This window comes from Paenibacillus sp. sgz302164 (genome assembly GCF_056120505.1).
The window spans coordinates 173,014-230,684 of the sequence record NZ_JBVYOL010000002.1 but is presented as its reverse complement, the minus strand read 5'-3'; the positions used below and the strand labels follow the sequence as shown (position 1 = coordinate 230,684).

The following is a 57,671-nucleotide window of genomic DNA, read 5'->3' as shown; positions in this document are numbered from 1 at the left end:
TGCGCGCCAAGGGCTGTTAAACATTTATTTTGCCGAAGCCGAATGGAGCGGTTTGCTGAACCCTGATCAGCAGGATACGAATCCGCATTCGATCGCGCTGTTTCACGGCTATGGCCGGGACGGCTCCGGCGACGGCGCGGCCGACCGCAATAACGATATGGATGTGCTCGCTTCGATGACGGCCATCATCAGCAAGGACGGGACCCGCGAAGACGATATGCAGATCAATTTGTGGAATTATTATCAAAATACTTTGAGCGTGCAGCGAATCAAGCAGTTTGCCCGGATTTACAGCACTTTTGGCACGCTTGATTTGAACGAGCACGCGTTCCCGCTTCCTTTGCAGGCCGATTATTCGTATCGCAGCACTTGGGGAGCAAGCCGGGGCTGGGGCGGCGACCGGATTCATGAAGGCACCGACCTGTTTGCCAGACACGGCGTCCAGGTACGCAGCACATGCTATGGCATTATCGAGGAAAAAGGCTGGAATCCTTACGGCGGCTGGCGGATCGGAATCCGCGATGTGGATAACATTTACCATTATTACGCGCATCTGTCCGCTTTCCAAAAAGGGCTCAAAGAGGGCGATATCGTCAAGCCCGGGCAGCCGATCGGATGGGTCGGCAGCTCCGGCTACGGCAAACCCGGCACATCGGGCAAGTTTCCGCCTCACCTGCATTTCGGCCTTTACCGCGATAACGGCTTGAACGAGTGGAGCTTCGACCCGTATCCGTACTTGCGCAAATGGGAGCGGGAAGAGAGCGCCCGCTTGCAAAGCAAGTAAAACGGCAGTCCGGGCTGATCGTCCTTAGTGGGACGAGGGCTCGGACTGCTCCTCTTTTTTGTCGGCGGACGCCGGTACATCGGCCTTCGGGACGGCTGCGCCCGACTGCGGCTGGACGGGGAGCGACAAATTCGGAGGAACGGCATCTTTGCTGCTGCCAACCGGGTTGCCTTTGTTGTCAAAATAGTAGGTCGGCACATCGCCGACGACCAGCGAGTAGGAAATCGGAATTTCCGTTTCGACGATTTCCGAATCCGAGTCGAACGGAATAATGACGGACACCTCGGCAATGATCCGCACATACACCTCGAACAGCACCATGTTGATGCCTGCGTTTTGCGAGCGCGTGTTCAAATCCACCTTCACGCTGCCGACAGGCAGCAGGCGGATCGGAACGTCCGGACCGAAAGACGCCAGGACGGCGCTGTTCATCGCCATCCCGAGCGGGATGTGCTCCGAAACGGAGCGAAGATTTTTCAGCTCGCTCTGCACGGTGTTGACCGTCTCTGAAGTAATCCGCATATGTTCGGCGTAATTCAGCATAAACCCGGTAATTTTCCCGTTTTTATCCGTTTTCCAATCCATCAGCTGCTCGGCGTTCACCTTCCTTGCAACGTTTTCCGCGATTGCGCTGTTGATCGATTCCGTCGCGATTTGCTTGATGCGCACCTTGGCCAAATTCATCAGCGGAGGACGCAAATTGCGCTCCACGAACGCGAACGATTGAACGGCAAACAAGACAAAGATGAGAAGCCCGATGAGCAGCACCTTTTTGCGGCTTACTTTGCCCGTCGGCCTGCTTCTCCACCGCCGTCTTCGCAGCATCCGATTCCCCCCTTAGCCTGCTTGTCATTACTACCACTTTATGCGGCGGCAGGCCAAAAAAGAAGGAAATCGCCGCTGCCGGGCAGCGCCTACAGCCGGAAGGCTTCCTCAATCTCCCTGATTTTTCCGGAATCGATCGGGATGATAGATCCCAGACATTCGGTGGCGATGACGGCTTTGGCGCTGTACTCCGCCACTTCGAGCCGGTCGAAGGCGTGCAGCAGGCTGTGCCCGGTGGCGATGACGCAATCGTTCTCCGCTATGACGACCGGAACCTCCTTCGTGAACATTGCGGCAGTCTCCCGGGGAGATAGGAACGTCGCGCCGAACGGCAGTTTGGGCAGCCCCCTGAGCAAAATATAGCTCTCGGGAATCGTTCTCGAATCCAGTTTCGCATCCGTGACGGCAAACGCCATAATATGGGGCGGATGGGCCATAATGATCGATTCGATATGCGGCTGCATTTCATATATATACTGGTGCAGCAGCACGGAACGGCTCGGGACTTTGCCGGCCTCCTTGCGCCCGTCTTCGATTTTGACGAGGTCTTCGGCTTCCAGGTATTTGCGGTCCCGGTTGTACGGCGTAATGACGAACGAACGCTCGTCGATCCGCTGGGAGAATGTTCCCTGGGTGCTGGTGAACAGTTTCTGATCGTAGGCGCGCTGGATGAACTTGCACATGTCGCGGCGGATTTCTTTTTCTTTTGTCGTGCAGCGGCCGGGAACGAAGTCCGGGATGGACGCGGCAGGTTTCGTCCCGAGCTGCTCCGGAGCCAAAGTTTGCAGCGTTCCGATCCGCCGCGCGTTAATTTCCAGTCTGGCGCAGTAATCAAGCGTCTCAAAAGCCATGAACGCCTCGAACAGCGTCCGTCCGCCGACGACAACGCCGTGATTTTCAAGCATTACGGTGTTTATCCCCTGCTCGAAAACAGCCGCAATGTTTTCCCCCAGCCGTTCGCTGCCGGGCAGGCCGTAGGCCGCCATCCCTACTTTGCCGCAAATCAGATGATCGCTCGGCAGCACGTAAAGATTCGGAATTTTTCGCACGATGCTGAATGCGACGAGCGCAGGCGGGTGAGCGTGAACGACCGCCCTGAGATCGTTTCTTTTGCGGTAAATAAGCTTGTGGAACGGGTACTCGCTCGAAGGCTTATGGTGTCCGACTACGGTTCCGTCGGGCTTTACGCATACAATGTCGCGGCGGCTCAGCTCACCCTTGTCAATGCCGGCAGGCGTAATCCACATATCGCCGTTATCGTCGAGAATGGAAATGTTTCCTCCCGAGGTCGTCGTCATCCCGTACCCGTAAATTCGTTCCATCATCATCAAAATTTGATCGGCCGGATGCAGCAGTTCGTCCTTCATGCTTCCTTCCTCCCCGGTTCGCTAATTGTCGTAAAATCGGCGGCGGCGCTGCCGCCTGTTGTTTCCTTTCGGTAAGCCAGTCCGTATATTCCCGCTACAAACAAAGCTCCGCCGATCAGGTTGCCCAAAAAAACGGGCGCAAAATTGCTCGCATAAGCGCTCCAGTTCGACTGCCCGGCGAAGATCGCGGCTGGGATCACAAACATGTTCGCCACCACATGCTGAAACCCGATCGCCACAAACGCCATCGTCGGAAACCAGATGCCGCCTATTTTACCCGCGCCGTCCTCGGCGCCGTAGGACAGCCAAACCGCAAGGGCGACGAGCCAATTGCAGCCGATCCCCGACAGCAGTGCGGCCACAAACGGCTCTTCCGTTTTGACATGCGCCAATTGGGCCAGCTTTTGGACAAAAACCCCCTGTTCGGTCAATCCCGCCAAATGCCCGAACGCGTAGGCGACGAACAGCGCTCCGGCAAAGTTCGCCACCGTAATGACGGCCACATTCCAGGCCGCGCTCCTCAAGCTTATCCGCTTGGCCAGGTAAGCGGCGGGTACCGCCATCATGTTGCCCGTCAGCAGCTCGCCGCCGCCAAGCAAGGTAAGAATCAGCCCGAGAGGAAACAGCGCGGCCCCCATTAATCCGCCGACCCCGCTCCACAAAGGCGGAAACGCGGCACTTACCCTGATGTAAAGCAAAAAGCCGAGCGAAATGTAGGCTCCTCCCAAAAAACCGAGCGAGAGCTGGCGTCCCAGGCTCATATGCGCCTTCTTTTCGCCGGCGGCTGCAGCATATTCCCAAATGGTCTCAGGCTTCGCAAACCCCATACCGCACGCACCTCCAACGAAGCTTTCTCGACCTCAGTATAGAAAAAAAGCGCGCCATAGTATGTGAAAATTATCACAATCATAGACAAGAAAAAAGGATACGGACTCCCGCCGCTGCCACGGGAATCCCGTACTTAAGGACGGTCGTTACCGAAACTATGAGCTGACAGAAAAATCGGCTTCCAGAACTATTCCTATTTCTCAAGCTGCCCAAAAACCCCCGCGTCAGAGGTGAGCGCCACAATCTGCCTGACTGCGCGAAAAAAAACTGCAAAAATACATGATTTTGCGTCCTTGATCGCTGGCTACGAAAAATTGCTGCAAAAGTGCAGGCTTATCGCCAAACACATGGACTCAGATTCACTTTCAGCGAAAATTTCTGCACTTTTGCAGGCTTTTCGCCAAAATAAACGAATTTATCAGGAAAAACCTGCACTTTCGCAGGTTTTCTCCCTATCAAGCTGCTTCCTGCCCAGCTTCGCAGTTCCACGACCTGCGCCAGGACAGGCTCGCACCCGGAAAAAGCGGCTGTCCCCCTAGGTTAGGGTCCCCTCTGGTTCCCCTAGTCCTAACAAAGTGTCTCCTGAGACAGCTTCATAAGCGCCGCTTCTCACTCCGGGACATGTACCCTTGCTTACCTTTTGGGCACAATCAGCGTAATCGCCGTCCCGTTCCCTGCGGCCGAGCTGATTGTCAGCTGTCCGCCGATGCTTTTGGCCCTTTCTTCCATGCTGAACAAGCCGACTCCTTTGGAGCCGCGGTTGCGGATAAAGCCTTTGCCCTCGTCCACAATGCGCGCTTCCACATAAGCGTCGTGGTCGCGGACCTCGACCTGCGCTTCGGACACGTCCGCATATTTGGCGATATTCGTGAGCGCTTCCTGGATCACGCGGTAAATCGCGGTTTCCTCCAGCGCGCCCAGCCGCTTGCGCAAGTTGCTCGTTAATTGGACGCGGATGCCATAATGCTCCGTGTAATTGTCGATGTAGGTTCTGAGCGCGGGAAGCACGCCAAGATCGTCCAAAACGGACGGGCGCAGCTCCCAGGCCAAATCGCGGACCTCCTCGATAATATTGGAGACGGTTTGGCGGATTTTGCCCAGCTCGGGGTTCGCGTCTTCACCGATCAGCCGGTCCATTTGGATCAGCAGAGAGAAGAGGCTTTGACCCACGCCGTCGTGCAGTTCGCGGGAAAATCTCCGTCGCTCCTCCTCCTGAATCTGCATCACCTGCGTCATCATCAGCTGGAGCTCTTCCTCCGCTTTCTTTTGCCGGGTCATTTCGCTGCGAATCGCCAAATACCGGTAGGGCTTGCCCTCCCGATCGAGAAACGGCACAATCGTCGTATTCACCCAATAATACGATCCATCCTTGGCCTTGTTTTTTATGTCTCCGCGCCATATTTGGCCCGAGGAAATCGTTTTCCACAGATCGGCCATAAATTCCTTGCCGTGATACCCGGAATTGATGATCCGGTGATCCCGCCCCAGCAGCTCGGAACGCGAAAATTTGGAAATCTCGCAAAACTTCTCGTTCACATACTGAATGCTTCCTTTATGGTCGGTTATGGCAACGATGGAGGACTCGTCAAGGGCGAATTTCACATCGGCCAACTGCTCTAGCGACTGTCTGACCTCCTCCTGAAAAGAAGGATCGGCGATTTGTTCGTCCAACCGGGCCAAAATATCCGGCACATTTTCCCCTATAGCCGTCTGCCGCTGCTCATTTCGCTCGTTATTCAAAGTTCAACAGCCCTTTCTTCAAAGCGAATTTCACCAGCTCCGGCCTCGTTTTCAGGCCCAGCTTTTCCATGACATTGCTCTTGTGGGTTTCCACCGTCTTCACGCTGATGATAAGCTGCTCGGCAATTTCCTTGTTGGAATAGCCTTTGGCAATCAAAGCCAGCACCTCTCTCTCGCGTTCCGAAAGGGACTCGTACGTGCCGCCGTTCTCGCCGTGCTTGAGTTTGTCGATATACTCGCTCATCAGCCTTTTCGTAGCGGTCGGGTACAAATAAGCGTTGCCTTCCGAAACCGAACGTATCGCGTTCAGCAGCTCTTCGTGCGGGGCGCTTTTGAGAATATAGCCCGATGCGCCGGCATGAATGGCCCGGAATAAATATTCGTCATCGTCATGCATGGTCAAAATCAGCACGGCGACTTGCGGCATCAATTTTTTCAGCTCGGCTGTCGCGGTCAGCCCGTCTTTGCCGTGCGGCATGTTCAAATCCATCAGGATAACGTCCGGCTGCAGGCGCTGCGCGGCCCGGATGCCTTCATCCCCGTCCGCCGCTTCGCCGATCACTTCCATTTGATGCTTGCCGTCCAGCAGCATCATAAGACCCGATCTCACAACAGCGTGATCGTCAACGACCAAAATTTTCGGCATGTCCGTCCTCCTCCCGAGTCTTCTCTACTATTGTAGCAGAAAATGGAGCTCCCATCAGGGAATTCACTGATTCGTTTCGCCCATCATGCTGTGCAGCATGCTGCTGACCTCATTCAGTTCTTCCTCCCGGTACCCTGGCGGCGTGCGCTTCCCGATATAGAGCAAGCCCGTCAGCACAGCGCTGTGCTTGACCGGAATCGCCGCAGCGGTATGCAAATGCTCGGCCAACATGACCGGGCAATGCTGCCTTAACCGGTCCGCATCCGAATGCGTATCGTCAAGGCTGATCATTCTTTCCAGCTTGACGGCCGTTCCGGCCAGGCCGTATCCTTTTTTGATCCGCATATGCTGTATGCGGTCGTTCCGGCTGCCCAGTGCATATTTCCAACGGATGGACTTCAGCTGTCCCGTTACGGGAGCCCACGCGATAAAATCGCTTGAAGTCAGGCTGCGCAAGCGCTCTAACACATGCAGGATGCTTGCCTCTGCTGTCATGACGGACCACCTCCCATTTTTTCATGCTCAACCGGGCACAATGTTTTACTCTTAATTGTAGCCGTTTGCAGAGAACTTGTATGTCAGGGAAAACCCCGAAATCGTTCTCAGGGATTTTCCCGGCGCTTGCGGCCGTTCCTCCGCCTCAGAGCAGTTTCAAAGCGTGATGCTGTGATGTTTCTCACAAACTTTTAGGGGGATTTTTCCGAAAAGATCAGCGTAACCCCCGATAATCAAAAACGGTCTGCTGCGCTATGATAAATGTAAGCGAAACATAATCGAGGAGGCGGCGAAATGATGACGAATTGCACGGAAAAGCAAGTGACGGGCGGATGCAAAAAAGCGGGAACGATGACATGTGGGGGAACGGGAGCAGGGGTCGGAACCGAAAGCCGGGCCGGTAAAGGGATAGCGCAATTTTTTTCGGAGGAAAACTTCGAGAGGCTGCAAAGCATCATGTATACGAGACACGCCAATAAAGGGGACTATTTGTTCTGGGAGGGTGAAACCGCGGATAAGCTTTATTTTGTGAAAAAAGGCGGCGTGCGCATTACGAAGCTGTCGGACACGGGCAAAAGCTTCATTCTGTATTTGCATCAAGCCGGCGATCTGTTCGGCCAGATGGACCCGTTCCGCGATTCGATGCACAGCTTCAGCGCAGAGGTTACGGAAAACAGCGAGATCGGCATGATCCAGCGCAAAGATCTGGAAGTTGTGCTGTGGCAGCACGGGGATTTGGCCGTCGAGTTCATGAAATGGATGGGGCTCATGCACCGGATGACCGAAACGAAGTTTCGCGATTTGCTGATGTACGGCAAGCCCGGCGCCCTTTGCTCGCTGCTCATCCGGCTCAGCAATTCCTACGGCGTGCCGCAAGGGGAACATACGCGGATCGACTACAGAATCAACAATACGGAGCTGGCTGATATGATCGGAGCGACCCGGGAAAGCGTTAACCGGATGCTCAGCGATATGCGAAAAGAAGAAGCCGTCGAGTTTCAGAACGGCCTCATCGTCATCAAAGATTTGGCCTACCTGCAGGATATATGCCACTGCGAGAACTGCCCGGCGGAAATTTGCCGGATGTAGCGCAGCCGCTCTCGCCGGCTTGCCCGGCGTAGGGGCGTCTTCCGGCGCGGTCGACCGGCCGCCGTCATGCAGCGGAACACCGCGCGCGGGGAGCTGCGCGCAGTGCGAAAAGATATGGGCGCGAAGCCATATCTGGCGTGCTGCCGCGGAAGACGGCTCAATCGCCGTCATGCAGCGCAACACCGCGCGCGGGGTGCTGCGCGCAGGGCGAAAAGATATGGGCGCGAAGCCATATCTGGCGTGCTGCCGCGGAAGACGGCGCAATCGCCGTCATGCAGCGCAATACCGCGCGCGGGGTGCTGCGCGCAGGGCGAAAAGATATGGGCGCGAAGCCATATCTGGCGTGCTGCCGCGGAAGACGGCGCGGCTTTTCGTTGAGCGGCTGGGCCGAGTGCAGAGCATACCACAATGCTGACCGCAACGCCGTTTGCAGCGAAAAAGCCTGCAAAAGTGCAGGCTTTTTCGCTGCAAGCGGCTTGTTTTGGGGAAATTCCTGCAATTGTGCAGGAATTTTTAATTTTGAGGGGCTTGAGCCCACCCATCGGCGAAAAAAAACTGTACTTTTGCAGGAATATTTCGCTGCAAGCGAATCAACGAGCAAAAGGCTGCACTTTTGCAGGCTTTTCGCTCATCGCCAACTGGATGCGTCCAGTTCCAGCTAGTAGTTCGTACAGGACGACAGATTAGTCTGCGTTATGGTCCGCAGGTTCCCAGCACTAACGAACTGGTCCAGCAGTTCCGGCAGGCGGTGTTCAATGCCGTTCTTCGAGGTAGCCCTGGAACAGCTCCTCTTCCGAAACCAGATGATCCGCCAAAACCGAGCAAGCCACGCTCAGAAGGGAAGCCGCCTCGGTCAGCTGTTTAATATCGGATGTGCAGCAGTTGTCCGCTGCGTGAATAAATGATTTGACAAACCGTTCCGCCAGTTTATGGTCTTCTTCCAAAACCCATTTGGTCGTCGCCAATGCCGGACCTGTTTCCCGGGATACGCAGCCCTCCCAAACTTCGTGCTCCTTAAGCTGGCGCAAAATAACCGCCATCTCCGCCCGGATTTCTTCCAGCAGCATCCTGCAGCGCTCGGTGCCGAGCTGGCTGACCATCAGATCCGCTTTATCCTGAACGGCATCCACTTCTTTTTTCAACGCTTCGTGCTCGGCGATGAACTGTTGAAGCTGCGGCATCGGAGCACTCATATCGATAACCATGGTAAAACCTCCTTCAATGCGTCGCGTCAAGTTACACCTCCATCATACCGTTTCCGCTGTCTGATGCTCTGTGAAGCAAGTCACACCGGATTTGACTATCTCGTGACTTTTATCATAGCTGCATTTCGGCTGCGGATTTAGTCTAGTTTTGGAAGACATCTATGCTGACGGAGGGAACTAATATGGATAACGCAGGCAAAGAAGCGTCGGACACTTTTATGCTGAACGCCAAATTTTTGCTGATCCTGCTCGTTGTAATCGCCAACTGCCTCGAACCGCTTATTGATCAAAATAGAGCAGTAAATACGCTGTATTTGTCGATTTACACTTTTCATATACCGATGTTCGTGTTTGCGATGGGCTATTTTGCAAAAGGCTTTCGGTTCGACGGCAGCGGCTTAAAAAGCCTGAGGACGATTTTTCACCAGTATCTTGTATTCCAAAGCATTTACTCGTTGATGGATGTGCTCGTGTTTCACGCTCCCGGCATCCGGTACTCGTTTTTTATTCCGTACTCGCTGCTGTGGTTTTTGTTCAGCCATCTTTGCTGGCGTCTGCTGCTGCGGGTTTTCGTTTCGTTCAAACACCCGCTGGCGGCGGCCTTTGCGATCGGGATATTGGCGGGTTATTTGCCTTTTTCGGGCGCTATTCTCAGCTTTTCGAGAACTTTGGTTTTCTTCCCGTTCTTTCTGGCCGGCTATTACTTCCGCTTTGACGGGGAGTGGCCGGCGAAAATCCGCGCCCTCCGAGGGCCGGGCATTGTTGCGGCTGGAGCGATCGCCATCGCCCTGTATGCCGTTCCGCTTGATCCCAAATGGCTCTACAGCAGCTTTACGTACAGCCAATTAAATGCGGCAGGCTGGGCCGCCGGCGCTTATCGCCTGGGCATTTACGCGCTCCAGATCGCAGCTTCCGTCTGCTTTCTAAGTTTTGTGCCGCGGATGCGGAGCATCCTCACTTCCTGGGGCCCGCACACGGGGTACGTGTTTCTTTTGCAGGGGCTCGCGATCAAAACAGCGATCGCCACCGGCATCTATGCCTACGTCAGCGGACCGCTGCACGTTGCGCTTGTGCTGCTCGCAGCGGGCGTCCTGACCTGGATGCTGTCCCAGGCATGGGTGAGACGGCTCAGCCGCCCGCTGATCGAGCCGGATTTGGACCGGCTGAACCGGGCCATTTTCCACCACTATTCCGTCAGGAAAAAGACATGAAAAAAAGACCGTTCCACAAGAACGGTCGAATTGCTCAATTCAGCAGCCGCTTTCTTCGCTTGCCGGCCTGTTTTTCAGCAGCTCTTTGATTTCCGCCAGCTCATTTCTGACTTCAGCTCTAAACTCGGCAAAATCCGCCTCAAGCCTATGCAAATGCCCTTGCATGTCGTCAATTTCCATCTCCGCCTTGTAGTTGATGGCAAAATCAATGACGGCTTCCCGCTTGTCCCTTGCGGCTTGCCTGTTTTGGCTCATCATAATGATCGGCGCCTGAAATCCTGCGAGAAAAGACAGGACCAAATTTAATAAAATAAACGGAAATTCGTCGAAATGAATCGCTTTAGTGAAGGAAAGGGAATTGACGATAATCCATAACACCAATACTGCAAAAAATACGTTGATAAATTTCCAGCTTCCGCCGAATTCAGCAATGTTGTCCGCCAGCTTATCGGACCATTTGGTTGACTTTATATACTCATCATTCAAACTTTTATGAATGTGCGTCTCAAAATCATCCACCAAACGGTTTAAACGCGCGCTGTAATCTTTTATATCCTTTGCCTGTTCTGTCTCCAACTTCGCTCCTCCTTTGCGGCAAGCCGTACATGGAATCAATTATAAAGCTTATTCCGCTCTTTTAGAAGAAGTACGTCTCCCTTTTGAAACAATTGGAAAACAAAACAGGCCATCCCCTGAAGCGGCTTGTTCAACCGCCTAGGGAATAGCCTTTAATATGGAATGCCGTGCTCTATGTCAGGTTGTCGTAATCAGTCCATAGGACCCGTCATTGCGTCTGTACACAAGCTCCGTTTTGTTGGAGTCGCGGTTGAAGAAGAGGTGGAAATTATGATCCAGCAGGTTCATCTGCAAAATAGCTTCCTCGATATCGACCGGCTTGACGGTAACGGTCTTCACCCGGGCAACTTCAAACGGCTCTTTCTCCGGCTCCTGCGCCCCCGATACGACAGCCAGGTCTTTCAATCCCCCCTGATGGCGAACGCGGTATCTCAGCTTCTCTCTGAGCTTGCGGATTTTCCGCTCCAGTTTGTCAGCAACCAGATCGAGGGAAGCGTACATATCTTCGCGCCGTTCTTCCGCTCTCAGCGTCAAGCCATGGCAGGCGACAGTCACCTCGACTACATGCTGCAGCTTATGCCCTTGTACGGACAGCGCTGCATGCAGCTCGCACGTTTCATCGAACCAGGAGCCCAGAGGGCCCAGCTTCCGCTCGGCGTATTCGTATAAAGCCGGAGTCACCTGCAAGTTTTTTCCGTGGACGATCAGTTTCATCGCTCTCATCCTCCTATGAGAAAAAGTAGTCTAAATCCGTGAAAACTTCTTCCGTCAAAGGCAGTACAAGCTGTTCTTCCATCGTCAAATGGTCGTTTAAAATAAGGCACGCCTGCAGCAAATGGGAGGCCGCCTCCACCGCTTGATCTTTTCTTGTGTTTTTGCGGGCGAGCAGTTGGCCTACCGACTCGTGAAACGACTGAAAAAACGAATCGGCAAGCTCATGGTCCCTTTCCAATACCCAAAAGGAAGGCATTATGGTAGGAACGGGATCGCGCCTCATGTACTCGATAAGAAAGGCAAAAAACTCCTTATCCTCCCATTCGGCGTGCCGCTTCAGTTCCGTCATAAATCCGGCCGTGCTTTGCTTCAATTTTGAAAGTATATCAAGACGTTGCTCCGCGTTATCCATCAGGCCGATCTCTTTGGCATGCGTTTCCAAAATTTTGATCTTGGCCCGCAAACGATGATGCTCATCTTTCCAGCGCTCCACGGCAAAGCTCAGTTTATTCGGATTCGTTGAGGCCATTCCCAGTTTGTAGCCGGTAGACTTAAGCGTCATATGCGATCCCTCCATGATCATGCAGTTGGTTCCTAATTTCATAGTAAACCGGCTCGCCCGTTTCCGCTGTGCGATTCCTCACATCAGAAAAAAAAACTGGATGCTGCGGGATCGTTATTTTTGTATTATAGTGGAAGTTATTACGGAATGTCAGGAGGAGGAATCATATGGCCAATTTGGATTCATTGCAAACGGAACGATATCTCATTTTGCACGCGGACGATTTTGGAATGTGTCATTCAACCAACCGGGCGGTGCTGCATTTGCTGGAACAGCGGGCGATTTCCTCTGCGACGCTCATGGTACCCTGCCCATGGGCATTGGAAGCGGCTCGCGCCGCTGCAAGCAGACCCGCTCTCGACGTAGGCATTCACTTGACATTGACAAGCGAATGGCCCTCGTACAAATGGGGACCCGTATCGCGCAGCGGTAACGTAGACACGCTCGTTGACGATTACGGGCATTTTCCGGCTGATCCCACTTACGTCATACATGCGGACCTGGAACAAATCAGGGAAGAGCTCGTCGCTCAAATCGAGACGGCCATTCGCTTAGGCGTGGATCCTACCCATCTGGACACTCATATGGGAACGCTGCATTACCATTTGGACCTGTATTTGGAGCTGGCCGAAAAGTATGACTTGCCGTTCCGTTTTATGGCTGGTCCTCCCCGTTTTGAGGTGCCGGCTGCCAATGTGGCAAGCGTCGCGCAAAAAGCGAAAGAGAAAGGAATTGTCCATCCGAACGAAGTGCTCATGCTGCCTTTTTACTACCCGGAAAAAGTGGGCTACGAAACCGTCAAGAAGACGGCCGTCGATCTGATCAAAAGCATCAGGCCCGGCGTGACGGAGCTGCTGTTCCACCCTTCCCTCGATACGGATGAGCTGAAAGCGATAACAGATACGTGGGCATACCGGCGTTTTGAATACGACGTGTTCCTCGACCCGGATGTACAGGAGACGATACGAAAAGAGGGAATCCGCATCATCGGCTGGCGCGAACTGCGCGATTTGCAGAGGAAGAGATAAGCAGACTGCGCCTCTTGGATATGGGGAGCGATCAAAGCGGCAATCCTTTGGACTTTCTCAACAGCCGGGAAACCTCTCGTCTCCCACGGTTTCTCCGACGGATAATTCCTGCACAAACGCAGGCTTCTCCCAAATGGACCGCTTTTTGAGAAAATGCAGCAGATTACGTTTGAGGTGACAGAGGAAGAGGGGCTGGCTGCGCGGGCACAAGCGTGGGTACAGCCTCAAAAAGCCTCAAAAAACCGCCCCATTTTTTGGATTATTGGAGGGGCCGCTCTTTCCCAACGCGGCACCTCCTTCCGCGCAGGCTGCGGTGCTACACAGAAGGTGCGCGAAGCGGCTTGGGCTTTGGCCGGCTTGGCCGAGAGAAAACCTGCAAAAGTGCAGGTTTTTTCTGCGTTAGTGGTTCATTTTGGCGAAAAACCTGCAAAAGTGCAGGGATTTTCGATGAAAATGACCCTGAGCCCCTGTTTGTGACGAAAAGCCTGCACAATTGCAGGAATTTTCTCGTGGCGGCGTAGCAACGAGCAAAAAGATGTATTTTTGCAGGTTTTCTTCGCGCAGTCAGGCAGATTGCGGCGATCGGCGAGAGGTGTAGGTTTTTGCGAGGGGGTAGGGGTTGCGGGGTTCTGTGGCTTCTGTGGCTTCTGTGGGGGTTACGGGATCTATAGGGGCTGCGGGGGGTTGCGGGCTTCCGAGCCGCTTCGCCAGCGGCGGCTGCCATGGTACATTTGCCGGCAACTGCACGCGATACCCGGGTGCGCGCGTTGTAGTGCTGCCGCATAACGGCGGTCACCCCCCTTCGCTCTTCAGGCTTGTGGGCTTCATCGACACAAGCCTTTTTGGCACGGCACAAAAAATTTCTCTTCACTTGTGAAAATAATCACATACTTATTCGGACGTGCAAGGTATAGTTAAAGTAGAAACCGGACAAGGAGTGATTCATATGAAAACGACACAACCCGATGCCTATGAAATGCTGCGCGACGAATTTTGCTGTGAGTGCGGAGCCGTATTGGCTGAAAAAGCGGGAGGCATTCAAAGAAACCGTCAGCCTGCCGCCGGAGCCGGAAATGATGCCGCGCCGGAGCAGACGGACGGCCATCTGGACTACCTGCACCGCATCGGGCTTCAGGAGGAATACTTGCTGTGACGCTGAAGCTTTATAAAAAATAAGCAGCCCACCGAAACGTTAACGAATCGGCGGCTGCTTATTTTTATTGTTGGGCTGTATGAGACTGCTGCATGCTGATTCCAAGCTCAATAATTGACCTTGCTCTGGCAATTTCCCGGTCGGTGGGCGGCTGAACATGCTCCAGCGGGTATGCCTTGCCCATCTGCTGCCACTTGTAGACGCCCATGCGGTGATAGGGCAGCAGCTCCAGCTTTTCCACGCCCCGCAGCGAGCCGATGAACGCCCCAAGCTCAAGCAGGTCCTGGTAATCGTCCGTCCAGCCGGGGACGAGCACGTGACGGATCCACATCGGTTTATTCATCTCGCTCAGATGATAGGCGAACCGCTTGATCCGGTCGTTAGGCTGCGCGGTCAGCGAAATATGTTTGTCAGGATGAATTTGCTTCAAATCGAGCAGCACCAGATCCGTTGCCGCAAGCAGTTCCTCTGCGTGTCCCGGCTCGCAAAAGCCGTTGCTGTCCAGAACGGTGTGCAGCCCCCACTGCCGCTTGATCTCGGCAAACAATCGGGCGAGGAAGGGAGCCTGCAAAGTAGGCTCCCCGCCCGTCACCGTAATGCCTCCGCCCGAACGCCGGTAATATTCCAAATACGGCTCAATTTCCTGCATGATTTCCTCTACGTCCATCTGTCTGCCTGCATGCATATCCCAGGAATCGGGATTGTGACAGTATTTGCACTGCAGCGCGCAGCCCTGCATGAACAGAACAAAGCGGATGCCTGGCCCGTCAACGGTGCCAAAGGTGTCGAAGGAATGGATGCGTCCTTTCATCGGCTCTGCGCTCCTCTCTTGGTCTAAAATTTACATCGTGCCGTGGAACGTGCGGTGAATGACGTCGAGCTGCTGCTCGCGGGTCAGCTTAATGAAGTTGACCGCATACCCGGATACGCGAATGGTCAGCTGCGGATACTGCTCCGGATGCTCCATGGCGTCCAGCAGCTGCGCCCGGTCGAACACGTTGACGTTCAGATGATGCCCTCCGCTGGCCATGTAGCCATCCATCATGGCAACGAGATTGGCGATCCGCGCTTCGTCTTCGCGGCCGAGCGCCTTCGGCACGATCGAGAAGGTGTTCGAGATGCCGTCCAGGCAGTGCTCGTAAGGAATTTTCGCCACGGAAGCGAGCGAGGCCAGCGCGCCTTTGCGGTCGCGTCCGTGCATCGGATTGGCGCCCGGCGCGAACGGTTCGCCGGCTTTGCGGCCGTCCGGCGTGCTGCCGGTTTTTTTGCCGTAGACGACGTTCGACGTAATCGTCAGCACGGACATCGTCGGCAGAGCGTCGCGGTACGCCTTATGTTTGCGCAGCTTGTTCATGAACGTTTCGGCAAGCTGCACGGCGATCTCGTCGACCCGCGGGTCGTTATTGCCGTACTGCGGATATTCGCCTTCGATCTCGAAATCGACGGCAATGCCGCGCTCGTTGCGGATCGGCCGCACCCGCGCATATTTGATCGCGCTGAGCGAGTCCGCGACGACGGACAATCCCGCGATGCCGCAAGCCATCGTGCGCAAAATTTCGCGGTCGTGCAGCGCCATTTCCAGCCGTTCGTAGCAATATTTATCGTGCATGTAGTGGATGACGTTGAGCGTGTTCATGTACAGCTTGGCCAGCCATTCCATCACCTGGTCGAATTTGGGCGCGACTTCCTCATAGCTCAGCACATCGGACAGGACAGGCGCCGCCTGCGGTCCGACCTGAATGCCCAGCTTCTCGTCCACGCCGCCGTTGATCGCATACAGCAGCGCTTTAGCCAGATTGGCGCGCGCTCCGAAAAACTGCATCTGCTTGCCGATACGCATCGCTGATACGCAGCAGGCGATCCCGTAGTCATCACCATAGTAAGGACGCATCAGATCGTCGTTCTCGTACTGGATCGAGCTGGTCTCCGCCGATACTTTGGCGCAGTAAGCTTTGAAACCTTCCGGCAGCTGCGTCGACCACAGTACGGTCAAGTTCGGCTCAGGCGCCGGTCCCAGATTGTACAGAGTATGCAGGAAGCGGAAGGAGTTTTTCGTCACTCGCGTCCTTCCGTCCAGCCCCATCCCGCCGATCGATTCCGTTACCCAAGTCGGGTCTCCGCTGAACAGCTCGTTGTAATCCGGGGTGCGGAGAAACTTCACGATGCGCAGTTTCATGACGAAATGGTCGATCAGTTCCTGCGCCTGCTCTTCCGTCAGCACGCCTTCCTGCAAATCGCGCTCGATATAAATATCGAGGAAGCTGGATACGCGGCCAAGGCTCATCGCCGCGCCGTTCTGCTCCTTGATGGCGGCCAGATAGGCGAAGTACAGCCACTGCACGGCTTCCGCCGCGCTGGCGGCAGGCCGTGAAATGTCGAAGCCGTAGGACTTCGCCATCTGCTTCAGCTCGCCGAGGCTGCGAATTTGCTCGGACAGCTCTTCGCGCAGCCGGATGACATCCTCGGTGATCGCATCGACCTCGAGCTGCACCAGATCGGCGCGCTTCGCTTCGATCAGGCGGTCAACGCCGTACAGCGCGACGCGCCGGTAGTCCCCGATGATCCGCCCGCGGCCGTACGCATCAGGCAGACCTGTGATGATGCCCGCCTTGCGGGCGGTTTTCATCTCGGTCGTGTAGGCGTCGAACACGCCCTGGTTGTGCGTTTTGCGGATGTCCGTGAAGAGGCGGACAAGCTCCTCGGGCAGCTTGAAGCCGTAAGCTTCGCAGGCGTCGACGACCATGCGGATTCCGCCGAACGGCTGCACGGAACGCTTGAACGGCGCATCGGTCTGAACGCCGACGATTTTTTCTTTATCCTTCGCGATGTAACCCGGCGCATGGGAAGTGATCGTGGATACGGTGTTCACATCCACATCCAGGACGCCGCCGTTTTCCCGCTCACGGCGCGTCAGCTCGCTGACGATGCGCCACAGCTCGGTTGTCGCTTCGGTCGGGCCCGCCAGGAAGGAACCCGATCCCAGATACGGAGCCACGTTCTTATCGATAAAATCCTTGACGTCGACTGCTTTTTCCCACTTGCCGCCTTTAAACCCTTTCCAGGAGCCGGCTTTGCCGGCCTGGATCGCGATGTCTTTTTCCTCAATCGCCATGTTTGTGACCTCCTATCAATTGGTATTAACGGTTATTCAAATTTGCCGTAGAACGCTTTGCGGTACACGTCGGCAAGCTCCGTCACCAGCGGCATCCGCGGGTTGGCCGTCGTGCATTGGTCCTCAAAAGCCCGGTCGGCCAAGTAGTCGACGCGCGATTCGAACTGTTGGGCGTCGAATCCGAGATCCTGGAATTTCTCCGGAATGCCGAGCGATTTGTTCAGCTTGCGGATCGCATCGATCAGGCTGTTCACGCCTTCTTCCGTCGTTTTGGCCGGAAGTCCGAGCATCCGCGCGATTTCGGCGTAGCGCTGATCGGCGACGAAATGATCGTATTTCGGGAACGATGCGAACTTCGTCGGCTTCTGCGCATTGTAGCGGATCACGTGCGGCATCAGGATCGCATTGGTGCGGCCGTGAGCCGTATGGTATTCGCCGCCCCACTTGTGCGCCAGGCTGTGGTTGATGCCGAGGAAGGCGTTGGCAAAAGCCATGCCGGCAATCGTCGAGGCGTTGTGCATTTTTTCGCGGGCGACCGGATCGCCGGTAGCGAACGATTTTTCAAGATTTTGGAACACGAGCTGGACCGCCTTCATCGCCAGGCCATCGGAATAATCGTTAGCCATCACCGATACGTAAGCTTCGATCGCATGCGTCAGCACGTCCATGCCCGTATCGGCCACCGCCGTTTTCGGCAGGCTGTACACGTAGTCCGGGTCGATGATCGCCACGTCCGGCGTCAGTTCATAATCGGCCAACGGATATTTCGTATTGCCTTTCGCCTTGTCGGTAATGACCGCGAACGAGGTTACTTCCGAACCGGTGCCCGACGTTGTCGGAATCGCCACGAACTTCGCCTTGTTGCCAAGCCGCGGATATTTGTACACGCGTTTGCGGATGTCCAGGAACTTTTGCTTCAGCGCATCGAAGCTCGTATCCGGGTATTCGTAGAACAGCCACATCGCCTTGGCCGCATCCATCGGCGAGCCGCCGCCGAGCGCAATGATGCAGTCCGGCTGGAAGGAAGCCATTACCTGTCTGCCGCGTTCCACGGTATCCACGGACGGATCCGGCTCTACGTCGGAGAACACTTCGATGTAGACAGGCAGTTGGCGTTTGCGCAAATAGTATTCGACACGCTCCACATAGCCGAGTTTGACCATCATCGGGTCCGTCACGATCATGACCCGGGAGATGTCGGGCATTTTTTCCAGGTACTGCGTCGCGCCCTTTTCAAAGTAAACTTTAGGCGGAATTTTGAACCACTGCATATTGACGGTGCGGTAGGCGACCCGTTTGACGTTGATCAGATTGACCGCGCTGACGTTGGAGGTCGTCGAGTTGTGGCCGTACGAACCGCATCCGAGCGTCAGTGACGGCAGGTTCGTGTTGTAAATGTCGCCGATCGCGCCGTGCGTCGACGGCGAGTTGACAATAACGCGCCCCGTCTGCAGCTTCGCGGAGAACGCGCCGATCACATCGGCATTCTGCGAATGAATGACGGAGGAATGGCCCATGCCGCCGAAGCGAACCACTTCCGCCGCCCGTTCGATGCCCTGCTCCGCCGTTTTCACTTTGTAGCAGGCCAGCACAGGGCTGAGCTTCTCGGCGGACAGCGGGTAAGCTTCGCCGACGCCGGCCAGCTCGGCGACGAGAATTTTCGTCGATGCCGGCACTTTGATGCCCGCCATCTCGGCGATTTTGACCGCCGATTGGCCGACGATGACGGCGTTGACCGCGCATTTTTCACTGTTGATCACAAGCTTGGATACGGCTTCGGTCTCTTCCTTGTTCAGGAAATAGCAGCCCTGGTCGATCATCAGCTTTTTCGCCTCGGCGTAGATCGCCTCTTCGAGAATGACCGCCTGCTCGGAAGCGCAAATCATGCCGTTGTCGAACGTTTTGGACAAAATCAGATCATTGATCGCCTGCGGCAGGTTCGCCGTCTTCTCAATGAAGCACGGCACGTTGCCGGGTCCGACCCCGAGCGCCGGCTTGCCTGTGCTGTAGGCGGCTTTGACCATCGAAGATCCGCCCGTCGCAAGCACGAGCGCCACATCGGGATGGTTCATGAGCAGCCCTGTCGCTTCCAGGGACGGGTACTGCACCCACTGGATGCAGTTGTCGGGAGCGCCTGCGGCGACCGCGGCTTCCAGCAAAGTTCTGGCCGCCGCTGCGCTCGATTGCTGAGCGGACGGATGGAAGGCGAAGATGATCGGATTGCGCGTTTTGATCGCGATTAAAGCTTTGAACATCGTGGTGGAAGTCGGATTCGTCACTGGCGTAACGCCGGCGATAATGCCCACAGGCTCCGCCACCATCCGGTAGCTTTCATAGACGTTTTCCTCGATGACGCCGACGGTTTTGTTGTTCTTGATGCTGTGGTAGATGTACTCGGTCGCGAACAGGTTTTTCGTGATTTTGTCCTCGTACACGCCGCGCCCGGTCTCATCGACGGCCATCTTGGCCAGTACCATGTGCCGGTCGATGCCGGCCAGCGCCATTTGCTGAACGATGGCGTCAACCTGCTCCTGGTTCAGCTCGAGGAAAGCTTGCTGCGCTTTCTTCGCTTTTGCCACCAGTTGGTTCACTTCGTCTTTTGCGGAAATTTGTACGTTTACTTGGCTCTCTTTAACTGCCATCTTCTTCCACTCCTTTATATGATCAATAATGGGTGAATAACCTAATGTTGTGTTTGTTTCTACACAAAGAGTACCGCTTTTGGAGGGCTGCAACTATGAGAAAAATCACAAATGAAGCTTCGCAGGCGGCTATATTCGTGAAGATATTGTGAATTATTTCACAATATCTTTGGAGAGAAAAGGCATTCCCCGGCTGACAAGCCGAAATGCCTTCTCTTTTCCTGCATCACCTGTCGTTACCAGGTAATAAATCCTTTGGAACCCGGTGCCGGATTCGTCACCATATCCATCAGCGGCAGCGTATAAGCGATGAGGATCAGCGCGGCTGACAAGCCGATCCACACGCCCCACCGCTCCAAATAAGCAGGGGTCGCTTCCGCCTGCTCCATCGGCTCGCCGATCGGATACTCCGTCTCCCCCCGGGGCGCGCGAAGCAGCGCGAATACGTTGTACACCATCATCAGCACCGCGATGAACAAAATCGTTCCGCCGATCGCCATCCATACGTAATAGGATGTCCAGCCTGCCGCGTCCGCATGATTTTCATAAGTGGTGTACGCGGTTCTTCTCGGAGCCCCGAACAGGCCCACTATATGCATCGCACCGGACATAAAGAACATGCCTATGCACCAGATAACCGTTTGAATCAAGCCAAGTTTGTTCATCCGCGGGGTCAGCACGCGCCCCGTCACTGCCGGAAGCAGCCAGTACGCAATGCCGAAAAACGTCAGCGCCACGCTCGTCGCAACCGTCAAATGAAAATGCCCCGTCACCCACAGCGTATTATGAACGACCGCATTCATCTGGTTGCTCGCATTAATCAAGCCGCCCGCCCCTGCCGGTATAAAGATCAGCATGCCCATGAACGGCGCGAAAAAACGCACATCCTTCCAAGGCATCACCTTGACCCACCCGAACAAGCCCGTAGCCCCTTTGGCCCGCCCGTTCAATTCGAATGTGGCGAACAGGGAGAACGCCGTCATCAGCGACGGAACCACGACCATAAAGGTCAGCACGACCTGCAAATATTTCCAGAAAGGGCTGATGCCCGGCTCCATCAATTGATGGTGAAAGCCTACCGGAATCGAGAACAGCAGCAGCAAAATGAACGACAACCGCGCCAAAGCGTCGCTGTAAATTTTGCCGCCGATAATTTTCGGAATGATCACGTACCAGCACATGTAGGCCGGCATCAGCCAGAAATAGACGAGCGGATGTCCGAAATACCAGAACAGCGTGCGGCTCAGCATGACGTTAATCGTCTCCACCCAGCCGAACGACCACGGTATGAGCTGGATCAACACTTCGGCGGCTACGCCCAGCGTGGCGATTTGCCACATGAGAAAAGTGACGACGGACATGAAGGCGAACAGTGGAGATATCTCGCCCCGATTCGTTCTTTTCCAGTACTTGTACTGATAAAACACGCCCCAGCCGCTGATCCAGCTCCCGACAACGACCAAAGCCAATGCGATGTAAAAATACGGAGAAGCTTTGAGCGGCGCGTAAAACGTGTAAAGCACGCTGGCTTTGCCCGCCAAAACCATCGCGACCCCAATGGCCGTGCCGGCCGTCATTAAGGCGAAGCCCGCCCACCCCATGCGGCGCACAATCGGCAGCAGCTTGCCTCCAAGCGTATAAGAAATGCCCGAATAGAGGAAGCCGATAATAAAATAAGTCGTAAAAATGAGCGCCATCAATACCCCATGGGCCGTCAGCAGCTCGTAATAGCCGATTCCGTACGGCAGCTTGACCGTCCCGCTGCGGACCATGCTCTGCAGCAGCCCGGCGATGCCGCCGATCAGCAAAGCGATGAACGCCACGATGATGTGCGCGACGACGAGCTTCCCGTCTTTCAGATCGAATTTCGTGCCGTTTCCGTGCAAATGCGCTACTTTCATGACCATTGCCACCCCCTTTTGCTTGCGTCCCGAATTCATTTGACGATAATCGTCGTTTTCATAAATTCATGCGCCCCGCCGCAGTATTCGTTGCACAGGATGAGGTACTCGCCCGGCTTTGTGAACGTATGGCTCACATGGCTGACCTCGCCGGGCACGATCATCATGTTCACGTTTGTGCCGGGAATTTCAAATCCGTGCACGACATCCTGGGTTGCCACGATAAAATTGATTTTCGCACCGACGGGCACCTCCATTTTGTCCGGAGCATACCCGAACGTGAACGCCGTCATCACAGCTTCGTACTCGTTGTCCCCGATTTTGCGGAGTCCGGGATTGTCAAAAGGAGCCGTTTCCTTCAGCTTGGCCGGATCGATCTGGTGATGGTGCTCGCTCGGGGGCTTGACGCCCATGGCAAAAGCGGACACGCCCAGCACGCCGAGAAACACGAACAGCATAGAGATGCCAATGGTCAACCAAATTTTTTCAAGCTTGTGAATATGCATGGCGATCCACCCTTCACATTTCTAGTTTCTGGAAATAAACAATAAATAAACGGCAACCCAGCTTGCAATCAAAAACGCGCCCAGCAGCAGTACGGCGGCAAACGTTCCATTCAAAACCGGTTCGGCCTTTTCCTTATTGTTATCCATGTCATCTTCCCCTCCATTTGTGGTCCAGCCTCTCATTACCTACATTTTAGTGTCCTTGATCCCCGCCCTCTGTGATATCGGTCACAACAACATCGAGCAAATATGAACAATCCGTTACCTTTACGTTTGGGGGACGGCCATGCGCTGCAAAGCTTCGTAATCGGCAGACGTCTTGATGCTGGCGACGAAATTCAATCCCACATCGCGCTCCTGCAAATAGCGGTCATCCAGCTCCCCCCAAAAAATGTGGTTGAGCAGCGCCGACATTCTCGTCTCCCCCCGCTGCAGCAGGCCGACGATCGCCTCCTTGCACTTGCGGTCATAAATGCCGTGAAGCGGATACAACCCTCCGGCAACCAAAGGCACGACGGCGTCAAAGCCGTCCTTTTTCCGCTCCCACAGCAGCTCCGCCGCCTTGCAGGAAAGAAACGGCATGTCGCAGCCGACAACCCACACGGACGAATGTTTGGCCAGAGACAAAGCCGCATGCATGCCGACGAGCGGACCCTGAGCCTTGTAGTAGTCCGTTATGATCCGAACCGAGCGGTCGAGCATGGGCAGGAAAGGCCGGACATCGTTCGTTACGACAATCAGCTCATCGCACAGTGGCTTCATCATTCTCATTTGTCGAATAATCAGCGGCTCGCCTGCAAAAGGAAGCAGCGCTTTCAGCTCCCCTTTCATCCGGCGGCCCGCTCCGCCTGCCAAAATGACTCCGGTCAGCATCTCCCTCACTCCCTTGCTATGTTAAAATGGGTTACGATATCTCAACTTTAGAACAGCGAAACCGTATTGTAAGTGAAAAAGATCACAGTTGCCACAGCAAACAGGGCTGCCCCATCGGCAGCTTTTGCTGCCAGTGGTTCAGCCCTGGTGAAGTCGGTCGGGTCGGTCTTCGGTCTTCGGTCAACATGTTGTTTCGCCATGAATTGGCGAATGGCCAAAGCGCCAGTTAGCTGGCTGGCATCAGAACAGGATGATGCCTGCCAGTCCGGAAGCGACGATGACCATGAACGGATGCATGTTATGCTTCAGCACGCCGTAAATGCAGCCTGCGCAAATGAGCAGCGTGGCGAACGTCGACCACGTCAGGCCCATACGCGCATTCAAGCCGAAATGCAGCGCGGCGTAGACGATCAGGCCGGTTACTACCGGCCTTAATCCGTAGAAGGACGATTTGACCCAGCGGTGCTCGTGCATTTTTTGAAAAAAAGCCGCCAGCAGGATAATAATAAGCAGCGACGGGAACACGATGCCCAGCGTCGACGCAATAGCCCCCGCCAAACCCTCCGCGTGATAGCCGACAAGTGTCGCGGTATTGGTCGCGATCGGGCCCGGGGCCATGCCGGCCAATGTAACGATTTCCTGAAAATGGGCGCTGTCCGCCCAGCCGTACTTCGTAGCCTCATTCTGAATTAGCGGAATGACTGCATAGCCGCCGCCAAAGGAGATGCAGCCGATTTTGAAAAATGTGAAAAATAACTGCCACATCCCAGTTCACCTCTATGGCTAAATGTAGTATTCGGGAAACATGATTTCCGGCTTCGGATCGGGAGCGCTCGCTTTCTCGAACGGCGCGCTGACTCCGAGCATGGACTTGATTTTCACGGCAAGCACGCCAGCGATAATCCCAACCGCAATGATAAGTAAAGGATGAATAGGCGTTGCGATCAAAAGCCCTAGCGAAACGACTGCAACCGTAGCGGTCGTTTTATCGATCAGCGACGATTTGGCCATTCTATAGGCTGCAATCAATATAAGTGCGATAATTGCCGCGTGAATGCCTTTCAAGGCAGCTTCAACTTTTGGAAATGCGCTGAACAAAGAGTACATCGAGCTCAAAGCGAACACGATGACAACCGGCGGAAGCGTAATGCCGAGCACCGCCATAACCGCGCCGCCGACCCCGGAGAGCCTGTAGCCGATAAAAGCCGCTGAGTTGACGCCCACTCCCCCCGGCGCGGAACCGGCGATGGAAATCAGATCGCTCATGTCCGACTCCTTGAGCCAATTGCGCTTCTTGACGATCTCCCTTTCAATGATCGGGATCATCGCATAGCCGCCACCGAAGGTCGAAGGGCCGATTCGGCAAAACACCCAAAATATGCTCACCAGCATGGAAATCCGCTGCAACTGTTGTTTCATCACGATGTCACCTTCCTTAGCGTACAACCTTATTACATTCATTATAGCACCTTTATTCCATTTTGGAATGAAGATATCATCCAAAATCGATTCACGTTTGTTTATCGCCTTAATTATTTCTGCTTATAAGGAATTATACCCGCCTATTTATTTCAATTTGAATTAAAGTCGACTATTCAGGGTTGTTTTACAGGTTTGCATGAAATATAGGAGCTGTCCCAAAAGTGTTCATATCGTACGGGATAAAAAATCGAGCAAAAGGACCTCAAAATCCACTACCAAGTGGAGAATGAGGTCCTTTCTTTAGGTGAAATTTCAAGGCAAAGCGGGGCACAGCCGCTCTTTCCCAAACCACACCTATCCCTGCATAGGTTGGGGAGCTGAAGGGGGGGGGACGAGGCAGCATGTGCTTGGCTGGAGAAAACCTGCATAAGTGCAGGCTTTTTTCATAAAAAAGGCTCATTTTGGCGAAAAGCCTGCGATTGTGCAGGAATTTTCGGTGTAAATGAGCCTGAGTCCTTGTTCGCGGCGAAAAGCCTGCACATTTGCAGGAATTTGTCGTGGTCAGCGCATTCATCGGGCAAAAACTGTATTTTTGCAGGCTTTTTTGCGTGGTTAGGCAGATTGTGCGACCGGCTCAGTTGGGTGGGTTGCAGGCGTTTCAGCGCTTCACTCGGACGGGTTCGGGGTGACGTCCACAGCGTCATGAGAGTTTTCGCTGGTTTTTCGGGCTGCCGAGCCCGCGAGCCTAGCCGCCTCCGCTTCGCAACCGCCGAGCCGCCGAAAATCCCTCCCCTTCCCGTGGTCGACCGGCGCCGTCATGCAGCGCAGCACCGTGCACTGGGAGCTGCGCGCGGCGCGACGGCCCTGCGCCAAGCAGCAAAAAGCCCGGCTTGCCCGCACGAGGCTGAGCTTGCCGGGATATTTTTGCCGCTGCGGGGTCAAAACGTTTTTGCCAGCTCCCGGGCGCGGCCGATCGCTTCTTCTTTAATCTGCTGGGCTTTATCGGCGAACTGATTATGCCCCTCTACAAATAGCCCCTGGAAATCCTTGATCCCGAAAAAGGACATAATAATGCTCAAATACCGGTGGCCCATTTCCATGTCCGCTGCCGGGCCTTCCGAATAGATGCCGCCCCGCGCCTGGATATGGAGCGCTTTTTTGTCCGTCAGCAGGCCTACCGGGCCGTTTTCCGTATAATTAAACGTTTTTCCGGCCGTGCAGATCGCATCGATGTAAGCTTTCAAAATCGGCGGGAACGAAAAATTCCACATGGGCGTTACGAATATATACTTATCGGCAGCGACAAACTGATCCGTCAGCTCGGACAGGCGGCTCACTTTCGCTTGCTCTTCGCCGCTCAATTCGGCAAACTGCCGGCCGCCGCGCAGTTTGCCCCAACCGCTGAAGACATCTGCGTCAATGTGAGGAACGTTTATTTTGTACAAGTCAAGATGGGTAATTTCGTCGCCGGGGCGGGCGTCCCGATACGCGTCTACGAATGCTTTTCCGACTGCCATGCTGTATGAAGTTTGATGATCGTGGGGGTGCGCCGTAATGTGCAGAACTTTAGCCAATATTCACAGCCCTTTCTCTCTTATGATTTCAATTCATATATATTGTTTATAGAAAAAGGGCGGAATATTCGCGCCACGCATTGAAAAACACAAAAAAACAGCCCGGAGGCTTGCGCTTGCCGGACTGCCTTTTCAGCTAAATTACTACGGAAAAAGTTGTCAAGACAATGACCAGAAGAATAAAGAGAACCAAAATTATCGCTGTGCTTGTAGGAAAGCCGCATACTCCAAACATTCCGCTTCACTCCCTTCTATCAGGCTATATTTATTTTATGTGCATGAATATGGATGGACATGGACAGCTTTCCATAGGCCGCGCACAAGAATTGCGATTTGTATGTTTGACCTTTACATAAATTAGCTGTCATTAAGCAGATAATGAGTAAGATGGCCGACAGCAAATGAAAAGGAGTACTTGGCAAAATGTTCAGAATCAAAATGCTTTTCAGCCTGACACTCATCCTGCTGCCCATATTGTCGGGTTTCTCGGCTCCGGCTGTTGAACCTGATCCTGTGCTGAGCCGGATTATGAATGAGGCTCCGGCGAAACGGATTCCCCCGACCGATGCCAGAATCGACCACGTATTCAGGGCTATACCGGGCTATAACGGTCTCGAAGTCGATATTGAAAAAACGTATGAATTAAACAAAAATATAGATCCCGGAAACCCGATTCGCTATGTGTATCAGGAGATTCCCCCTGCCGTAAATCTGGAACAACTCGGAGCGGAGCCGATTTACCGCGGAAATCCCCAAAAGCCGATGGTCGCTTTCATGATCAACGTCGCGTGGGGAAATGAATTTATTCCCCGGATGCTCGAAACGCTTAACAAGCATCATGTGAAAGCGACGTTTTTCCTCGACGGCTCCTGGCTCAAAAAGAACATGGACACAGCCAGGCATATAGCGAGCTATGGCCATGAGCTTTCCAACCATGCCTATTCCCATAAAAATATGAGCCAGCTTAGCGACAGTCAGGCCTGGACGGAAATCGCGAGAACCGAAAAACTGCTGCAGGACGGGCTGCAGGTTAAAAACCGCTGGTTCGCTCCGCCATCCGGCGATTTCAACCGGAATACGGTGGAAGTCGCTTGGCGGCTGAAGCTGAACACCGTTTTGTGGACGCTCGATACGATCGACTGGAAAAAACCGAACCCGCAATCCGTCATTCAAAAAGTAGCCGCCAAAGCGAATAACGGATACCTGATTTTGATGCATCCGACTGAGTCGTCCAGCTTGGCCCTCGAAGGCATGATTATGTCCCTCAAGCGCAAAGGATTACAGCTCGGAACCGTAAGCGATGTCCTGTCGCCAAAGCGCGTCACCGGCGGCGAACCCGGTACGGGCAGCTGACCATTGCAGATGCGGCAAGCGCAGAAAGGGCTGTCCCTAGGCCATTATTGATGGCTTTTGAGACAGCCCCCGGATATCGGGTCAAGCAGCTTTGATCAATGCGCGGTCGGGAAAATCCGCGCCACCATTTGCGAGAACTCATCAACAAATCCGGTGACAGGTCTTCCTTGCGCTACGTCCGATACGTATCTGTTGACTCTGTTCACAAACTCGGGATTTGTGGATACGTACACGTTCTGAATGTTCGGGTCTGTCGATCGAACCTGGTTCGCAATCAGGTCCTCAAGCTGCCGTGACATCCCGTTCGTGTGTACGGATGCTGCCACATAGGCGTTCCGCTTGGTTACCAGGACGTTGGCCGCTCTTACGCCGTTCAACCGGACGATTTTGTCCGCCGCATGGTTGGCGATTGCGACGCGGTTATCCGGTGCCGCCGACGGTATCGGCTGCGCCTGCTGCATATGGGTCGCTTGCTGTCTGACCTGATTCGCCGATTTGTTCGCCGTGCAGCCTGCGGCGGTGAACACCGATAGCGAAATGGCCGCCAAAGCTATGCCTTTGGATGCTCGGGTTAACATTTTGACCGCTCCTTTATTTGTTTTTGTCTTTCTCAATGGCTGTTACCTTACTAGCATCCAAAAAGATCGCGCTTTCTATGCAGCAAAAAAAAACATGGAAACTAATGGAATACCTAGAATACCGGGAAAATGGCAACTCTAAATGTGGTTACATTGGAGGAGGGGTAATGTGCGAATTTTTTGCAGCACGGTTCTTACATCTGTTTTAATGGCTGCGTTGTTCTTTCATGCCCAGGAGGCGCCGCAAAGCAAAAATCGAAAATATTACGAAACACGGGGCGAAGTGGTCTGGGAAGTGCCTACGGACGAAAAAATAATAGCGCTGACTTTTGACGACGGACCCGATCCCGCCGATACGCCGGTTATTCTGGACCTGCTGAAGCAGTACGGGGCAAAGGCAACTTTTTTCGTAGTCGGCAATAAGGTTGTAAAGTCGCCGGAACTAGTGAAACGGGAGCTTGCGGAAGGGCATGAAATCGCGAATCATACGTTCAGCCATCGTTATTTTAATAAAAGAGTGCCGGAGGAGAGCGTTCGGAAGGAGCTTTTTCAAGCGGAAAAAGTGATTATGGATGCAACGGGAAGAAAGCCGAATTTATTCCGTCCTCCGGGAGGCTTTTACAGCGAAAACGTAGTGAATGCTTCGAAAAAAGCCGGCTACCTTGTCGTGATGTGGTCCTGGCACCAGGATACGGGGGATTGGAACACGCCGGGCGTGGGCAAAATCGTCAGCAAAGTTTTAAATAACGCGCGAAACGGCGATATTATTCTTTTCCATGACTATGTCGAAGGACAAACCCAGACGATAGAAGCGCTCAAGCAAATCCTTCCCAGCCTCAAGGAAAAAGGCTTCCGGTTTGTGACGGTGTCCGATCTGCTGACTTTCCGGAAATCGACAGCCGTAGAGGAGCACTAGGAGTCTGTCCGATGAACCACGTAGAAAGGAATGCGCAAAAGTAACTCCGTCGGACAGACTCCTGGCAAAGCGAATCGGCAAAATGACAAAGAAGCCCCGGTAACTAGACCGAGGCTTCTGCCGGATATGGTGCTGTTTTGTTAATGGTTGGATTCGTACTCGAACCGGTAGCTGCCCGAGCCGAGCCGCAGGACGAATCCGTCTTCGTTTTGAACGGCGTCATGCACGCCTTCGGCCTGCGAAGCCGGCTTGCCGCTTTCCAAAATTTCGCCAGATTTGTTAACCGGCAAAATCACTTCAGCCGTCGTATTCGCCGGAATGACCGCCGTCAGCTCGATCGTGCCGCCGTCTTTTTTCACCCACGCTACTTTGACGTCTCCGTACATGGATCGCAGGGAAGCCTCTGCGCTGGATAGCTGTTCGCCTATATGCGGTTTGATGCGCAGCGCTTTATAGCCGGGCTCGGAATCCGCTTTGTCGATGCCGGCCACAACCCGGTACAGCCAGTCTCCCACCGCGCCGTAGGCATAGTGATTGTAAGAGTTCATTTTGTCGCTCCAGAACGAGCCGTCCGGCTTCGTGCTGTCCCAATGCTCCCAGATCGTCGTCGCTCCTTGGGTAACCGGATACAGCCAGGACGGGTATTCCTTCTGCCAAACTAGCCGGTAAGCGAGGTCCGTATAGCCGAACCGGGTCAGCACATGGCACAGATATGGCGTGCCTACGAAGCCTGTCGTCAAATGCGTTCCGTTGTCCTCGATATGCTGGGCGAGCATCCGGGCCGTCCGCGCCTGGTCTTTTTCCTCCAGCAGGTCGAACATCAGCGCAAGCAGGTATGCCGTTTGCGTCGGAGCGGCGACGCGCCCGTTCGGAGTTACGAACTCCCGGCGGAAAGCTTGGTTGACCTTCGCCTGCAGCTCCGCATACGCTTCCGCTTCCTCGCGTTTGCCCAGCACTTGCGCGGTTTTGGCAAGCAGTCCCGTCGAGTACGAATAGAACGCCGTGGCGATCAAATCTTTGGGCGTCGCTCCGATGTAGCTGCCCTCTTTCGCATCCAGCCCCAGCCAATCGCCGAAGTGAGAGCCCGTGTTCCATAGAAACTCGTCTTCCCCTTGCGCGCGGATGTATTCGACCCAAGCTTTCATGCTCGGGTACTGCGTCTCCAGCACGCGCGTATCTCCGTAGCATTCGTAGATCGTCCACGGGCAGATGACGGCCGCATCACCCCAGGCCGCGGAGTTGTAGCCCGCCGTAGGAATGTCGGGTATGACGTGCGGCACACCGCCGTCCGGCTGCTGGTCGGCCGCCAAATCTTTCAGCCATTTCTCAAAGAACGGCGCCACATTCATGTTGAACGCCGCGGTGCGAATGAAAACCTGCGCATCCCCCGTCCAGCCGAGCCGTTCGTCGCGCTGCGGGCAGTCGGTCGGCACATCGAGGAAATTGCCTTTTTGCCCCCAGACGATGTTGCTCTGGAGCCGGTTGATCCATTCATCCGAGCAATTGAAGCTGCCCGTAGGCTCCAGATCCGTATGAATGACGCACCCGACAAAACGGCCCGCCAATTGCTCCGGCGCAATCCCTTCCACCGATACATAACGGAATCCCTGGAAGGAGAACGAAGGCTCGTAAACCGCAGGGCCGTTTCCACGGCTGATATACGTAATCGTCTGCAGGGCGGAACGCAGGTTGTCCGTATAAAAATTCCCTTCGCGGTCAAGCACTTCCGCATGCCGTAAAGTAATCGCCGTTCCCTCTTCCGCATCTACGGTAAAACGCATCCAGCCCACCATGTTTTGTCCGAGGTCAAGCACTGTCTCGCCGCGCGGCGTCGTAATCATCCCGATCGGTTCCAGCGTCTGGATCCGGCGCGTCGGCTCGTTCTCCTGCGCAACCAGCACAGCCTTGGAATAATCGTACCGGGCAACCGGCAGCCACTCCGCATCCGAAAAACCGGGCAAGTCCCATCCGTCCTGCTCCAGTCTGGCATCGTACAAATCTCCGTGATACAGCTCGGACATGCGGAGAGGGCCGTCGTTTCCTTTCCAGGTTTCATCCGAGCAGATCACTTCCTCCGTTCCGTCGGCATACTCGATATGAAGCTGTACAAGCAGCGCCCGTTCGGCCCCGTAGTATTCGCTTTTGCCCTCCCAGGCCAAATTTCCTTTGTACCAGCCGCTGCCCAGCATCGCGCCGATCACGTTCCCGCCTTCGGACAACAGCGCGGTCACGTCGAACGTTTGGTACTGCAGCCGCTTCGTATAGCTCGTCCAGCCCGGATTGAACAAAGTGTCGTCGGCCGCCTGGCCGTTGACGAACAAACGGTACAAGCCGAGCGAAGTCGCATATGCCCGGGCGGACTTTACAGGGCCCGAAAGGGTCACTTCTTTTCGCAAATACGGAATCGGCTCTACGCCTTGATCGCCGACGGGAAGCCGCAGCGTAATCCAGTCCGCCTGCCACTCCTCCTGCGTCAAAAGCGCGGTTTCCCAGTACGCCGCGCCGCTCCAGTCGGAAACCGCATCCGCGCCGTCCCACACACGTACCCGGTAGTAGTAGCGAGTGCGCGAAGCTAAAGCGGGCCCGGCGTATTCGATATGAATGCTGGAACCGCTTTCTACCTTGCCGGTATCCCACAATAACGGCTCCAGAAAGTCTTCTTCAACCGATACTTGAAGATGGTAAGCCGTCTGGATGAAAGCCCGCGCCGCGGAATCGATTTTCCAGCTCAGTCTGGGCTTCCGGTCATCGGTTCCGAGCGGATTTTGCTTGTAATTGCACCGTAAATCATAAACGTTAAACTGCGCCATCTGTTTCGCTCCTCCTAAAATTTCAGTTCGTTGATATGTCTGATTGTACGTTCAGCGCGGCGATAATTATACTTTCGTTCTTGACAATTCTATATGGCAAAAATGACAATATGATTATGCGCACGAACGTTCCGAAGGAGAGTGGCAAGCATGGCAAACAGGCAAAAAACGAAGCTGCTGGGAGCAAACCATTTTCGCCAGGGTATGAGCATATTTGTGAACCGGATGGAAGAAGGGTTTATTTTAGGCTATCATGAGCACGATTTTATCGAAATTACGTATGTCTCCTATGGAAAAGGGTACCATCACATCAACGGTCAAGTCATCCCCGTCTCCAAAGGCGACGTATTCATCGTTCCGGTAGGCGTCCCTCACGTCTTCCGCCCGTATTCGGCCAAACGCGATCAAAAGCTCGTCGTCTACAACTGTTTGTTCACGGAAGCGATGCTCGCGGACATCGCCCGGCTGCTCCCGGAGTTCGACCTTGTTGCGCGGATTCAGCACCATTCGCGGGCGGACAGCGAGCATCTCGCTTTCCACGACCGCCAATTGACGATGGAAACTTTGTTTCACCGTATGTATGAGGAGCATTCGACGAGCCGGCAGGGCTCTTCCGCCATTTTGTACGCGCTGCTGATCGAGCTTTTGGTCGAGTTCTCCCGCCATATGCTGCATGCGAACCCGGCTGAGATGGAGCAGGACGACCCAATCGGTCACGCCGTCGAATATATCCGCAGCCATGCCGAAGAAGATTTGACGATTCGCGCGGTCGCCGATATGTGTCGGCTGAGCGAAAGGCACTTCTTCCGGCTGTTCAAAGCCCGCGTGGGGCAGCCTTTTCACGAATATTTGCAGCAATGCCGGATACGCATGAGCTGCGAGCTGCTGCAGTGCACGCGGCACAAAATCGATACGATCGCCGGGATGGTCGGATACCGGGACACGCAGTCCTTTTACCGGGTTTTCAAACGGATCGTCGGCATGACGCCGGGGGACTACCGAAAACAGGGAGCATAAGCTCAAATTGAACGCGAATCATCCGGCAGCGGAACTTTCGTCGGTCGGCAGCATAACGGCTATTCGCAGGCCCGTACTCACAAGCCGCCCTGCTGCAGGCGTTCCAACGCGGCCCGATCGGTGACGATCATATTTTTGTTGTCTGCTATGAGGATGCGTTCCTTTTTTAATTTGTTAAGAAACCGGTTCACCGTCTCCCGGGTCGTGCCGACCATTTTGGCCATGTCCGAGTTCGTAATTTTCAACGTGACCTGGACGCCGCCGTCCGACGGCTCGCCGTAACTGTCAACCAGCCTCAACAGCAGCGCGGACAGGCGAAGGTTGATGTCGTTGCTGCTGAGCTCCTGCAGCTTTGCCTGCAATTCCCTGATTTTGCGGCCCATCTCCCGCATGACTTTGATCGCGATTCCGGGATTGTTCAGCATGATCTTCTCAAAAGCCTGGAGGGGAATGATGCACAGCTCGGAGTCAAACACGACCTCAGCGGTGCCCGGATACGGATTTTTTTCAAAAAAACCGGCATGGGGGAACATGTCCCCTTCTTTCAGGAAAGCCATAATGTACTCGTTGCCCTGGGCATCGATTTTGTAAATTTTGACGATCCCGCGGTTGATGAAATAGACCGAATGCCGCTCTTCTCCCTCCATGAACACGTGGGATTTGCTTTGGAACGTTCGCAATATGGAAATGTCCGCAATTTTTTGCAGCTCGGAAGCGTCAAAATCGCTAAAAAATAATATTTTGCTTATCGTATCGAATAGCTGCATCTGTCAGCCCCCCGGATTATTGGAAAAATTTTAAACGGCAGCGTTCCGTTTTGGCGAAAAGCCTGCGATTGTGCAGGAATTATAAAGCGGGGCCGAGCCGGCGCATTGGCGGAAAAAGCCGCAATCAGCGGGAATGCTTTCGCTGCAAGCGCATTGACGCGTACCGTGCACAACTCTCAGCACATGGTGCTGCACTGCATGATGGTGGTCAATCGACCACATGACACGCAACAAGAGGCCTTTTCGAGGCTGCCCAGAAACCCACACCCCGGAGTCGGTCGCGCATCTGCCTAATTACGCGAAGTAGCCTGCAAAAGTCAGAATGTTGAAAAACTCGTATGCTAGGAGGCAGCGCATATTCGACAACGCACGGAAAACCTGCAAAAGTGCAGGTTTTTCCTCGTTGGCAAGCCAGCAGCGAAAAATTCCTGCAATTGTGCAGGCTTTTCGCCGCGAACATGGGCTTAGGTTCATTTTCATCGAAAATTCCTGCACTTTCGCAGGCTTTTCTCCAAAATGAACCATTTTCACAAAAAAAGCCTGCACTTTTGCAGGTTTTCTCCCTGCCAAGCCGTCTTGCCGCCAATTCAGACTCTATAACCCATCGGGAGAGGCGTGAAATGTTCACTGGTTTTCTCGCTTCCATTGCCGGAAATGCGTGAACCCGGGCAGGCGGCTACCCAACAGGTCGACCGACCGCCGCCATGCAGCGCAGCGCTAGCACCGCGCGCCGCGCGCCGCATGTGGTAGCACCGGCTGGCTGCGCGCGGTGCGAAAAGCCGCCCGCATCTTGCTTTGCCGGCGGCTTCGCCCGTTACTCCGGCTTCGCCGTCACAGCACGCTTTGTGCCCGGCATCCGCAAGGTCAGCAGCAGCATCAGCAGGCCGATTGCCGCGCACACCCAAGCCATGCTGTGCAGATGCCCGGTCGTAATATTTTTGCCGAACAGCGCGGCGAGCAGGCTCGATGACAAAATCGTACCCATGAAGCGCGAAGTCATGAAAAGCCCTGAGGCGATGCCGGTCTCCTCCTTGGAGACGAAGTCATACAGCGCCATCTGCATGCCCAAATTGTTAAAGCCGTTGCTGATGCCGAGAACAGACAGGGCAAGGAAAGTCATGACCGCGCTCGTCTGGTCCTTGATCAAAAGCAGCGACAGTCCGCCCAGTACGACCGCGGAAGTGCCGAGCAGCAGCGAAGGCTTCGAGCCGCTCCGGTCGATCCAGCGGCCGGCAAGCGGCGTGATGAAAACGCTGAACCCGGCTATCGAGAGCATGATGACGCCTGTCTGCTGCGTATCCATATGCTGTACCTGCTGCAGGTAGGAAGGGATGCCGAACATAACCGAATAAAAAACGATGTTCGTCAAAATAAACTGCACATAGACGAGCGTCACCTTCGGATTTTTCCGCAAAAAAGCGACATCGATGAACGGCCGGCTTTTGCCCAGTTCGAACCGGTAAAAAAAGATCGTGAGCAGAGCGCTGACCGCCAGCTTCCACAAGCTGAACCCTTCCTCGAAGGACAGGAAAAACAGCAGCCACATGAAAATCGTGAGCGAAAACAACGCCACGCCCGCCCAGTCCATATCGGAAGCGCTGCCGGTCCGTTTCGGATCGCGGGGGAACATTTTCCACGCCAGAATGAAAGAGCCCGCAATAAACGGGAAATTGAACAGGAAAATGAGCGGCCAATCCCCGTAGTGGACGAGGAATCCTCCGAGCGACGGGCCGAAGGCAGCCGACGTGCTGGAAAAGACGGACAAGATGCCCAGCGCCTTGGCCTGATTGGACGTAATTTGATCGCGGATCATCCCCATGCCTGCGGGATACAAGGCTGAACTGCCGATAGCCTGGATGATCCGAAAGCCGATCAGCCAACCAAAGCTCGGCGAAAGCGGAGCCAGGCAGGACGATAGCGTCACAAGAAGAAGCCCCAGCATGAACACCCGCTTGCGGCCGAACAGATCGCTCCATTTGCCCATGACGGGCTGGGCGATGGCGCTGGCGAGATAGTAAGTGGATATCAGCCACGACAAGTCGGCAAAATTCAGCCGAAATTCTTCCTGCAGCCGGGTTAGCGCAACCGATATCATGGAAGTATTGAGCGGATTGAGCAGCGTGCCGAGAGCTACGGCAGTAATGAGAAGCATTTCGGTTCTTTTTGTGCGGGTCGGTTCGGACGCCAAAGACGTCACCTCATTTTTGCTTTTATCATTTCATTGTATCAGTCCTTCCGTTTTTACGCACGCTATAGCGCCATAATACCCCTGCTGTCGGATTCGTTGAGCGCGAGTCTTATTAAGTGTATACTAGGGATTACTGATAATAGAGTTTGGGGAGTGATTTTTTTTGCAAATTAAACTGGATGATTTAACCGGAAATAAAGTGATTGCATTAATCAGGGAACATCTCCAAAGCATGACGCTTCATTCCCCGCCGGAAAGTATACACGCCTTAGATCTTGATAAATTGAAAAAACCGGAAATTACATTCTGGAGCGCATGGGAACAAGACGAATTGCTCGGTTGCGGGGCGCTTAAGGAGCTTGACGGTCAGCATGGAGAAATCAAATCCATGCGAACTGCGTTAGCGCATACGAGGAAAGGCGTTGCAAGGCGTGTCATGGAACATATCATTGAGGAAGCCAAGCGGCGCGGCTATCGGCGGTTAAGCTTGGAAACGGGCTCGATGGAGGCTTTCGAACCGGCCAGAAAACTATATGAAAGCTTCGGGTTTCAATATTGCAAGCCGTTCGCGGACTACATAGAGGACCCGAATAGCGTATTTATGACAAAAGAGTTCTAAATTTATAATGAATCAAGACCGCCTTCCATGGGGCGGTTTTCTTGTCGCGAAGTGTAAGGGCCCCAGTTAGGAGTCTGTCCGGCGGAGCTGCTGAACTCACCGGACAGACTTCTAACTGCTGCTGTCGGCAAAAAAATCGACGCGTGCCATCACATCGGCAATCGTAAATTGACGAAGATATTCGATCGTGTGCCGCTCCGCTTCAGATAACATTTTTTCAAGCACGATGTCGAGCTGTTTGCCGGCTTCGCCGCAGTCGACATTTTCTTCGGCTTCCGTACATTCCGATTTTACAGCTACGTAAACATCGGCGAGCGTAATTTGGTTGGACGGTTTGCCGAGCATGTAGCCGCCATCGCGGCCTTCTCTCGCTTCCACGATTCCCGCCTGCACCAAAGTCTGCAGCACCCGCCGCAAAAATGTAGCATGCGAATTCACCTGGCCAGCTATGCTTGAGCTCGACAATACCCCTCCGCTTTGAGTCAGCCAGACCAACGCATGAATAGCGACCCCGAAACGAGGAGGTCCGATCGATAAACCCCGACCCATCGTCAGCCACCCCTTTATCTATTATGACTTCACAAAAAGCGAGCGTTTGCTTCATTATAACACGGCGAACTTCGAGGAAAAAGCAAGCGCCGCGAACAGCCTGCGGCGCTTTTGTGAACAACTTTTATGATATTAGAACCGCTCAGCAAGCTTCGCAGTTTCGGCCAGACCGGCTGACACGATTTCGGCGGTACGATCTTGGAATTGGTTATGGCCTTCGATGATAACGTCTTCCGTTTGAACGCCCCACAGTCCGAGCGAGCCTTTAACAAAGCGCATCGCAGCTTCGACGGAAGCCATCGGCTCGCTGGAATATACGCCGCCTCTGGCGTGCAGCAAAACTGCTTTTTTGCCGGTCACCAGGCCGACCGGACCTTGAGCGGTATATTTGAATGTTTTGCCTGCTTGCGTAAGGTAGGAAATGTATGTAATTAATGGCGCTGGAACCGTAAAGTTCCACAGAGGGAAAGCGATCGCGATTTTATCGGCTTCCAGGAATTGATCCAGATACTGGTTTACAGTAGCGGCGAGTTTTTGCTCTTCGGCAGTAAGCTCCCAGCCTTGGCCCTGCTTGTACATCGCAGTGATTGCAGCATTGCCGTAGTAAGGAAGTTCGGCGCTGAAAAGGTCCAGCTCCGTAACAACATCCTCCGGATGGGACTCTTTATAGGCTTTGGCGAATGCTTCGTACATTTGTACGCTGATTGCCTGCTCGGCCGGACGATCGTTTGCTTTAATCAATAAAACTTTTGCCATTGATAATTCCTCCAACTAATAAATTTTGGTCGAACCTTTACTGAGCTTTAACAAAGCACAGTAATTTTTAAAAAAAGTTGCAGTCAATACGATTAACTGCAATACCTATAAGCACATTATATCGGTTCCGTGCATGATTTTCAACTGCTGATTGTAGGCCATTCATTCCGCCGCCTCCGCGCGAACCTGATAATGCTCCAGACTGATCGTGCGGCCATTCGTAATTTCTACACCCTCGGCATGCAACAGAAAAGCTTGCAGCTGAGAAGATTCATCATCCAAAATGCTTATTTCCCCTTTTGAATTGATGACTCTATGCCAGGGAAGCCGGTATTTTTTGCTCATCGAATGAAGGATCCGCACGACCTGCCTTGCGCCTCTCGGGCTGCCAGCCAGCGCCGCGATTTGCCCGTATGTCATTACCCGGCCTTCCGGTATGCCCCTGATAATCGAAATTACTTTCTCGGTGAAAACAGTCATCTCGTTCCCTCGCGTTTTGGTTATTACTACCATTATTTCACCAAAAGCGTTCCATTTCAAGAAAAGCCCGGCAAGCCGGGCCGCTTCGGGCAGCCAGGGCTGTCGAACCGTTCGCCGACAGCCGCACTTCATTTGCGGGCAGTGTCCAATCTTAAGGTTGCGGACACAGCAAAAACGGCTGACCCCCCGGGCAGATCAAACTGCCCCAAGAGTCAACCGCTTTTCAAGTTGCGGGCCTGCATTATTTCGGCTTGTCGGCCGTTTGCAAATGAAACAGCTTGCCGACCGCCTCTTGCAGCCGATCCTTTTGGATCGGCTTGACGACGAAGTCGCTTGCGCCGCTGCGAATCGCGTCCAGCACCATTTGACGCTGCCCCATGGCCGAGCACATAATGACTTTCGCTTCGGCATCGATTTTCTTGATTCGCTTCAGCGCTTCTATTCCGTCCATTTCCGGCATTGTAATATCCATCGTCACCAGATCGGGCCTGAATCTGCTGTACATCTCAACCGCTTCCTTGCCGTTACCGGCTTCGGCTATAACCTTAAAACCCATTGACTCCAACAATGAACACATCATCATCCGCATAAACGCTGTATCGTCCGTCACCAGTACGTTCACTTGATGTCCCTCCTTGTTTGATGCTCTATTCCATATTACCTGCGGCATTTGAACAATTACTAAACAATTGGCGGTTCCGCGATGAAGGAATAGCGTATGTTTTGTCGAAATTACAGAGTATTATGACGAAAACGAAAATAGTTTATTTAACGGCGATTTTTTTCCTGATGATTACGGGAATCCGCATCGTTTGGTACTCGCTCGACGCTGCGCCCGCTTACCCCCGCGCCATCCAGGGGCAGTTGGATTTAAGAAATTGGGATTTCAACGCGAAGGGGCTTTTGACGCTGGACGGCGAATGGGAGTTTTACCCGGGCACGTGGCTGATAGGCAATTTTGCGAGTATGCCGGCGTCCGCTGCGGAGAAAAGCTTTCTTCAAGTTCCCGGCAATTGGAAGCCGGCCCTGTCCCCGAAGCCTGATTCGGCTCTCGGCTTTGGCACGTATCATTTGCGCATTCTGATCGATGGAGACGGCAGGCAAAAATTCGGCATCCGCGTTCAAAACGTTCCGGCCTCGTCCGAGCTGTTCGTGGACGGCCGACTTCTCGGACAATCGGGCCGTCCGGCGCCTGATGCCGGGCAGTATGAGGGGCGCAACGTCCCGTATACCGCTTTTTTCACTACCGATTCGAATCAGATCGACATCGTCATTCAAGCGGCTAACTTTGACAACAAGCAGCAGGGAGGCATTATCCGCTCCGTCAAATTCGGAACGGAACAAGCGGTCAGCGGCAAACAGCGGTTCACCGAAAGCATGCAGTTGATGGATTGCGTTATCTTTTTGATGCATCTCGTATACGCTTCTATTCTTTATCTGATCGGCATTCGCCCGAAAATTTTGCTTCCATTTTCGCTGCTCATCGTTAGCGCGATTCTTATGGTGCTGGTTGACGACGATAAAATGCTGCTCATATGGGTGCCGCTCAACTACGACTGGGGCGCCAGGCTGCTGCATCTGGCTTTTTTCGGAATTGCTGTGTCCCTCCTGCAGATGACCAAGGAGCTGCTGCCCAGATACTCGTCGGTCAAAGCTATTAATTGGTACTCGGCGCTGTGCGCTGCGGTCGCCCTGGTTATTTTGCTGATCCCCACGCACTACACGTCGCACGTAAACAGTTTGTTTTCCTTCTTGATTTTACCTGTTTTTCTGGGTCTGCCTGTGCTCATGCTGCGCTCTGCGATGAAAGGCGACAATGAAGCCATTTATTTGTTTTTCGGCGTGACCGCTCTGATGACAAACTCCATATGGGGTGTAATCAAAAGTTCGTTCTGGACGGGTTTGAATTTTTACCCCTTGGATCTGATCGTTATCATGTTCGCTTTTGCCGCGTTCTGGTTTAAACGTTATTTTCGCAATGCCGTTCAAATGGAAGAGTTCGCCCGCAAGCTTCAGCAAGCAGACAAGCAAAAAGACGACTTTCTGGCCAACACATCGCACGAACTGCGCAATCCGCTCCACGGAATTCTCAATATCGCTCAGGCGACTCTTGACAACGGGAAAAAACCGCTGGACCCCGGCAGCGCCAAAAATCTGGAGCTGCTTATTACGATCGGAAAACGCATGTCATTTACGCTGAACGACTTGCTGGATTTAACGCGGCTCAAGGAGAACAGCATCCGTCTGCAGATGCAAAGCTTATCGGTTCAGCCGGTAGTTTCGGGCGTTCTGGACATGCTTCGCTTTATGACCGAAGATAAGCCTATCCGGCTGCACAATCATATCCCGGAACGATTTCCTCTCGTAGCCGCCGATGAAAACCGGCTCATTCAAATTTTGTTCAACCTGCTGCATAACGCGGTCAAATATACGCAAGAAGGGACCGTTACGATTCAAGCTTACGTGCAGGACGGCAAAGCGCATATTGTGATTGCGGATACGGGCATAGGTATGGATGAGGAGACGCGGCAGCGGATATTTCAGCCCTATGAGCAGGGCGATTCCAGCATAACCGCGATCGGGGGCGGCATCGGTCTCGGTCTAAACATCGCCAAGCAGTTGACAGAGCTGCATGGAGGGATGCTGCAGGTCAAGTCCGCACCGGGACAAGGCTCGGCGTTCACTTTGTCGCTCCGGCTTGCCGATTCATCGGCGCAGCGGCATACCGCAACCGTTTCCCCTATCGTCTATGAGGCAAAAGAATTGGCAGCGGCTTCCGGTTTGCCTGCTGCGAACTTTGCGGCGGATGCCGGGAGCACTCGGGACAGGATGAAAATATTAATCGTAGACGACGATCCTGTTAATTTGAATATTTTGGTAAATGCCCTTTCTTATGAGCATTACAACACTCAGGCAGCCTCAAGCGGCAAAGAGGCGCTGTCCCTGCTTGCTTCCCGCAGCTGCGACCTGGTCATTGCCGACGTCATGATGCCGCAAATGTCGGGGTATGAACTGACCCGCACGATACGCGATCGCTTCTCGATGTCCGAGCTTCCTATTCTGCTGCTGACGGCCCGCAGCCGTCCTGAGGACATCGAAGCCGGGTTTCTTGCGGGAGCTAACGATTATGTGACCAAGCCGGTCGATATGAAAGAGCTCCGAGCCCGGGTTCGGGCGTTGACCGGATTGAAACAATCCGTCCGGCAAGGGCTCCGCATGGAAGCTGCGTGGCTTCAGGCGCAAATTCAACCGCACTTTTTGTTCAATGTGCTCAATGCCATATCCGCGCTCAGCGAGATTGATACGGCCAGAATGCGCGGCGTGCTCGAAGCGTTCGGCAGCTATTTGCAGGCGAGCTTCGATTTCCAAAATGCCGAGCAGCTTGTTCCGCTTGAGCACGAGCTGAATCTCGTCCGTTCTTATCTGTTTATCGAAAAGGAACGCTTCGAAGAACGGCTGCAGATCGTTTGGGAAGTGGACGAACAGCTCGAACTGCTGATCCCTCCTCTTTCCATCCAGCCTCTGGTAGAAAACGCCGTAAAGCACGGCATATTAAATCGTTCGTGGGGAGGCACGGTGCTCATCCGAATCGCCGACCGCGGCGATCATGCCGAAATTGCTGTCGTGGACAACGGCGTGGGCATCAACGCGGAAACGCTGCAGCGGATATTGGATCGGCGCCCCGAATCGGGCATCGGCCTTCGCAATACGGACCGGCGGTTGAAGCAAATTTACGGCAGAGGGCTGCACATCCAAAGCTCCGGCGATCGCGGAACGACGGTTGCCTTTCAAGCGGCGAAACAAGCGGAAGCGCGATATTGATCTTTCCGCATACAAAATGGACTGGACGCCTGTGCAGGCATCCAGCCCTTTCTTTTTATATCAAGCACAACGGGTGCTTTCATGGCAATTACTGTTTCCATTGCTCGTACCACTCGGAAATGTAAGCCTGGGGAGCAATTCCCAACTCTTCCCCAAGCAGTGTACACAACTTCTGATACTGCTCCTCCACCGCGCTCCTGTCGCCTATTTCCGCATAGAGCACCATCAAAGCATGGTAAGCCTCCTCGTAATAAGGCTGGCGTGTCTGGATGCGGTGATAGACCGACATAGCCTCCATCCGCAGGCCCTGATGAACGTAATACTCCGCCAATTGCTGCGCTTCATTCAGCCACAGCATGCGCAAGCGCTGCCGTTCATTCTCCGCCCACAAATAATCGTAATCTCCCAGATAATCCCCCCGGTAGGCGTCCAACACACGTTGATGCTCGGCAAGATTGCCCGCTTCGATCGGCGCAAGCGCCGCCAGACTCCGCTCCCATTCGGCGGCATCCACGCTCACCGCGTCCGCTTCGATCATATACGCGTCTTCCATGCTGATGGTTTGGATTGGTATTTCGATCGCTTCCTTTTTTAAACATTGGCGGATTTGATAAATGGTCGTATACAAATGAGCCATCGCTTTCTTCTCGTCAAAATTAGGCCATAGCATCTCGTTGAGAACGCTTTTGCGCACCAATTGTCCCCTATGATGAACCAGGTAAGCGAATACCTCCTGCGCTTTGGCGGTGCGCCATTTGACAGGATTAAGCTTCTCTCCGGAAAGATCGATTTGGAACGTTTGAAAGCAGCGAATCACAAAAGATTTCGGAACCGAAACGAGCGGCTTCAAATGTTCCCTGCGCTTCGCCAAACGCTGGACGGTCGCCTTCAGCCGGTCGCTTTTGATCATCGGCTTCATCACATAGTCCACCGCGTTCAATTCAAAAGCCTGCAAAGCATATTCGTCAAAAGCCGTAACGAACACAATGTCCAAATCCGGACAGGCGTTCTGCAGCATTTCCGCCAGCTCCAGCCCTGATATTTCCGGCATGTGAATGTCCAAAAAAGCTACGTCAGGCTGTAATCTCGCCGCCATCCGCAGCGCCTTTTCCGGGTCCAGAAAAGTGTCCACAGCTTCTATTTCCGCTTGTTCCTTGAGCATTTTTTCCAGTTGAATCAGTGCAAGCCGCTCGTCGTCAATGGCTATAGCTCTCACAAATTTCACCGTCCTGTTGTTTCATCACACCACGTATATACAAAATCCCGACGCAGCATGACTTAAGGCCGTCGAGACTGACTTTGCCGCAGCAAATTGCGTACCGAATCGATGTTATAAAATAAGCTGTATATGGCAATCTTCCTACATTATAGCATTCCTTTTCAGTTTGAAGCCATATTGACGATGGTCAAATGCGAAAAACAGCCTGCCGGAACGATTCCGACAGGCTGTTAATTGGGATAAAATTACGCTGCGTTATTTCTTCAGCAATCTTTTTCTCAGGAGGAACCCAAGAAGGATCAAGACGAGGCCGGCCGCTTCAACGTACCGTTGGCTCGTTTCCCCTGTTTTCGGAAGCGTCGCTACCGGTCCCGGTTTCCCTTTGCTCGGAGAATTGCCGAGCGGAACTTCCTGAACGTCGATGTCGATCAAAACTTCCTTCTCATTTCCGTCCTTGTCTTTGACAAGAATAGTCAACGTATCTTTTCCGATATATCCAGGGTTCGGAGTATACGTCCAATGACCGTCCGGATCTATCGTTGACGTACCGTTCTTCGGCGGCTTGCCGATGGACGGAATGCCTCCGAGCGGCACGTCTACATCACCTTCAATCGGTGTGTCCTGGTCCGTCGTTTTTTGATCGCCCGCAGGCGTCGGAGCCGGTGACACCGAAGGTGCCGGCGTTGCTGACGGCGACGGTGCTACGCTTGGCGCCGGAGATGTCGACGGCGCTGGCGTCGCGCTTGGCGTCGGCGATGTTGACGGCGACGGACTCGCGCTCGGCGAAGCCGACGGTGTCGGTGACGGGCTCGCGCTTGGCGAAGCCGACGGTGTCGGCGATGGCGTCGGCGTTGACGACGATCCGCCGGATGATCCGCCGGACGATGGTGTCGGCGACGGCGTCGCGCTTGGCGTTGCCGATGGTGTCGGCGACGGTGTCGTCGTTGGCGTTGCCGATGGCGTCGGCGACGGTGTCGTCGTTGGCGTTGCCGTCGGTGTCGGCGACGGTGTCGTCGTTGGCGTTGCCGTCGGTGTCGGCGACGGTGTCGTGACTGGCGGTGTCGGCGTCGGCGTTACCGTTGGTGTAGGCGTCGGTCCCGCCACTTTAGCGTTCGTTAGGTTCAAAGTAAAGCCAGCCGTCGAACTGATCGTTATAGGATGGTCGCTCGAATCGAGCACGTATCCCGACGGAGCTGCGGTTTCTTTGATAACGTAGCTTCCTGCCAGCAGCTTCTTGAATTCGGCCGTACCTGTCGAATCCGTTGTCAGAGTGCTGATCAATGACCGGGATGTACCGGATATCCGGTACAAGTCAAAAGTTGCTCCGCTTAGCACAACAGTGCTATTGGCTGCGTCGACCTTTTTCACGGTTAACGTGCCTCTGACGCCGCTGCCTGTACCCGATCCGCTTGAGACACCGACTATGATGTCTTTGGTTGTGTCTTTGGTCACTACGCTCACATTGTTGCCGCTAAAGCTGACTTTATTCGAGACCGTATCCTGATCATTGGCAACAATCAATGATTGATATTCAAGAATGTAAGCCGTATTAATCTCGTGCAGGAAGTTCAACTCGAAAGTTTGCTTGCCGTTATTGTCTGTAAGAATGCTGAGCGTATAATCCGTGCCCTTGGTCAACTCGGCTCCCTTGGACACATCTCCGTTCGCAGCAATTGTCGTTGCAAACAGATGGAACGTGTTCGGCAGCAGCAGTTGGTTATCGGTCGGCGTATCGACGATTTTCGCATCCGCTACCGTAGATTGACCGCGGTTAATGTTGATCGTCCAATTAATTTTATCTCCGTTCTGCACGCCGTTCTTGTTGACGTACTCGCCGCCCTTCGGAATGTTGACGGAGGCCGTCAAATTGTTGGACACAGGGTTGGTTCCATCAAACAATTTGGCCGTATTGCTCACTGTATTGTTGATAAGCTCGCCCTCAAGGGTTGTTTTAAAAACAATAAAGTACGGGGCCGAAATGGCTTGCGTGAATGTAACGACCAGCTTGTTATCGCTGCCTACCGTATAATTGTAGTAAGTATTGTCGACTACTGTACCTTGAGCTGCATTGCCGTTTGCCGGGATCGTCATGTTGTAGACGACAAGAGAACCCGCAACCAGCTTCTGCTGCGATTCCAAAAGATCCTCGACTACAGCTCCGTTCAGCGTTTTGCCGTTATAGTTTACCCCTACCGTCCACGTTAGCTGTTTCGTTGAAGCGTTGTAGGTCCCATACTTGAACCCGTTGTTCTTCACTTCGTTCCTTGGAACAAAAGTTGCAGACACCGTTTTCGTATGGGTATTTGAATCCGCGTCCGTCCAGTCAATTGTCGCATTGTTGATGAAATCGGTCGTGCTTCCGGCCGGACTGATCCAGTCGTTGTTGAACTCGGTCACGTAGCTGATCGAGACAGGACCTGAAAGCGGATTGACGAAAGTCACTTTAAAGCCCTGATCGGATGCCACAGTACCGTCGAGCGTGTAATCGGTTGTTTCCGCCAGCGTAACGGTTCCCTGCTTGATTACCAACGAACCCGGTACGAGGTGAAGCCCTTTATTCGGAAATGTATCCGTTACAACTACGCCGCTCATCGGCTCGTTATCGCCGTTAATCGCGATGTTCCATGCTACCGTTTTGGCTTGGTAGTTTGCCGCTCCGACGTTCTTGATAAGAACTAACTGGTTAATCCCGCGCGTAGCCGTCTTGCTGTCTCCGCCTCCGGAAGTCACCTTGTTCGTAATTGTAGCATCGGTGATAACGCGATCGTTAGCCTTCGTTTGATAGGTAACTTTATAGGCCGAATTAATCGCGCTGTTGAACGCTAGGGTGAATCCGTTTTTGCCTGCAGCGGATGCGGCAGTCACTGTGTACTGAGCGGCAGGCACTTCGCTGCCCAGCAATTCTGCTCCTGTCGAATCCAGTGTAACCGGATATACATGAATGGAGCCCGCCACAAGATCCTGCGTATTGTCGAACAGGTCTGTCAAGAAAGCCGATGCCTGTGCAATCGTTTTTTCGTTGTAATTGTACTTGATTGCCCAGTCAATGGTCTGCGTACTTGAGCTGTAGCCCGTCGACGATTTGTCCAATGCGGTTCCATGCTGTACAGTTACGGTTGCCGAAGCGTTAACCGGAGCTTTGTTGCTGCCTTGAAACGTTGCCGTGTTTACGAACGACGTTGCGTCAACATCGGTAACCGGCGTCGTAAACTGGATACGGTATGCCGAGTCAATCGGGTTGTCTGTGAAGTTGACTGTCAGCGTATTGCCCGTATTGTTCACTGTGTACTTGCTAGGGTCAATCAGTGCTCCCTGGACAACACTGCCATCCAGGTTAACGCCCAGATCGTACACGGCCACCGTAACCGGAACCGAGAGCCCCGCAGGAATCGGGTCGGTTACAACCGCGTTCTGTACGGAATCGAGCGTCTTGTTCACGTCGATGGTCCAGTCGATGTTTTTGGCGTTAAAGCCTTGCGGCACGCCGCTTTTCCCGATTGTCGAAGTGATGTTCGGCTTGAATTTCAGCGTAAAGACTTGTTCGCCGCTTTTGATCGGAATTTTAATAATTTGCGTAGTGCTGCCTGTAACTCTTTGCTTATCGAATTGCGTGTTGAGTGCAAGGATGCCTCGTACGTTATCATGAGTCTCTATGTAGTTATTAAAGGTCATAACGGCTGCATGAGTATCTTTGTTCACGCTAAACGTTCCCACTTCTTCGTTGTCTATTAATAGCGGACTAGGACCGATATTATTGAAAAGCAGAAACTCTTGCGGTAACGTGAACGTAAATGTATCCCCGCTGTGGTAACCATGACCATTGGGGAGCGACCATGTGTAATCTAACTGTACTTTGGAACCTTGCTCGTACACGTTGCCCGTCACCACTTGACCGGCGCTGTCGTATACGGCTAACGACACGCTATCGATAATATTGCTTGAAATCGTCGCAGCGCTCGCTTGATTTAAAAAGCCCGCTCCGGAAATGCTCTGCATAAAAATCAAAAGTGCAATCAGCAGAGCACTTGTTTTTTTCTTCAACATTGTCTTTCAATTCCTCCATTCCCGGTTCAACCTCGCTGAAGTCAATTTCATAATTTCAATCGCTGCGCTCTATTTCTCTATATATTCCGGTCCGCAGCAACTGAAATAGCCGGATCGCGAAATTTCTCCGACCTTCATGATCCAAACCGATCAAGGGAATTGAAGTATGAAATTGACTCCGTTGCTTTGCTTCACGCTTTGTCGGCCGAATTGAAGCCTTTTCCCGCTTCTGCCTCCGGCGCCTGCTTCACTCCCTCCCGGTCGGATTAACTTTTCTTTCTTTTTTCTTTTTTCTCTCTGTAAAAAACAAGTCACATTTTGTATTCTAAAACTTAATACTGAACATAAACTGAACAAACAGCCGCAACAAAAAAAGAACCCGCACTCAGGTTCGAATGCAAGTTCCTTCATCTATTGTATTTCCCGCTCTCGGAGCGGAACTTCGCTTTTAATACATTTTGGTGATCGTATAGTTTGCAGCATCTTTCAGCATCGGCGTGTCTTGTCCGCCTTGTACCCGAGCCGAGTCGTACGTCGTATCGATCGTAACCCATTCGCCCGTATCTTTCAGGAAAACTTGATTCCATGCATGATAAGTTTCCGGCGCTTCAGCCGAATAACCCATAACCAGACGGGTCGGAATGCCTACGCTTCTTGCCATGGCCGCAAAAGTAGATGCATAATCATAGCAAATTCCCTTCGATGCGTCATAAATTTCATCCAAATTCGGGATGTAACCGCCCTCGACGGTTTGCGCTTTATCGTTATCATATGTAATATTTGCCGTAATATAGGCATAAATAGCGGCAATTTTGTCCTTGTCCGTCTCGGCTTTGGCCGTCAGTTCCTTGGCCTTCACAACCGCTTTGGTATCTTTGTTCCAATCGATGAGCGGAATGGATTGCAAAAACACTGCATTTTCGTCGTCCATCTTCAAATCGACCGTTTCTTGCGCGACTACTTTATATTTGTTGCCGCCTGTCGACTCCGCAACGAGAACAGTGTAACTGCCGTTGCCTAATTGCAGAGGATACTGGGCGCCTTCAGCCAGGTTATAATCAAATTTGACGTTCCCTTTGGAAATCCGGACGAGGGCTTTCGTATTTTTCGCATTCGCGTAGTTGACTGTAACGACTCCTTTGTTCAGAAGGCTTTTGTCTACTGCCGCTTGAGCGGAAGCTGCGTAAGTCCCTTTCGGTGCAAGGATCAGAAGAAGTGCAACGACCATCATGGATACAAAGGTTTTTTTGAACATAAAAAACTCTCCTTTCGGTAACTGGCTGCCAACTTAGCGCTTGCTAAGGAAGGCCCTTTAGTTTTGCGTCTCTAGCTTTCGCTAGATTTGCCTTTATCGGTGGAAAGCACCGAAATCTTATTTTTTTAATAGAGCGATTATATCATAGACTTGTCCGTTTAACTAGTCTTAGTTTCTATTAATTTTCCTTTGACTGCGATGCGGTGCGTCGGGTTTTCCATCGGATGGCATGTAATCAGCGTAATCTCGCTGTCTTTGCCGTTCCCGTTCAACACCCAGACATCCTCCGGGAGAACGTACTGTTTGCTTTCGACTTTGTACACGAACTGTTTGCTGCCTGTGTCCACTTCGACCAAATCTCCTACGTCCACTTCGTCCAGCCTATTGAAATTTTTGCCGTAAGTAAGGTTCCTGTGGCCGGCAATGGCATAATTCCCCACTTCGCCCGCTTTGCCTGTATGGGCAATGCTCGCAAGGGACAGCTTCAGATTGCCCGGCGTCGCATCCGTTAATATCGGCAGCTTCAAATTAATCTTGTCGATGATTAAAACGCCCTCGATATTTTTCAGCTCCATCGCTGCCGGCATCGCTGTCGGCTCCGCGCTCAAAGGGATTACCGGCGGCATCTCTGCGGATGTCCCGGCCGAAGAAGGAGCGCTGACCGCCGCCGCATCCGTCTCGGGGGCCGGTTCATCGATATGGCGCAAATTTTCCTGCCATTGCCGCAAAATTTTTTGCTGCTGATAGCTCTCATAGCGATCGCTGACCGTCGGGTAAAGAAAAACGATGATGCCGAGGACGATGCATGCCAGGGAAACGATTTTTCTTATCATGCGGGTTTCCTGCCTTTGTTTAGCGCGATTTCATATCTATTGGGCATTATACCTCTTTCTCCTGGCAAAATCCATCACATCGCTTGACGAACCGCGCTTCCCGCTCTCGAAATCCGCACGGCCATAACTGCGGCAAGCAGGCAGACGAATCCCGCGCCGATGAAGGCAATGGTATAAGTCCCCATCCAGTCCCGCATCAATCCGGCGCCATATGCCGCTGCCGATGCGCCTAACTGGTGAGCGACGACTACCCAGCCAAAAATCATCCCGGCCTTTTCTTTGCCGAACTCTTTCGAAGCCAACTTCACGGTCGGAGGGACCGTCGCAATCCAATCAAGCCCGTAAAAGACCGAGAAAATCAAGAGCGACATCGGACTTGAATCAAGCGCATACGGCAAAAAGAGCAGGGAAAGACCGCGCAGCCCGTAATACCAAAAGAGGAGCCAGCGGCTGTCGAAGCGGTCCGACAACCATCCCGAAAGCGTTGTGCCGATCAGGTCGAACAGCCCCATCAGAGCCAGCAGCCCTGCGGCCATCACCTCCGGAATGCCGTGATCCCCGCAAGCCGGAATGAGATGCGTGCCGATCAGCCCGTTTGTGGAGAAGCCGCAAAAGAAGAACGTCCCCGCAAGCAGCCAAAAAGTTTTGCTGCTCATTGCCGACCGAAGCGTACGCAGCGGCGTAAGAAAAATGCTTCCTTGGAACGCATCCGGTTTGACGATCTCTTCCGAACCGTAGGCAGCGGCCCCTACGTCGTAAGGATGGTTCCGCATCCAGACCGCTACGACAACGAGCACGGCCACAACGACCGCCACTGCCGTATAAATCGAATACCTCCAACCGGCTTCCACCGTTATTTTGGCCAGTAAAGGCAGGAACAGCAGTTGGCCTGTAGCCGCGCTGGCCGTGAGCATTCCGACGACAAGCCCTCTCCGTTTGGCGAACCATTGATTGGAGACCGTCACACCAAGCACGTTGGCCATCATCCCCGTACCGAGCCCCGCTACAAATCCCCAAATGAGCTCGAATTGCCACAAATATTTCATATACGGCGTAATGGAAAGGCTTATGGCCAATACCGCCAGCGATATTACCATCATTCTCCGAATGCCGAACTTTGCCAGCAAAGCCGCCGAAAAAGGGCCTACGATGCCATACAAAAATATGCCGATCGATACGACTCCGGATATGCTGCCGCGATTCCAGCCGAACTCTTTTTCGAACGGAAGCATGAAAATGCTCGGCATGGAGCGGATTCCCGCCGACACGAGCAAAGTAACAAAGGTGATGAGCACAACCACCCATCCATAATAAAGCTTCGACGATCCCACGCTTCGGTTCACTCGCTGGTCACTCCTTTTTTCGTTGTACAACCAAAACACTAAAAAAATCGAAATGCTTACTTTTCCAATTGCTCGCTCGTCGCTTCAAGGTTTTTGGACAATTGATCCGAAGCTTCCGCACCCAAAATGGCTTCATATTTGAGGCGCAAATTTTTCGAGGCTTGACGAATGTCGCCTTCCAGCTCTTTTCCCTTGCTTGTCGGATATACGAGCACGGTTTTCCCCTGTACCTTGCGCTCGACCAAACGTCTGGCTTCCAGCTTGTCGATAAATCTTGTAAGCGTGGAGGGCGTTATATAGAGCTTTTCGGCCAATTCTTTTTGGGAAATTCCGGGAGTACCGATGACGAGTCGGATCAAAAATCCGTACATGGGACTAAGTCCGGTCGATGCGAATTCTTCTTCGGCCATTCTCGTAATGGCACGGCTTAAACGGTTCGTGGTGAAAAATAAACAATTGTGCAGAAATCCTTCATCCATTGAAACGGCGCCCCTTTCCGAACCGCGCGCAGCTCCCAGCGCGTTTTTTATTTTGTATGTACAACGAATATAAAACTTCCCGCTGCGATTGTCAATGCAAAAAAAGATGGAAGCGCCGTTCGCGAAAAAGTCGCGGCACTCTATGAGGGCTAGGGAAACACAAGTGTAGCTAATTTGGAGGACAGCCGCTTTTTCTGGGCGCACGCCTTTCCCGGTGTAGGTCGTGGAACTGCACAACTGGGCAGTAAGCAGCTTGCTAGGGAAAAAACCTGCGAAAGTGCAGGTTTTCCCTCCGAAATTAGCTTATTTTGGCGAAAAACCTGCAAAAGTGCAGGAATTTTCGCTGAAAGTGAGTATGAGCCTATATGTTTGGTGAAAAGCCTGCATTTTTGCAGGAATTCTTCGTGGCCAGCGAACAAGGACGCAAATTCATGTATTTTTGCAGGTTTTCTTCGTACAGCCAGGCAGATTATGGCTATCTCCTCTACCGTGGGGGTGTTCAACAGCCTAAGAATTGCAGGAATATCGCTCCTCAAACGCATCCACGGGCAAAAAGATGCACTTTTTGCAGGTTTTCTGCGCGAAGCACTGCTCAAAGATGCGTAGGCTCTCGCTCCCGGCTTGTTGCCGCTTCGCGGGCCGCCTGGCCGCTTGGCCGACTCTCACTCCCGGCTTGTTGCCGCTTCGCAGGCCGCTTGGCCGGCTTCGGCGGCTTCCGGCGCTTGCGGTTGCCCCGCCGGGGGATCCGGCCGGACATCCGTCAGAAAATGCGGTGCTTCCATCCGTTCAGTTTGGAAATCGCTTCCACATAGTAATAATCGCCGTAAATAAGCGAAACATCGATAAAGGAAGTGCCGCTTCCGGTGGCGTGGAGCAAAATCGCTTCATGCTCGGGCCGATCCCATGTCGCATAGTTCTCGGTCAGCGAACGCAGTATCCGCTCTGCCGCTCCGGCATAGAGCCGCTTCTCCCCCGCAGGCACAAAATCCGCCAAGTCCAGCAGCACCGATGCGGCGATCGATGCGGCGGAGCTGTCCCGCGACATGCCTTCCAGCGACTCCAGGCGGAAATCCCAGTACGGCACGTGATCTTCAGGAAGCGCCGCGATAAAATAATGCGCGATCCGTTTCGCCGTATCGAGGAAGCGCTCGTCGCCGGTGTGCCGGTACGTGTTGGCAAAACCGTACAGCCCCCACGCCGTACCGCGGCTCCACGACGATTCCGCCGACAAGCCCTGGCCGCCGAAATTTTCGATGTAGGCGCCGGTTTCGGGACCGAACGAGAGGATGTGCCTGGTCGATCCGTCTTCCCGGACACCGTGCCGCATAGTAGTCTCGGCGTGCCGGATGGCGATATGCTTGTATCGGGGATCGCCGGTTGCCTTATGCGCCCAGAACAGCAGCGAAATGTTCAGCATGCAATCGATAATGACCCAGCCGGGAACCGGTCTGTGCTCAGGCCCGCCGTTCCAGGCGCGGATAAAGTTGCCGGCAGGGTTAAAGCGCGCGGCCAAAAAATTCGCCGCCTCCAGACCCCGCCGGAATCCGTCGGCATCGCCTGTCAGCGTATGCTTGATGACGGCCGTCGGCAGAAATTGAAAGCCTACGTCGTGATGAAGCTCTTCCGTCGGCTTCACGAACCATTGTTCCCGCTCGCCGTCCCATCGCCAGGCGGCTTCCTTGTAGATGTCCTTGCCGGTCATGTCATGCATGATCCACAGGATGCCCGGCCAAAAACCGGTCGTCCACCAATCGGAACCGATGTCGTCGAATTTGCCGTCTTCTTCGGCAAAATGCGGGCATTTATCGCCCATTTGAGCGATGGTCCGGGTTATTTTTTGATCGAGCTTTTCCATGATACCCTGCCAATAATTCGTGTTCATTTTGAATACCTCCAGCAATTTTTATCCATTATACTCCTCCGTATCGCCCAAAAGTTATGATACAATGTAAGAAAATGTTGATATTTTGTCATTTTGGGGGCCAGGTCATGAATCAGCTTTTCGAGCCAGTAGTCTTTGACCGCAAGGAAATCGTCTGGGACTACCGTATACGGTCGGAACACGTTTTCAAAGGCTATTACCATTGGCATCAATGCTGCGAAATTGTTTTCGTACACGAAGGGCAGGGCAGCATCGTCCTTAACCGGCAGGCTTACGATATCAAGCGCGGCATGTTTTTCTTTTTTCAGCCTTTTCAGCTGCACCGCATCCACGCCGTAGTCAGTCCGCAAACGCCATATGTCCGCTCGATCTTCTATGTAGATCCGAATCTTATAGAACGGCAGCTGCGCCCCTTTCCGAAGAAGCGCGCCCTGTTCGCGGCTTTGTGGCAGGGAAGCGACCGTAACAATGCCTTCGATCTGTCCCCGATCGTAGAACAAATGGAATGGATTTATTGCTCCTACGACCGCAATAACCGGAAGGGCTTGCCCGACAGCGAAGACATCGCCTTGCTGCTGCTGCAAATTTTAAATGCGGTGGATATGGCGCACCCCGGCGCGGAAGAGAAATTCAATCAGGAGGCGGCGCGCAGAACTCCCCGCTACTCGGAGACGATCATGCGCTGGATCGAAGCGCATTACCAAGAGGAGGTGAGCCTGGAGCGGTTAGCGCAAGAAACGCATCTGTCCACCAGCTACATCTCCAGAGTGTTTCGCCATGAAACGGGCAGCAGCATTACGGATTATTTGACGGCCAGACGCATGAAACAAGCTTGCCGGCTGCTGGAGACGACGGGCCTGGCGGTCGAGGAAATCGGCATACGCATCGGCATTCCGAATGTGTCTTACTTTATTCAGCTGTTCAAACGGGTAGTCGGAACGACCCCGCTCAAATATAGAAACAGGTAGTGGCGCAAACGACAAAGACAGGACGAATGCTTTTTTCGCCCTGTCTTTGTCTATGATGCTGCTATTTGTTCATCTGGTTATACTTGACCAGCAATTTCGTACTATTTTCCGCTGCTGCATTGAACGCTTCTTGCGGGGATTTTTTGCCGTTCAGCACTTCCTCGATCGCATTTGCAACGAACTGCCGCTGCTCCTGGAACACGCCGATGGCGGCTCCCTGGGTGGCGAAGTTCGATTTGGACTGGTGCAGCTGATCGACAGCCGTTTTGAATTGCGGATATTTCTCAAGATTGTCTTTCACAATTTGCTCATCGTACGCCTTCTTCGTGATCGGGAAATAACCGCTGCTAACGTGCCACAGGGCTTGAACTTTAGGCGTCGACAAATATTGGATAAAGTTCCATGCGGCGTCCTGCTCTTCCTGCGGTTTGTTGCTCATGATCCAGTTGCTCGCCCCGCCAATGACGACCCCGCCTTCGCTAGAGGCGCTTTCCGGCACCGGTAAAAAGCCGGTTCCGACTTCGAACTTGCCTTTGGCCGAATCGACGATTCCGCGCAGCGCGCCTGTCGAGTTCATCATCATGGCCGTTTGTCCGGCCAAAAACGCCTTTTTCGCGTCATCGCCCGATCTTCCGAAATTGATCGCAATTTTGTCGTCGGCCATCGTCTTCCACCAGGTCATCGTTTTAAGGCCCGCTTCTTTATTCAAATACGATTCGGTCGCAGGCGCCGTACGTCCGTTGTTGTTGTTGACGTACTCCGCCCCTTGCTTGGCAAAGGACTGCTCCATAAACCACGGCTCGATATACAGACTGAAGCCTGTAACGCCCCCTGAGGTAAGCGTCTTGGCCGCTTTGATGACTTCTTCATACGTCTGCGGAGGCTTTTGCGGGTCCAGCCCTGCCGCTTTAAACAAATCTTTATTGTAGTACAAAATGGCATTCGAGGTGTTGAACGGCATGGAATACAGTTTGTTGTTGACCGTGTAATAGTTCAGAATATGTTCTTCGAACTGGGCCGTGTCGAACTTGTCGCGGTCGATAAAAGTTTGCATCGGCGTAATGGCTTTGGAATCGATCATGAAACGGGTGCTGACGTCGTTGCTCATGACCATCGTAGGTCCGCTTTTCGAATCCATGGATGCTTTCAATTTGTTCAGCGACTCGTCATAGGTGCCTTGGAACTGTGTTTTCACGATGACTTTCGATTGGGAGGCGTTATAGTCGCTGACGATTTGATCGAGCGCCTTGCCGAGCTCTCCCCCCATCGAATGCCACCAAACGATTGTGACCGGAGCTTTGCTTGCCTGGGCGGCCTGGGAGGCGGAAGCCGCAGCCGATGCCGGCTGTCCGTCCGGGGATGAAGGCTTGGCTGCGCTGCCGCACCCCTGTACGAGCAGCATCGCTGCGACGCTTGCAACTGAGATAGACGCTTTCCAATTTGTGCGGTTCATAAATGTTCGGTCTCCTTTGTATTGCCGTTATGATTGGGACGATATCTATGTTAAACCGGTGTCGGATCGACCCGGATATTGTAGCGGCGCTACCCTTTGAGCGACCCCAGCGTAATATTGCCGACAAGCTGCTTCAGCCCAAGCGCCAGCAGCACGAGCGGAGGCAGCATCATGAGCGTCACACCGGCCAACACCAGATTCCATGAGGTAAAATCTTCAAATTGCAGCATGTTCACGCCGATTTGCACCGTCCGCATGCTCTGATCGTTCGTAATCAACAGCGGCCACAAATACATGTTCCACGCTCCGATGAAGCTGTATAAGGCCAATGTCGCAAAAGCGGAACGCGATAGCGGCAGCACGATGCTGCTAAAAATGCGGACATGCCCGTATCCGTCCATTTTGGCCGCTTCAAAAATTTCCCGGGGCAGCTGCATGAAAAACTGCCGCAGCAAAAACGTGCCGAATCCGGTCGACAGAAAAGGTACGATCAGGCCTGAATACGAATCGATCCATCCCCAGCTGCGTATCGTCAGGAAGTTGGGGATCATCGTGACTTCCCACGGAATCATCATCGTGGCCAAAAACAGCGAGAAAATAAACGGTTTGCCCGGAAACCGGACGAACGCAAAAGCATAAGCCGCCAAACTGGCCGTAAGCAAATGGCCTCCCGTAATCGCGAAGGAAACGATGAAGCTGTTCAGCGTAAACCTCGCAACGGGAACGAGCGACAGCACTGTTTTGAAGTTCTCCAGGTACAAACTTGACGGCCAAAGAACCGGCGGTAAGGAATCCATCTCCGCAGGAGTCAGCAATGACGCGGAAAAAGCATAATACACAGGATAAAGGATCACTATCGCTATGAAGCCCAGCAAAACCAATAAAGCCGAATGCTGCCAAGTTTTTTTCATGAATAATGGACTCTCCTTTCCGCCGCCCGGAACTGAATGACCGTGAGCAGCAAAAGGATCAGAAATAATACGATCGCTTGCGCGCTTCCCGTATCGAAACGGTAATTGACGAACGCTTCCTGGTACAAATCGTAGACAACGACATTTGTCGCATTCATCGGCCCGCCTTTTGTCAGCATGGAGATTTGCCCGAAGCTTTGCAGGGCGCCGATAACGGAAATGATAGTTATAAAAAATAAAGTCGGGGACAGCAGCGGCAGCGTAATTTTGAAAACCGAGGATAATGGGCCGGCCCCGTCGATTTTGGCGCTCTCGTACACTTCTTCAGGTATCCCTTTGACCCCGCTCAAAATGACCAAATACGTGAACCCGATATTCAGCCAAACCGTCATGATCGAAACGGACAGCATCGCGAACGCCGGATCGGTCAACCATCCGACCGGAGACACGCCGGCAAAACCCAGGAAATAATTGAGCATCCCTGCGGAAGGATGGAATAAAATTTTCCAAATGACGGAAGCTATGCCGACCGGCATCGCAATGGAAATCGAAAAGATGAATTGAAAAATGAGATTGATTTTGCTCTTTTTATGCGTCACGATCGCCAGAAACACGGAGATGATGATGCACGCCGGTATCGTCATCAGCGCAAACACGAATGAACGCTGCAAGCTTTCGTAAAAATGCCCGGAAGTGAGCAGCTCGGCATAATTGGAAAGCCCGGCAAACCCCGTAATTTTCCCGCGCAAATCCGTATGGTGCACGCTTAAATAGACCGACATCAAAAACGGATAAAACATAAAGACGCCGAATCCCAGCAGGGAGGGAAGCAAAAACCCGTATCCGACCGCCGCTTCCCTCATTTTGTAATCACGTTTAATCAAATCGCGCAAGCCTCCCTGAACATTATGCTTTTTCCGCTATTTGCCCGGCCCGTTTAAAAATGCGAACAGCTCGTCCGGCAAATCGGTTTGAATCATATTGACGCCGCGTTCGATATGCCAGCCCCAACCTAGCGACTTATTCGTAAGCGAAAGTTCATCGGCGTGCCCGCCGCATAACGAATCCCACATCGTATTGGTCCAAATTCTGCCGGACCCCTGCAAACGCCGGATCGTCTCCGCCGCAATAATGATGCTGTCGTCCTGCTCAAACAGCAGCTCGAAAGCCCGTGGT

The 57,671-nt window shown here is 53.4% G+C and carries 55 protein-coding genes and 1 riboswitch (2 of these 56 only partly in view); of the genes, 14 read left to right on the top strand and 41 right to left on the bottom strand.

Features of this window, described 5'->3' with window-relative positions; genetic code table 11:
* A protein-coding gene (locus AC0LWT_RS04505) for a M23 family metallopeptidase (protein WP_474680018.1) crosses the window boundary here: on the top strand, window positions 1-784 show its 3' portion. The gene continues 269 nt to the left of window position 1, outside the view; only the last 784 of its 1,053 coding nucleotides appear in the window; the start codon falls outside the window, past its left edge; its stop codon occupies window positions 782-784.
* Window positions 785-808: 24 nt separating this feature from the next.
* Here the strand turns inward: AC0LWT_RS04505 and yunB are convergent, their stop codons facing one another.
* From yunB to AC0LWT_RS04475, 6 genes are all read right to left on the bottom strand, one after another.
* On the bottom strand, window positions 809-1,609 hold the full coding sequence (yunB, locus tag AC0LWT_RS04500; protein WP_474680017.1) for a sporulation protein YunB: 801 nt from the start codon (window positions 1,607-1,609) through the stop codon (window positions 809-811).
* Window positions 1,610-1,698: 89 nt separating this feature from the next.
* Window positions 1,699-2,976: a class II aldolase/adducin family protein gene (locus AC0LWT_RS04495; RefSeq protein ID WP_474680016.1), complete on the bottom strand. Its 1,278-nt coding sequence runs from the start codon at window positions 2,974-2,976 to the stop codon at window positions 1,699-1,701.
* Window positions 2,973-3,803 carry a formate/nitrite transporter family protein gene (locus tag AC0LWT_RS04490; RefSeq protein ID WP_474680015.1) on the bottom strand — a complete coding sequence of 277 codons (831 nt, stop codon included), beginning with the start codon at window positions 3,801-3,803 and terminating at the stop codon, window positions 2,973-2,975. Before AC0LWT_RS04490 ends, AC0LWT_RS04495 begins: the two co-directional genes overlap by 4 nt.
* A gap of 634 nt (window positions 3,804-4,437) precedes the next feature.
* Window positions 4,438-5,544: a PAS domain-containing sensor histidine kinase gene (locus tag AC0LWT_RS04485; RefSeq protein WP_474680014.1), complete on the bottom strand. Its 1,107-nt coding sequence runs from the start codon at window positions 5,542-5,544 to the stop codon at window positions 4,438-4,440.
* Entirely contained in the window at window positions 5,537-6,190 is a 654-nt protein-coding gene (locus tag AC0LWT_RS04480) for a response regulator transcription factor (protein WP_474680013.1), read from the bottom strand. Before AC0LWT_RS04480 ends, AC0LWT_RS04485 begins: the two co-directional genes overlap by 8 nt.
* 63 nt (window positions 6,191-6,253) lie before the next feature.
* The gene (locus tag AC0LWT_RS04475; RefSeq protein WP_474680012.1) at window positions 6,254-6,685 is read right to left on the bottom strand and encodes a GAF domain-containing protein; all 432 of its coding nucleotides are present in this window, start codon (window positions 6,683-6,685) and stop codon (window positions 6,254-6,256) included.
* Between the two features lie 351 nt (window positions 6,686-7,036).
* Between AC0LWT_RS04475 and AC0LWT_RS04470 the strand changes: the two genes are divergently transcribed.
* Both AC0LWT_RS04470 and AC0LWT_RS04465 read left to right on the top strand, forming a co-directional pair.
* The gene (locus AC0LWT_RS04470; protein WP_474680255.1) at window positions 7,037-7,774 is read left to right on the top strand and encodes a Crp/Fnr family transcriptional regulator; all 738 of its coding nucleotides are present in this window, start codon (window positions 7,037-7,039) and stop codon (window positions 7,772-7,774) included.
* Window positions 7,775-8,182: 408 nt separating this feature from the next.
* Window positions 8,183-8,461 (top strand): hypothetical protein, encoded by a 279-nt coding sequence (locus tag AC0LWT_RS04465; protein ID WP_474680011.1) that lies wholly within the window; start codon window positions 8,183-8,185, stop codon window positions 8,459-8,461.
* A 65-nt stretch (window positions 8,462-8,526) separates the two neighbouring features.
* Here AC0LWT_RS04465 and AC0LWT_RS04460 read toward each other — a convergent pair whose 3' ends face one another.
* Entirely contained in the window at window positions 8,527-8,979 is a 453-nt protein-coding gene (locus AC0LWT_RS04460) for a hypothetical protein (protein WP_474680010.1), read from the bottom strand.
* 182 nt (window positions 8,980-9,161) lie between these two features.
* Here AC0LWT_RS04460 and AC0LWT_RS04455 point away from each other — a divergent pair, with 182 nt between their 5' ends.
* Window positions 9,162-10,190, top strand: a complete 1,029-nt coding sequence (locus AC0LWT_RS04455; protein ID WP_474680009.1) for an acyltransferase family protein — start codon at window positions 9,162-9,164, stop codon at window positions 10,188-10,190.
* A 39-nt stretch (window positions 10,191-10,229) separates the two neighbouring features.
* Here the strand turns inward: AC0LWT_RS04455 and AC0LWT_RS04450 are convergent, their stop codons facing one another.
* The 3 genes from AC0LWT_RS04450 to AC0LWT_RS04440 form a co-directional block, all read right to left on the bottom strand.
* The gene (locus AC0LWT_RS04450) at window positions 10,230-10,766 is read right to left on the bottom strand and encodes a DUF1003 domain-containing protein (protein ID WP_474680008.1); all 537 of its coding nucleotides are present in this window, start codon (window positions 10,764-10,766) and stop codon (window positions 10,230-10,232) included.
* A gap of 177 nt (window positions 10,767-10,943) precedes the next feature.
* Window positions 10,944-11,480: a ribosome hibernation-promoting factor, HPF/YfiA family gene (gene hpf / locus AC0LWT_RS04445; RefSeq protein WP_474680007.1), complete on the bottom strand. Its 537-nt coding sequence runs from the start codon at window positions 11,478-11,480 to the stop codon at window positions 10,944-10,946.
* A gap of 13 nt (window positions 11,481-11,493) precedes the next feature.
* Window positions 11,494-12,042, bottom strand: coding sequence for a hemerythrin domain-containing protein (locus AC0LWT_RS04440; protein WP_474680006.1), 549 nt, complete (start codon window positions 12,040-12,042; stop codon window positions 11,494-11,496).
* Between the two features lie 167 nt (window positions 12,043-12,209).
* On the opposite strand from AC0LWT_RS04440, the gene AC0LWT_RS04435 reads away from it, so the two are divergent.
* The 3 genes from AC0LWT_RS04435 to AC0LWT_RS04425 all read left to right on the top strand — a co-directional run bounded on the left by AC0LWT_RS04435 (window position 12,210) and on the right by AC0LWT_RS04425 (window position 14,223).
* A complete protein-coding gene (locus AC0LWT_RS04435) occupies window positions 12,210-13,070 on the top strand; it encodes a polysaccharide deacetylase family protein (protein ID WP_474680005.1) in 861 nt (286 codons plus the stop codon).
* A 153-nt stretch (window positions 13,071-13,223) separates the two neighbouring features.
* Window positions 13,224-13,547 carry a hypothetical protein gene (locus AC0LWT_RS04430; RefSeq protein ID WP_474680004.1) on the top strand — a complete coding sequence of 108 codons (324 nt, stop codon included), beginning with the start codon at window positions 13,224-13,226 and terminating at the stop codon, window positions 13,545-13,547.
* A gap of 469 nt (window positions 13,548-14,016) precedes the next feature.
* A complete protein-coding gene (locus AC0LWT_RS04425) occupies window positions 14,017-14,223 on the top strand; it encodes a hypothetical protein (RefSeq protein WP_474680003.1) in 207 nt (68 codons plus the stop codon).
* A 64-nt stretch (window positions 14,224-14,287) separates the two neighbouring features.
* On the opposite strand, the gene pflA is transcribed toward AC0LWT_RS04425, so the two are convergent.
* The 11 genes from pflA to AC0LWT_RS04370 all read right to left on the bottom strand — a co-directional run bounded on the left by pflA (window position 14,288) and on the right by AC0LWT_RS04370 (window position 26,488).
* Complete coding sequence (pflA, locus tag AC0LWT_RS04420) at window positions 14,288-15,034, bottom strand: pyruvate formate-lyase-activating protein (protein WP_474680002.1); 747 nt, start codon at window positions 15,032-15,034, stop codon at window positions 14,288-14,290.
* Between the two features lie 30 nt (window positions 15,035-15,064).
* A complete protein-coding gene (gene pflB, locus AC0LWT_RS04415; protein WP_474680001.1) occupies window positions 15,065-17,335 on the bottom strand; it encodes a formate C-acetyltransferase in 2,271 nt (756 codons plus the stop codon).
* Between the two features lie 32 nt (window positions 17,336-17,367).
* On the bottom strand, window positions 17,368-19,977 hold the full coding sequence (adhE, locus tag AC0LWT_RS04410; protein WP_474680000.1) for a bifunctional acetaldehyde-CoA/alcohol dehydrogenase: 2,610 nt from the start codon (window positions 19,975-19,977) through the stop codon (window positions 17,368-17,370).
* 236 nt (window positions 19,978-20,213) lie between these two features.
* Window positions 20,214-21,878 (bottom strand): cbb3-type cytochrome c oxidase subunit I, encoded by a 1,665-nt coding sequence (locus AC0LWT_RS04405; protein WP_474679999.1) that lies wholly within the window; start codon window positions 21,876-21,878, stop codon window positions 20,214-20,216.
* Between the two features lie 35 nt (window positions 21,879-21,913).
* Window positions 21,914-22,384 (bottom strand): cytochrome c oxidase subunit II, encoded by a 471-nt coding sequence (locus tag AC0LWT_RS04400; protein WP_474679998.1) that lies wholly within the window; start codon window positions 22,382-22,384, stop codon window positions 21,914-21,916.
* Window positions 22,385-22,405: 21 nt separating this feature from the next.
* A complete protein-coding gene (locus tag AC0LWT_RS04395; protein WP_474679997.1) occupies window positions 22,406-22,531 on the bottom strand; it encodes a cytochrome c oxidase subunit 2A in 126 nt (41 codons plus the stop codon).
* 120 nt (window positions 22,532-22,651) lie between these two features.
* The gene (gene mobA / locus AC0LWT_RS04390) at window positions 22,652-23,257 is read right to left on the bottom strand and encodes a molybdenum cofactor guanylyltransferase (protein WP_474679996.1); all 606 of its coding nucleotides are present in this window, start codon (window positions 23,255-23,257) and stop codon (window positions 22,652-22,654) included.
* 240 nt (window positions 23,258-23,497) lie between these two features.
* Entirely contained in the window at window positions 23,498-24,022 is a 525-nt protein-coding gene (locus AC0LWT_RS04385; protein WP_474679995.1) for a chromate transporter, read from the bottom strand.
* 18 nt (window positions 24,023-24,040) lie between these two features.
* Window positions 24,041-24,676, bottom strand: coding sequence for a chromate transporter (locus AC0LWT_RS04380; protein WP_474680254.1), 636 nt, complete (start codon window positions 24,674-24,676; stop codon window positions 24,041-24,043).
* Between the two features lie 941 nt (window positions 24,677-25,617).
* On the bottom strand, window positions 25,618-26,253 hold the full coding sequence (locus AC0LWT_RS04375; protein WP_474679994.1) for an FMN-dependent NADH-azoreductase: 636 nt from the start codon (window positions 26,251-26,253) through the stop codon (window positions 25,618-25,620).
* 136 nt (window positions 26,254-26,389) lie between these two features.
* The gene (locus tag AC0LWT_RS04370) at window positions 26,390-26,488 is read right to left on the bottom strand and encodes a YjcZ family sporulation protein (protein WP_474679993.1); all 99 of its coding nucleotides are present in this window, start codon (window positions 26,486-26,488) and stop codon (window positions 26,390-26,392) included.
* A gap of 188 nt (window positions 26,489-26,676) precedes the next feature.
* On the opposite strand from AC0LWT_RS04370, the gene AC0LWT_RS04365 reads away from it, so the two are divergent.
* Window positions 26,677-27,606 carry a polysaccharide deacetylase family protein gene (locus AC0LWT_RS04365; RefSeq protein WP_474679992.1) on the top strand — a complete coding sequence of 310 codons (930 nt, stop codon included), beginning with the start codon at window positions 26,677-26,679 and terminating at the stop codon, window positions 27,604-27,606.
* Window positions 27,607-27,701: 95 nt separating this feature from the next.
* Here the strand turns inward: AC0LWT_RS04365 and AC0LWT_RS04360 are convergent, their stop codons facing one another.
* A complete protein-coding gene (locus AC0LWT_RS04360; protein ID WP_474679991.1) occupies window positions 27,702-28,184 on the bottom strand; it encodes a YhcN/YlaJ family sporulation lipoprotein in 483 nt (160 codons plus the stop codon).
* 208 nt (window positions 28,185-28,392) lie between these two features.
* Here AC0LWT_RS04360 and AC0LWT_RS04355 point away from each other — a divergent pair, with 208 nt between their 5' ends.
* A complete protein-coding gene (locus tag AC0LWT_RS04355; RefSeq protein ID WP_474680253.1) occupies window positions 28,393-29,100 on the top strand; it encodes a polysaccharide deacetylase family protein in 708 nt (235 codons plus the stop codon).
* Window positions 29,101-29,240: 140 nt separating this feature from the next.
* On the opposite strand, the gene AC0LWT_RS04350 is transcribed toward AC0LWT_RS04355, so the two are convergent.
* A complete protein-coding gene (locus tag AC0LWT_RS04350; RefSeq protein ID WP_474679990.1) occupies window positions 29,241-31,910 on the bottom strand; it encodes a family 78 glycoside hydrolase catalytic domain in 2,670 nt (889 codons plus the stop codon).
* Between the two features lie 150 nt (window positions 31,911-32,060).
* Here AC0LWT_RS04350 and AC0LWT_RS04345 point away from each other — a divergent pair, with 150 nt between their 5' ends.
* Entirely contained in the window at window positions 32,061-32,927 is an 867-nt protein-coding gene (locus AC0LWT_RS04345; RefSeq protein ID WP_474679989.1) for a helix-turn-helix domain-containing protein, read from the top strand.
* A 77-nt stretch (window positions 32,928-33,004) separates the two neighbouring features.
* On the opposite strand, the gene AC0LWT_RS04340 is transcribed toward AC0LWT_RS04345, so the two are convergent.
* The 3 genes from AC0LWT_RS04340 to AC0LWT_RS04330 form a co-directional block, all read right to left on the bottom strand.
* Window positions 33,005-33,694, bottom strand: a complete 690-nt coding sequence (locus tag AC0LWT_RS04340; RefSeq protein WP_474679988.1) for a Crp/Fnr family transcriptional regulator — start codon at window positions 33,692-33,694, stop codon at window positions 33,005-33,007.
* A 294-nt stretch (window positions 33,695-33,988) separates the two neighbouring features.
* Entirely contained in the window at window positions 33,989-34,264 is a 276-nt protein-coding gene (locus AC0LWT_RS04335) for a hypothetical protein (RefSeq protein WP_474679987.1), read from the bottom strand.
* Between the two features lie 244 nt (window positions 34,265-34,508).
* Entirely contained in the window at window positions 34,509-35,891 is a 1,383-nt protein-coding gene (locus AC0LWT_RS04330) for an MFS transporter (RefSeq protein ID WP_474679986.1), read from the bottom strand.
* Between the two features lie 154 nt (window positions 35,892-36,045).
* On the opposite strand from AC0LWT_RS04330, the gene AC0LWT_RS04325 reads away from it, so the two are divergent.
* Window positions 36,046-36,501, top strand: coding sequence for a GNAT family N-acetyltransferase (locus AC0LWT_RS04325; RefSeq protein ID WP_474679985.1), 456 nt, complete (start codon window positions 36,046-36,048; stop codon window positions 36,499-36,501).
* 111 nt (window positions 36,502-36,612) lie between these two features.
* Here the strand turns inward: AC0LWT_RS04325 and AC0LWT_RS04320 are convergent, their stop codons facing one another.
* The 4 genes from AC0LWT_RS04320 to AC0LWT_RS04305 all read right to left on the bottom strand — a co-directional run bounded on the left by AC0LWT_RS04320 (window position 36,613) and on the right by AC0LWT_RS04305 (window position 38,908).
* On the bottom strand, window positions 36,613-37,050 hold the full coding sequence (locus AC0LWT_RS04320; RefSeq protein WP_474679984.1) for an RrF2 family transcriptional regulator: 438 nt from the start codon (window positions 37,048-37,050) through the stop codon (window positions 36,613-36,615).
* A gap of 132 nt (window positions 37,051-37,182) precedes the next feature.
* Complete coding sequence (locus tag AC0LWT_RS04315; RefSeq protein WP_474679983.1) at window positions 37,183-37,821, bottom strand: FMN-dependent NADH-azoreductase; 639 nt, start codon at window positions 37,819-37,821, stop codon at window positions 37,183-37,185.
* 147 nt (window positions 37,822-37,968) lie between these two features.
* Window positions 37,969-38,286 (bottom strand): MGMT family protein, encoded by a 318-nt coding sequence (locus tag AC0LWT_RS04310; RefSeq protein ID WP_474679982.1) that lies wholly within the window; start codon window positions 38,284-38,286, stop codon window positions 37,969-37,971.
* Between the two features lie 241 nt (window positions 38,287-38,527).
* Window positions 38,528-38,908 (bottom strand): response regulator, encoded by a 381-nt coding sequence (locus AC0LWT_RS04305; protein ID WP_474679981.1) that lies wholly within the window; start codon window positions 38,906-38,908, stop codon window positions 38,528-38,530.
* Window positions 38,909-39,009: 101 nt separating this feature from the next.
* Between AC0LWT_RS04305 and AC0LWT_RS04300 the strand changes: the two genes are divergently transcribed.
* A complete protein-coding gene (locus tag AC0LWT_RS04300; protein WP_474679980.1) occupies window positions 39,010-42,108 on the top strand; it encodes an ATP-binding protein in 3,099 nt (1,032 codons plus the stop codon).
* A gap of 88 nt (window positions 42,109-42,196) precedes the next feature.
* Here the strand turns inward: AC0LWT_RS04300 and AC0LWT_RS04295 are convergent, their stop codons facing one another.
* From AC0LWT_RS04295 to AC0LWT_RS04270, 6 genes are all read right to left on the bottom strand, one after another.
* Window positions 42,197-43,324, bottom strand: coding sequence for a response regulator (locus tag AC0LWT_RS04295; RefSeq protein WP_474679979.1), 1,128 nt, complete (start codon window positions 43,322-43,324; stop codon window positions 42,197-42,199).
* A 258-nt stretch (window positions 43,325-43,582) separates the two neighbouring features.
* Entirely contained in the window at window positions 43,583-47,371 is a 3,789-nt protein-coding gene (locus AC0LWT_RS04290; protein ID WP_474679978.1) for a collagen binding domain-containing protein, read from the bottom strand.
* A gap of 448 nt (window positions 47,372-47,819) precedes the next feature.
* On the bottom strand, window positions 47,820-48,626 hold the full coding sequence (locus AC0LWT_RS04285) for a transglutaminase-like domain-containing protein (protein ID WP_474679977.1): 807 nt from the start codon (window positions 48,624-48,626) through the stop codon (window positions 47,820-47,822).
* A gap of 13 nt (window positions 48,627-48,639) precedes the next feature.
* A riboswitch (cyclic di-GMP riboswitch) is annotated at window positions 48,640-48,728 on the bottom strand.
* A gap of 56 nt (window positions 48,729-48,784) precedes the next feature.
* The gene (locus AC0LWT_RS04280; RefSeq protein WP_474679976.1) at window positions 48,785-49,459 is read right to left on the bottom strand and encodes a class D sortase; all 675 of its coding nucleotides are present in this window, start codon (window positions 49,457-49,459) and stop codon (window positions 48,785-48,787) included.
* 74 nt (window positions 49,460-49,533) lie between these two features.
* Entirely contained in the window at window positions 49,534-50,802 is a 1,269-nt protein-coding gene (locus AC0LWT_RS04275; RefSeq protein ID WP_474679975.1) for an MFS transporter, read from the bottom strand.
* Between the two features lie 56 nt (window positions 50,803-50,858).
* Entirely contained in the window at window positions 50,859-51,281 is a 423-nt protein-coding gene (locus AC0LWT_RS04270; protein WP_474679974.1) for a MarR family winged helix-turn-helix transcriptional regulator, read from the bottom strand.
* Between the two features lie 174 nt (window positions 51,282-51,455).
* Between AC0LWT_RS04270 and AC0LWT_RS04265 the strand changes: the two genes are divergently transcribed.
* Window positions 51,456-51,887: a hypothetical protein gene (locus AC0LWT_RS04265; protein ID WP_474679973.1), complete on the top strand. Its 432-nt coding sequence runs from the start codon at window positions 51,456-51,458 to the stop codon at window positions 51,885-51,887.
* A 154-nt stretch (window positions 51,888-52,041) separates the two neighbouring features.
* Here AC0LWT_RS04265 and AC0LWT_RS04260 read toward each other — a convergent pair whose 3' ends face one another.
* Window positions 52,042-53,163, bottom strand: coding sequence for a glycoside hydrolase family 88 protein (locus AC0LWT_RS04260; protein WP_474679972.1), 1,122 nt, complete (start codon window positions 53,161-53,163; stop codon window positions 52,042-52,044).
* 107 nt (window positions 53,164-53,270) lie between these two features.
* Here AC0LWT_RS04260 and AC0LWT_RS04255 point away from each other — a divergent pair, with 107 nt between their 5' ends.
* Complete coding sequence (locus tag AC0LWT_RS04255) at window positions 53,271-54,131, top strand: helix-turn-helix domain-containing protein (protein WP_474679971.1); 861 nt, start codon at window positions 53,271-53,273, stop codon at window positions 54,129-54,131.
* A 61-nt stretch (window positions 54,132-54,192) separates the two neighbouring features.
* Here AC0LWT_RS04255 and AC0LWT_RS04250 read toward each other — a convergent pair whose 3' ends face one another.
* The 4 genes from AC0LWT_RS04250 to AC0LWT_RS04235 all read right to left on the bottom strand — a co-directional run.
* Window positions 54,193-55,584 carry an ABC transporter substrate-binding protein gene (locus AC0LWT_RS04250; protein ID WP_474679970.1) on the bottom strand — a complete coding sequence of 464 codons (1,392 nt, stop codon included), beginning with the start codon at window positions 55,582-55,584 and terminating at the stop codon, window positions 54,193-54,195.
* Window positions 55,585-55,673: 89 nt separating this feature from the next.
* Window positions 55,674-56,495: a carbohydrate ABC transporter permease gene (locus AC0LWT_RS04245; RefSeq protein WP_474679969.1), complete on the bottom strand. Its 822-nt coding sequence runs from the start codon at window positions 56,493-56,495 to the stop codon at window positions 55,674-55,676.
* Complete coding sequence (locus AC0LWT_RS04240) at window positions 56,492-57,379, bottom strand: carbohydrate ABC transporter permease (RefSeq protein WP_474679968.1); 888 nt, start codon at window positions 57,377-57,379, stop codon at window positions 56,492-56,494. The genes AC0LWT_RS04245 and AC0LWT_RS04240 overlap by 4 nt, the downstream gene beginning before the upstream one ends.
* A 36-nt stretch (window positions 57,380-57,415) precedes the next feature.
* A protein-coding gene (locus AC0LWT_RS04235; protein ID WP_474679967.1) for a glycerophosphodiester phosphodiesterase family protein crosses the window boundary here: on the bottom strand, window positions 57,416-57,671 show its final stretch. It continues 617 nt past the right edge of the window; only the last 256 of its 873 coding nucleotides appear in the window; the start codon falls outside the window, past its right edge; the stop codon is at window positions 57,416-57,418.

Coding starts and splice junctions, on each gene's coding strand:
- AC0LWT_RS04345 (WP_474679989.1), top strand. CDS start 32,061: ATGGCAAACAGGCAAAAAACGAAGCTGCTGGGAGCAAACCATTTTCGC.
- AC0LWT_RS04355 (WP_474680253.1), top strand. CDS start 28,393: ATGGCTGCGTTGTTCTTTCATGCCCAGGAGGCGCCGCAAAGCAAAAAT.
- AC0LWT_RS04245 (WP_474679969.1), bottom strand. CDS start 56,495: ATGAAAAAAACTTGGCAGCATTCGGCTTTATTGGTTTTGCTGGGCTTC.
- AC0LWT_RS04255 (WP_474679971.1), top strand. CDS start 53,271: ATGAATCAGCTTTTCGAGCCAGTAGTCTTTGACCGCAAGGAAATCGTC.
- mobA (WP_474679996.1), bottom strand. CDS start 23,257: ATGCTGACCGGAGTCATTTTGGCAGGCGGAGCGGGCCGCCGGATGAAA.
- AC0LWT_RS04455 (WP_474680009.1), top strand. CDS start 9,162: ATGGATAACGCAGGCAAAGAAGCGTCGGACACTTTTATGCTGAACGCC.
- pflB (WP_474680001.1), bottom strand. CDS start 17,335: ATGGCGATTGAGGAAAAAGACATCGCGATCCAGGCCGGCAAAGCCGGC.
- AC0LWT_RS04430 (WP_474680004.1), top strand. CDS start 13,224: ATGCAGCAGATTACGTTTGAGGTGACAGAGGAAGAGGGGCTGGCTGCG.
- AC0LWT_RS04370 (WP_474679993.1), bottom strand. CDS start 26,488: ATGTTTGGAGTATGCGGCTTTCCTACAAGCACAGCGATAATTTTGGTT.
- AC0LWT_RS04465 (WP_474680011.1), top strand. CDS start 8,183: ATGCTGACCGCAACGCCGTTTGCAGCGAAAAAGCCTGCAAAAGTGCAG.
- AC0LWT_RS04400 (WP_474679998.1), bottom strand. CDS start 22,384: ATGCATATTCACAAGCTTGAAAAAATTTGGTTGACCATTGGCATCTCT.
- AC0LWT_RS04320 (WP_474679984.1), bottom strand. CDS start 37,050: ATGGGTCGGGGTTTATCGATCGGACCTCCTCGTTTCGGGGTCGCTATT.
- AC0LWT_RS04395 (WP_474679997.1), bottom strand. CDS start 22,531: ATGGATAACAATAAGGAAAAGGCCGAACCGGTTTTGAATGGAACGTTT.
- yunB (WP_474680017.1), bottom strand. CDS start 1,609: ATGCTGCGAAGACGGCGGTGGAGAAGCAGGCCGACGGGCAAAGTAAGC.
- AC0LWT_RS04280 (WP_474679976.1), bottom strand. CDS start 49,459: ATGATAAGAAAAATCGTTTCCCTGGCATGCATCGTCCTCGGCATCATC.
- AC0LWT_RS04310 (WP_474679982.1), bottom strand. CDS start 38,286: ATGACTGTTTTCACCGAGAAAGTAATTTCGATTATCAGGGGCATACCG.
- hpf (WP_474680007.1), bottom strand. CDS start 11,480: ATGAAACTGATCGTCCACGGAAAAAACTTGCAGGTGACTCCGGCTTTA.
- AC0LWT_RS04285 (WP_474679977.1), bottom strand. CDS start 48,626: ATGTTCAAAAAAACCTTTGTATCCATGATGGTCGTTGCACTTCTTCTG.
- AC0LWT_RS04380 (WP_474680254.1), bottom strand. CDS start 24,676: ATGAAACAACAGTTGCAGCGGATTTCCATGCTGGTGAGCATATTTTGG.
- AC0LWT_RS04425 (WP_474680003.1), top strand. CDS start 14,017: ATGAAAACGACACAACCCGATGCCTATGAAATGCTGCGCGACGAATTT.
- AC0LWT_RS04385 (WP_474679995.1), bottom strand. CDS start 24,022: ATGTGGCAGTTATTTTTCACATTTTTCAAAATCGGCTGCATCTCCTTT.
- AC0LWT_RS04475 (WP_474680012.1), bottom strand. CDS start 6,685: ATGACAGCAGAGGCAAGCATCCTGCATGTGTTAGAGCGCTTGCGCAGC.
- AC0LWT_RS04290 (WP_474679978.1), bottom strand. CDS start 47,371: ATGTTGAAGAAAAAAACAAGTGCTCTGCTGATTGCACTTTTGATTTTT.
- AC0LWT_RS04495 (WP_474680016.1), bottom strand. CDS start 2,976: ATGAAGGACGAACTGCTGCATCCGGCCGATCAAATTTTGATGATGATG.
- pflA (WP_474680002.1), bottom strand. CDS start 15,034: ATGAAAGGACGCATCCATTCCTTCGACACCTTTGGCACCGTTGACGGG.
- AC0LWT_RS04360 (WP_474679991.1), bottom strand. CDS start 28,184: ATGTTAACCCGAGCATCCAAAGGCATAGCTTTGGCGGCCATTTCGCTA.
- AC0LWT_RS04270 (WP_474679974.1), bottom strand. CDS start 51,281: ATGGATGAAGGATTTCTGCACAATTGTTTATTTTTCACCACGAACCGT.
- AC0LWT_RS04350 (WP_474679990.1), bottom strand. CDS start 31,910: ATGGCGCAGTTTAACGTTTATGATTTACGGTGCAATTACAAGCAAAAT.
- AC0LWT_RS04340 (WP_474679988.1), bottom strand. CDS start 33,694: ATGCAGCTATTCGATACGATAAGCAAAATATTATTTTTTAGCGATTTT.
- adhE (WP_474680000.1), bottom strand. CDS start 19,977: ATGGCAGTTAAAGAGAGCCAAGTAAACGTACAAATTTCCGCAAAAGAC.
- AC0LWT_RS04440 (WP_474680006.1), bottom strand. CDS start 12,042: ATGACGCTTAAGTCTACCGGCTACAAACTGGGAATGGCCTCAACGAAT.
- AC0LWT_RS04250 (WP_474679970.1), bottom strand. CDS start 55,584: ATGAACCGCACAAATTGGAAAGCGTCTATCTCAGTTGCAAGCGTCGCA.
- AC0LWT_RS04460 (WP_474680010.1), bottom strand. CDS start 8,979: ATGGTTATCGATATGAGTGCTCCGATGCCGCAGCTTCAACAGTTCATC.
- AC0LWT_RS04435 (WP_474680005.1), top strand. CDS start 12,210: ATGGCCAATTTGGATTCATTGCAAACGGAACGATATCTCATTTTGCAC.
- AC0LWT_RS04365 (WP_474679992.1), top strand. CDS start 26,677: ATGTTCAGAATCAAAATGCTTTTCAGCCTGACACTCATCCTGCTGCCC.
- AC0LWT_RS04405 (WP_474679999.1), bottom strand. CDS start 21,878: ATGAAAGTAGCGCATTTGCACGGAAACGGCACGAAATTCGATCTGAAA.
- AC0LWT_RS04490 (WP_474680015.1), bottom strand. CDS start 3,803: ATGGGGTTTGCGAAGCCTGAGACCATTTGGGAATATGCTGCAGCCGCC.
- AC0LWT_RS04260 (WP_474679972.1), bottom strand. CDS start 53,163: ATGAACACGAATTATTGGCAGGGTATCATGGAAAAGCTCGATCAAAAA.
- AC0LWT_RS04470 (WP_474680255.1), top strand. CDS start 7,037: ATGACATGTGGGGGAACGGGAGCAGGGGTCGGAACCGAAAGCCGGGCC.
- AC0LWT_RS04480 (WP_474680013.1), bottom strand. CDS start 6,190: ATGCCGAAAATTTTGGTCGTTGACGATCACGCTGTTGTGAGATCGGGT.